The sequence below is a fragment of the Microbulbifer sp. JSM ZJ756 genome (genome assembly GCF_044383805.1).
Lineage (GTDB): Bacteria > Pseudomonadota > Gammaproteobacteria > Pseudomonadales > Cellvibrionaceae > Microbulbifer > Microbulbifer zhoushanensis.
In genome coordinates this window covers 1-56,021 of record NZ_JBISER010000001.1, presented here as the reverse complement: position 1 = coordinate 56,021, position 56,021 = coordinate 1, and the positions used below count along the sequence as shown (strand labels likewise).

The 56,021-nt window shown below is 60.7% G+C and carries 57 protein-coding genes and 1 pseudogene (1 of these 58 running past the window's edge); 17 read left to right on the top strand and 41 right to left on the bottom strand.

The window, feature by feature from the left end; genetic code table 11:
* Window positions 1-3,504: the 5' portion of an indolepyruvate ferredoxin oxidoreductase family protein gene (locus ACH6CX_RS00290; protein WP_396674246.1), read on the bottom strand. The gene continues 45 nt to the left of window position 1, outside the view; 3,504 of the gene's 3,549 nt are visible here — the first part of the coding sequence; the start codon lies at window positions 3,502-3,504; its stop codon lies off the left edge, out of view.
* 220 nt (window positions 3,505-3,724) lie between these two features.
* Here ACH6CX_RS00290 and ACH6CX_RS00285 point away from each other — a divergent pair, with 220 nt between their 5' ends.
* The gene (locus ACH6CX_RS00285; protein ID WP_232942094.1) at window positions 3,725-4,210 is read left to right on the top strand and encodes an Lrp/AsnC family transcriptional regulator; all 486 of its coding nucleotides are present in this window, start codon (window positions 3,725-3,727) and stop codon (window positions 4,208-4,210) included.
* Between the two features lie 68 nt (window positions 4,211-4,278).
* Here ACH6CX_RS00285 and ACH6CX_RS00280 read toward each other — a convergent pair whose 3' ends face one another.
* Complete coding sequence (locus ACH6CX_RS00280; protein WP_232942092.1) at window positions 4,279-4,485, bottom strand: DUF2905 domain-containing protein; 207 nt, start codon at window positions 4,483-4,485, stop codon at window positions 4,279-4,281.
* 129 nt (window positions 4,486-4,614) lie between these two features.
* Here ACH6CX_RS00280 and ACH6CX_RS00275 point away from each other — a divergent pair, with 129 nt between their 5' ends.
* Window positions 4,615-6,279 (top strand): amidohydrolase, encoded by a 1,665-nt coding sequence (locus ACH6CX_RS00275; protein WP_396674243.1) that lies wholly within the window; start codon window positions 4,615-4,617, stop codon window positions 6,277-6,279.
* Between the two features lie 233 nt (window positions 6,280-6,512).
* Here the strand turns inward: ACH6CX_RS00275 and ACH6CX_RS00270 are convergent, their stop codons facing one another.
* The 8 genes from ACH6CX_RS00270 to ACH6CX_RS00235 all read right to left on the bottom strand — a co-directional run bounded on the left by ACH6CX_RS00270 (window position 6,513) and on the right by ACH6CX_RS00235 (window position 16,237).
* Window positions 6,513-8,750, bottom strand: coding sequence for a M3 family metallopeptidase (locus ACH6CX_RS00270; protein ID WP_237061269.1), 2,238 nt, complete (start codon window positions 8,748-8,750; stop codon window positions 6,513-6,515).
* A 398-nt stretch (window positions 8,751-9,148) separates the two neighbouring features.
* Window positions 9,149-10,201 (bottom strand): glycosyltransferase, encoded by a 1,053-nt coding sequence (locus ACH6CX_RS00265; RefSeq protein ID WP_232942086.1) that lies wholly within the window; start codon window positions 10,199-10,201, stop codon window positions 9,149-9,151.
* Between the two features lie 13 nt (window positions 10,202-10,214).
* A complete protein-coding gene (locus ACH6CX_RS00260) occupies window positions 10,215-10,907 on the bottom strand; it encodes a YrbL family protein (protein ID WP_232942084.1) in 693 nt (230 codons plus the stop codon).
* A complete protein-coding gene (locus ACH6CX_RS00255; RefSeq protein WP_232942082.1) occupies window positions 10,904-11,944 on the bottom strand; it encodes a glycosyltransferase in 1,041 nt (346 codons plus the stop codon). The genes ACH6CX_RS00260 and ACH6CX_RS00255 overlap by 4 nt, the downstream gene beginning before the upstream one ends.
* Before the next feature lie 302 nt (window positions 11,945-12,246).
* Complete coding sequence (locus ACH6CX_RS00250; RefSeq protein WP_232942080.1) at window positions 12,247-12,936, bottom strand: glutathione S-transferase family protein; 690 nt, start codon at window positions 12,934-12,936, stop codon at window positions 12,247-12,249.
* A gap of 33 nt (window positions 12,937-12,969) precedes the next feature.
* Window positions 12,970-14,361, bottom strand: a complete 1,392-nt coding sequence (locus ACH6CX_RS00245; RefSeq protein WP_232942078.1) for a class II 3-deoxy-7-phosphoheptulonate synthase — start codon at window positions 14,359-14,361, stop codon at window positions 12,970-12,972.
* Window positions 14,362-14,470: 109 nt separating this feature from the next.
* Entirely contained in the window at window positions 14,471-15,661 is a 1,191-nt protein-coding gene (locus ACH6CX_RS00240) for an amino acid aminotransferase (RefSeq protein WP_232942076.1), read from the bottom strand.
* 81 nt (window positions 15,662-15,742) lie between these two features.
* Window positions 15,743-16,237: a MarR family winged helix-turn-helix transcriptional regulator gene (locus ACH6CX_RS00235; RefSeq protein ID WP_232942074.1), complete on the bottom strand. Its 495-nt coding sequence runs from the start codon at window positions 16,235-16,237 to the stop codon at window positions 15,743-15,745.
* A 160-nt stretch (window positions 16,238-16,397) separates the two neighbouring features.
* Here ACH6CX_RS00235 and ACH6CX_RS00230 point away from each other — a divergent pair, with 160 nt between their 5' ends.
* From ACH6CX_RS00230 to ACH6CX_RS00220, 3 genes are all read left to right on the top strand, one after another.
* A complete protein-coding gene (locus ACH6CX_RS00230; RefSeq protein ID WP_396674239.1) occupies window positions 16,398-16,832 on the top strand; it encodes a hypothetical protein in 435 nt (144 codons plus the stop codon).
* Between the two features lie 323 nt (window positions 16,833-17,155).
* A complete protein-coding gene (maiA, locus tag ACH6CX_RS00225; RefSeq protein ID WP_232942070.1) occupies window positions 17,156-17,785 on the top strand; it encodes a maleylacetoacetate isomerase in 630 nt (209 codons plus the stop codon).
* A 240-nt stretch (window positions 17,786-18,025) separates the two neighbouring features.
* A complete protein-coding gene (locus tag ACH6CX_RS00220) occupies window positions 18,026-19,129 on the top strand; it encodes an NADH:flavin oxidoreductase/NADH oxidase (RefSeq protein ID WP_396674237.1) in 1,104 nt (367 codons plus the stop codon).
* Between the two features lie 24 nt (window positions 19,130-19,153).
* Here the strand turns inward: ACH6CX_RS00220 and ACH6CX_RS00215 are convergent, their stop codons facing one another.
* Window positions 19,154-20,161 carry a mechanosensitive ion channel family protein gene (locus ACH6CX_RS00215; protein WP_232942066.1) on the bottom strand — a complete coding sequence of 336 codons (1,008 nt, stop codon included), beginning with the start codon at window positions 20,159-20,161 and terminating at the stop codon, window positions 19,154-19,156.
* A gap of 138 nt (window positions 20,162-20,299) precedes the next feature.
* Window positions 20,300-21,469, bottom strand: a complete 1,170-nt coding sequence (locus ACH6CX_RS00210) for a dipeptidase (RefSeq protein ID WP_237061265.1) — start codon at window positions 21,467-21,469, stop codon at window positions 20,300-20,302.
* 101 nt (window positions 21,470-21,570) lie between these two features.
* On the opposite strand from ACH6CX_RS00210, the gene ACH6CX_RS00205 reads away from it, so the two are divergent.
* Window positions 21,571-22,047, top strand: coding sequence for an LEA type 2 family protein (locus tag ACH6CX_RS00205; protein WP_396674234.1), 477 nt, complete (start codon window positions 21,571-21,573; stop codon window positions 22,045-22,047).
* A 165-nt stretch (window positions 22,048-22,212) separates the two neighbouring features.
* Here the strand turns inward: ACH6CX_RS00205 and ACH6CX_RS00200 are convergent, their stop codons facing one another.
* From ACH6CX_RS00200 to ACH6CX_RS00185, 4 genes are all read right to left on the bottom strand, one after another.
* Entirely contained in the window at window positions 22,213-22,599 is a 387-nt protein-coding gene (locus tag ACH6CX_RS00200; protein ID WP_237061261.1) for a hypothetical protein, read from the bottom strand.
* A complete protein-coding gene (locus ACH6CX_RS00195; protein ID WP_232942058.1) occupies window positions 22,592-23,146 on the bottom strand; it encodes a sigma-70 family RNA polymerase sigma factor in 555 nt (184 codons plus the stop codon). Before ACH6CX_RS00195 ends, ACH6CX_RS00200 begins: the two co-directional genes overlap by 8 nt.
* Before the next feature lie 12 nt (window positions 23,147-23,158).
* A complete protein-coding gene (locus tag ACH6CX_RS00190) occupies window positions 23,159-24,049 on the bottom strand; it encodes a DUF6249 domain-containing protein (protein ID WP_232942056.1) in 891 nt (296 codons plus the stop codon).
* 66 nt (window positions 24,050-24,115) lie between these two features.
* Window positions 24,116-24,379 (bottom strand): hypothetical protein, encoded by a 264-nt coding sequence (locus ACH6CX_RS00185; RefSeq protein WP_232942054.1) that lies wholly within the window; start codon window positions 24,377-24,379, stop codon window positions 24,116-24,118.
* Between the two features lie 117 nt (window positions 24,380-24,496).
* Between ACH6CX_RS00185 and ACH6CX_RS00180 the strand changes: the two genes are divergently transcribed.
* The 3 genes from ACH6CX_RS00180 (at window position 24,497) to ACH6CX_RS00170 (ending at window position 26,447) form a co-directional block, all read left to right on the top strand.
* Window positions 24,497-25,099, top strand: coding sequence for a DUF924 family protein (locus ACH6CX_RS00180; RefSeq protein ID WP_232942052.1), 603 nt, complete (start codon window positions 24,497-24,499; stop codon window positions 25,097-25,099).
* Window positions 25,099-25,716, top strand: coding sequence for a LysE family translocator (locus tag ACH6CX_RS00175; protein ID WP_232942050.1), 618 nt, complete (start codon window positions 25,099-25,101; stop codon window positions 25,714-25,716). The genes ACH6CX_RS00180 and ACH6CX_RS00175 overlap by 1 nt, the downstream gene beginning before the upstream one ends.
* Window positions 25,717-26,117: 401 nt before the next feature.
* Complete coding sequence (locus ACH6CX_RS00170) at window positions 26,118-26,447, top strand: YebG family protein (RefSeq protein ID WP_232942048.1); 330 nt, start codon at window positions 26,118-26,120, stop codon at window positions 26,445-26,447.
* A gap of 309 nt (window positions 26,448-26,756) precedes the next feature.
* Here the strand turns inward: ACH6CX_RS00170 and ACH6CX_RS00165 are convergent, their stop codons facing one another.
* From ACH6CX_RS00165 to ACH6CX_RS00130, 8 genes are all read right to left on the bottom strand, one after another.
* Window positions 26,757-27,146 carry an MAPEG family protein gene (locus ACH6CX_RS00165; protein WP_232942046.1) on the bottom strand — a complete coding sequence of 130 codons (390 nt, stop codon included), beginning with the start codon at window positions 27,144-27,146 and terminating at the stop codon, window positions 26,757-26,759.
* 90 nt (window positions 27,147-27,236) lie between these two features.
* Entirely contained in the window at window positions 27,237-28,535 is a 1,299-nt protein-coding gene (locus ACH6CX_RS00160; protein ID WP_232942044.1) for an amidohydrolase family protein, read from the bottom strand.
* On the bottom strand, window positions 28,535-29,962 hold the full coding sequence (locus tag ACH6CX_RS00155; protein WP_396674229.1) for an amidohydrolase: 1,428 nt from the start codon (window positions 29,960-29,962) through the stop codon (window positions 28,535-28,537). Before ACH6CX_RS00155 ends, ACH6CX_RS00160 begins: the two co-directional genes overlap by 1 nt.
* A gap of 206 nt (window positions 29,963-30,168) precedes the next feature.
* A complete protein-coding gene (locus ACH6CX_RS00150; protein WP_232942040.1) occupies window positions 30,169-30,492 on the bottom strand; it encodes a helix-turn-helix domain-containing protein in 324 nt (107 codons plus the stop codon).
* A 237-nt stretch (window positions 30,493-30,729) separates the two neighbouring features.
* On the bottom strand, window positions 30,730-31,026 hold the full coding sequence (locus ACH6CX_RS00145; RefSeq protein WP_232942038.1) for a hypothetical protein: 297 nt from the start codon (window positions 31,024-31,026) through the stop codon (window positions 30,730-30,732).
* Window positions 31,027-31,232: 206 nt separating this feature from the next.
* A complete protein-coding gene (locus ACH6CX_RS00140) occupies window positions 31,233-31,793 on the bottom strand; it encodes a DUF1524 domain-containing protein (RefSeq protein WP_396674227.1) in 561 nt (186 codons plus the stop codon).
* Window positions 31,794-31,871: 78 nt separating this feature from the next.
* Window positions 31,872-33,284: a M14 metallopeptidase family protein gene (locus ACH6CX_RS00135; RefSeq protein WP_396674225.1), complete on the bottom strand. Its 1,413-nt coding sequence runs from the start codon at window positions 33,282-33,284 to the stop codon at window positions 31,872-31,874.
* A 215-nt stretch (window positions 33,285-33,499) separates the two neighbouring features.
* Window positions 33,500-34,144, bottom strand: a complete 645-nt coding sequence (locus tag ACH6CX_RS00130) for a TetR/AcrR family transcriptional regulator (protein WP_232942032.1) — start codon at window positions 34,142-34,144, stop codon at window positions 33,500-33,502.
* A 138-nt stretch (window positions 34,145-34,282) separates the two neighbouring features.
* On the opposite strand from ACH6CX_RS00130, the gene ACH6CX_RS00125 reads away from it, so the two are divergent.
* Window positions 34,283-35,533, top strand: coding sequence for an NADH:flavin oxidoreductase/NADH oxidase family protein (locus ACH6CX_RS00125; protein ID WP_232942030.1), 1,251 nt, complete (start codon window positions 34,283-34,285; stop codon window positions 35,531-35,533).
* On the opposite strand, the gene ACH6CX_RS00120 is transcribed toward ACH6CX_RS00125, so the two are convergent.
* Complete coding sequence (locus tag ACH6CX_RS00120; RefSeq protein WP_396674222.1) at window positions 35,526-36,299, bottom strand: L,D-transpeptidase; 774 nt, start codon at window positions 36,297-36,299, stop codon at window positions 35,526-35,528. The two genes, ACH6CX_RS00125 and ACH6CX_RS00120, sit on opposite strands and share 8 nt — an antisense overlap.
* A gap of 180 nt (window positions 36,300-36,479) precedes the next feature.
* Here ACH6CX_RS00120 and ACH6CX_RS00115 point away from each other — a divergent pair, with 180 nt between their 5' ends.
* From ACH6CX_RS00115 to ACH6CX_RS00095, 5 genes are all read left to right on the top strand, one after another.
* A complete protein-coding gene (locus tag ACH6CX_RS00115) occupies window positions 36,480-36,875 on the top strand; it encodes a DUF1622 domain-containing protein (protein ID WP_396674220.1) in 396 nt (131 codons plus the stop codon).
* Window positions 36,876-36,984: 109 nt separating this feature from the next.
* Window positions 36,985-37,866, top strand: coding sequence for a DMT family transporter (locus ACH6CX_RS00110; protein ID WP_396674218.1), 882 nt, complete (start codon window positions 36,985-36,987; stop codon window positions 37,864-37,866).
* An 87-nt stretch (window positions 37,867-37,953) separates the two neighbouring features.
* On the top strand, window positions 37,954-38,637 hold the full coding sequence (locus ACH6CX_RS00105; RefSeq protein WP_396674216.1) for an NAD-dependent epimerase/dehydratase family protein: 684 nt from the start codon (window positions 37,954-37,956) through the stop codon (window positions 38,635-38,637).
* Window positions 38,638-38,766: 129 nt separating this feature from the next.
* Window positions 38,767-39,876 (top strand): efflux RND transporter periplasmic adaptor subunit, encoded by a 1,110-nt coding sequence (locus ACH6CX_RS00100; protein WP_237061244.1) that lies wholly within the window; start codon window positions 38,767-38,769, stop codon window positions 39,874-39,876.
* A 3-nt stretch (window positions 39,877-39,879) separates the two neighbouring features.
* Window positions 39,880-43,038 (top strand): efflux RND transporter permease subunit, encoded by a 3,159-nt coding sequence (locus ACH6CX_RS00095; protein WP_232942018.1) that lies wholly within the window; start codon window positions 39,880-39,882, stop codon window positions 43,036-43,038.
* A gap of 64 nt (window positions 43,039-43,102) precedes the next feature.
* Here the strand turns inward: ACH6CX_RS00095 and ACH6CX_RS00090 are convergent, their stop codons facing one another.
* From ACH6CX_RS00090 to ACH6CX_RS00050, 9 genes and pseudogenes are all read right to left on the bottom strand, one after another.
* Complete coding sequence (locus ACH6CX_RS00090; protein ID WP_396674213.1) at window positions 43,103-43,498, bottom strand: VOC family protein; 396 nt, start codon at window positions 43,496-43,498, stop codon at window positions 43,103-43,105.
* Window positions 43,499-43,598: 100 nt separating this feature from the next.
* Complete coding sequence (locus tag ACH6CX_RS00085; protein ID WP_232942014.1) at window positions 43,599-43,979, bottom strand: YciI family protein; 381 nt, start codon at window positions 43,977-43,979, stop codon at window positions 43,599-43,601.
* Between the two features lie 88 nt (window positions 43,980-44,067).
* A pseudogene (locus tag ACH6CX_RS00080) lies at window positions 44,068-44,552 on the bottom strand (VOC family protein).
* 23 nt (window positions 44,553-44,575) lie between these two features.
* Complete coding sequence (locus tag ACH6CX_RS00075) at window positions 44,576-45,367, bottom strand: VOC family protein (protein WP_237061235.1); 792 nt, start codon at window positions 45,365-45,367, stop codon at window positions 44,576-44,578.
* A complete protein-coding gene (locus tag ACH6CX_RS00070) occupies window positions 45,357-45,737 on the bottom strand; it encodes a DUF1428 domain-containing protein (RefSeq protein ID WP_232942010.1) in 381 nt (126 codons plus the stop codon). Before ACH6CX_RS00070 ends, ACH6CX_RS00075 begins: the two co-directional genes overlap by 11 nt.
* 83 nt (window positions 45,738-45,820) lie before the next feature.
* Entirely contained in the window at window positions 45,821-47,068 is a 1,248-nt protein-coding gene (locus ACH6CX_RS00065) for an RNA polymerase sigma factor (RefSeq protein WP_237061234.1), read from the bottom strand.
* Window positions 47,069-47,113: 45 nt separating this feature from the next.
* The gene (locus ACH6CX_RS00060; protein ID WP_396674210.1) at window positions 47,114-47,464 is read right to left on the bottom strand and encodes a VOC family protein; all 351 of its coding nucleotides are present in this window, start codon (window positions 47,462-47,464) and stop codon (window positions 47,114-47,116) included.
* A 206-nt stretch (window positions 47,465-47,670) separates the two neighbouring features.
* Window positions 47,671-48,114: a hypothetical protein gene (locus ACH6CX_RS00055; RefSeq protein WP_237061232.1), complete on the bottom strand. Its 444-nt coding sequence runs from the start codon at window positions 48,112-48,114 to the stop codon at window positions 47,671-47,673.
* Between the two features lie 268 nt (window positions 48,115-48,382).
* On the bottom strand, window positions 48,383-48,937 hold the full coding sequence (locus ACH6CX_RS00050; RefSeq protein WP_237061231.1) for a class I SAM-dependent methyltransferase: 555 nt from the start codon (window positions 48,935-48,937) through the stop codon (window positions 48,383-48,385).
* Window positions 48,938-49,240: 303 nt separating this feature from the next.
* Between ACH6CX_RS00050 and ACH6CX_RS00045 the strand changes: the two genes are divergently transcribed.
* The gene (locus ACH6CX_RS00045) at window positions 49,241-49,579 is read left to right on the top strand and encodes a hypothetical protein (RefSeq protein ID WP_396674207.1); all 339 of its coding nucleotides are present in this window, start codon (window positions 49,241-49,243) and stop codon (window positions 49,577-49,579) included.
* 70 nt (window positions 49,580-49,649) lie between these two features.
* On the opposite strand, the gene ACH6CX_RS00040 is transcribed toward ACH6CX_RS00045, so the two are convergent.
* The 4 genes from ACH6CX_RS00040 to ACH6CX_RS00025 form a co-directional block, all read right to left on the bottom strand.
* Window positions 49,650-49,862: a GDCCVxC domain-containing (seleno)protein gene (locus ACH6CX_RS00040; RefSeq protein WP_305080559.1), complete on the bottom strand. Its 213-nt coding sequence runs from the start codon at window positions 49,860-49,862 to the stop codon at window positions 49,650-49,652.
* Between the two features lie 563 nt (window positions 49,863-50,425).
* The gene (locus ACH6CX_RS00035; RefSeq protein WP_232941998.1) at window positions 50,426-51,523 is read right to left on the bottom strand and encodes a histone deacetylase; all 1,098 of its coding nucleotides are present in this window, start codon (window positions 51,521-51,523) and stop codon (window positions 50,426-50,428) included.
* 51 nt (window positions 51,524-51,574) lie between these two features.
* The gene (locus ACH6CX_RS00030) at window positions 51,575-52,114 is read right to left on the bottom strand and encodes a GNAT family N-acetyltransferase (RefSeq protein ID WP_237061229.1); all 540 of its coding nucleotides are present in this window, start codon (window positions 52,112-52,114) and stop codon (window positions 51,575-51,577) included.
* A gap of 172 nt (window positions 52,115-52,286) precedes the next feature.
* Complete coding sequence (locus ACH6CX_RS00025) at window positions 52,287-53,177, bottom strand: hypothetical protein (RefSeq protein WP_396674204.1); 891 nt, start codon at window positions 53,175-53,177, stop codon at window positions 52,287-52,289.
* Window positions 53,178-53,415: 238 nt separating this feature from the next.
* Here ACH6CX_RS00025 and ACH6CX_RS00020 point away from each other — a divergent pair, with 238 nt between their 5' ends.
* A complete protein-coding gene (locus tag ACH6CX_RS00020) occupies window positions 53,416-53,538 on the top strand; it encodes a hypothetical protein (protein WP_255701147.1) in 123 nt (40 codons plus the stop codon).
* A 191-nt stretch (window positions 53,539-53,729) separates the two neighbouring features.
* Here the strand turns inward: ACH6CX_RS00020 and ACH6CX_RS00015 are convergent, their stop codons facing one another.
* From ACH6CX_RS00015 to ACH6CX_RS00005, 3 genes are all read right to left on the bottom strand, one after another.
* On the bottom strand, window positions 53,730-54,701 hold the full coding sequence (locus ACH6CX_RS00015) for an NAD(P)-dependent alcohol dehydrogenase (RefSeq protein ID WP_396674202.1): 972 nt from the start codon (window positions 54,699-54,701) through the stop codon (window positions 53,730-53,732).
* Between the two features lie 176 nt (window positions 54,702-54,877).
* The gene (locus ACH6CX_RS00010) at window positions 54,878-55,285 is read right to left on the bottom strand and encodes a hypothetical protein (RefSeq protein ID WP_396674200.1); all 408 of its coding nucleotides are present in this window, start codon (window positions 55,283-55,285) and stop codon (window positions 54,878-54,880) included.
* Window positions 55,286-55,338: 53 nt separating this feature from the next.
* The coding region (locus ACH6CX_RS00005) for an IS3 family transposase (protein ID WP_396674198.1) at window positions 55,339-56,021 on the bottom strand (683 nt) is incomplete at its 5' end.

Genomic DNA, 56,021 nt, shown 5'->3' with positions numbered 1-56,021 from the left:
CGCCCCGCCACGGGGCTGGAAGTCGCCGGAGGTAAACTGCTGCAGCAGTTGCTCCCAGCGATCGTGCACGGCCGCGTGCTTGCGCTCGCGCACATGACCGTAGCCACGCACCAGCTGTGGCAGCGACAGGAGCTCCAGCGCGGCATCGTAGTTGTCCGCGCGCAGTCCCCGCGCCACTGACCTGACTGCCCCCGCCACCTGGCGAGCCCAGCGGCGCTCTTCCCGACGCTCACGGGTATAGCCGAAAATATCGAACACGGTACCCCGCAGTACCCGCCCCCTGGCGAGCAACGGCATCAGCTTGCCCACCCAGGGACCGAATACCATCTTGCGGATACGGCCGGAACTGTCTGGCCGTGCCAGCAGGGGCGGCGCCATATGGAAACGCAGCTTGTAATCACCGGTGAAAGTCTCCCGCAGCTGGCGCTGGAAATCCTCGCCGCTGTACAGCCGGGCCACTTCGTACTCATCCTTGTAGGCCATGGCCTTGAACAGGCTGAGGGCCGCGGCACGGGCCAGGCGCCCTCCACCATGCGGTACCGCCTGCTCGGCGCGGCGTAGCTGCTCCACAGTACGCGCGAAGACCCCGGCGTAGGAGCTGCTCTGGTACTCGGTAAGTTCGCCTTTCAGGCGGGCCAGCAAGGCATCGAGGCCCTCTTCCGGCTCCTGGATCCGCACCTGCTGCTCGGGCACCAGCAGTCGATCCACCGCTGCCGGGTCGGCCGCCAGCAGGCGGCCGGCACGAAACGCGCGCAGGTTGTTTTCCACCGCCACGCCGTTCAGTTCGATGGCCCGTTCCAGTGCCGCATCGCTGATGGGCAGCAGGCCCCGCTGGCAGGCGTAACCCATCAGCATCAGGTTACTGGAGACGGTATCGCCGAACAGCGCCTGAGCATAACGGTTGGCATCAAAAGCGAAGTACTCGGCACACAGGGACTCAATACTCTCCTGGGTGGCATCTGCCGGGAATGCCAGCTCGTTGTCCCGCACAAATGCCGCCACCGGCACTTCTGCAGTGTTTACCAGTGCCCGGACCTTGCCGGCAGCCATTTTGGTCCGCTGGGCGGCTGCCGTGACCATGTCGCAGCCCAGGACCAGTTCTGCTGCGCCATCGCGAATGCGCGCGGTGGTAATGTCCTCCGGCCGCGCTGCCACCTTCACGTGCGCCACTACGGCACCGTTCTTCTGCGACAGGCCGGTGAAATACAGGGTGGTGCTGCCCTTCTCTTCCAGGTGTGCCGCCATCCCCAGCAGGGCCGCTACCGTCAGTACGCCACTGCCGCCTATACCGGCGACCAGGATGCTGAGGGGCTTCTCCACCTGCGGTTGCGGGGCCAGCGGCAGGCGCGCGATTTCCGCATCCAGGGATTCCGCCAGCGACTGCACCGGTGGCTTTTTCAGCTCGCCGCCCTCGACACTGACAAAGCTGGGGCAGAACCCGTCGGCGCAGCGCATATCCTTGTTGCAGCTGGACTGGTTCACCTGGCGCTTGCGGCCATAGGCTGTCTCCAGAGGCTCCACCGCAATACAGCTGGACTGCTCACTGCAATCACCACAGCCCTCGCATACCCGGTGGTTGATCAACAGGCGGGTCGCCGGGTCCGGCATCTGCTTTTTCTTGCGCCGGCGACGCTTCTCCGCCGCACACACCTGCTCGTAAATGATGGCGGTAACGCCCGCTACTTCGCGCAGGCGACGCTGGACCGCGTCCAGGTCCGCCCGGGGCACGACCTGCAATGCACCCGGCAACTCACTCCGGTGCTCGCGCCAGTGGTCCTCATGCTCGGTGACCAGCACCACTTCCCCGACACCTTCCGCCAGCAGTTGCGCGGCCAGCGTGGGCGCGGTGACCTCTCCATCAGCCGGTTGGCCGCCGGTCATGGCCACTGCGTCGTTGAGCAGGATCTTGTAGGTGATATTGACCTTGCTGGCCACCGCCTGGCGGATGGCCAGCAGGCCGGAATGGTTATAGGTGCCGTCGCCCATATTCTGGAAAATATGATCGGCGCTGGAGAAGCGGTGCAGGCCCACCCACTGGGCACCCTCGCCGCCCATATGGGAGTAGGTATCCGTGCGCAGCCCCTTGCCCAGCGCCATTATATGGCAGCCGATACCGGCACTGCCCAGGCTACCCTCCGGCAGTTTGGTGGAGGTATTGTGGGGGCAGCCGGCACAGAAAATCGGCTCACGCGCCAGCAGCCCGGTGGCTTTGGCCGGGGTATCGGCGCCCAGCTTCTGCGCCACCGGCAGCAGCTTCGCGGCCAGCTCGGTGTCTCCCAGCCAGCGGGCGATGGCCCTGGCCACCTGGTCCGGGCCAAAGCCCCAGATCGCCGGCAACAGGTCGTTCCCCGCCAGGTCTTTCTTGCCTACCACTCTGGGACGCTCGCCATCGGGCCAGCCGTACATCAGGTTCTTGAGCTGGTCTTCCACCAGCGGGCGCTTCTCTTCCACCACCAGCAGGCGTTCCATGCCGGCGGCGAACTCGCGCATGCCGCGCGGCTCCAGCGGCCAGCTCATGGCCACCTTGTAGATGGAGATACCGGCCCGCTGCAGGTCCGCCTCGGTAAGGTTTAGCAGCTGCAATGCCTCCAGCAGGTCGCCGTGGGCCTTGCCTACAGTGACGATACCAAAGCGCTTGCGCGGCGCCTCAAGGACGGTCTTGTCGAGCCGGTTGGCATAGGCAAACGCCTGCGCTGCCGGCAGTCGCTCCTCCAGCATGCGGCGCTCGTACTCGAGCCGCTCCGCCGGCCAGTTCAGGTGCGGGTCGTAATTGAGGCCGTGGGGAGGAACAGTGAAATCCTCCGGCAGCACAAACCGGGGCAGCTCCGGCACAACCAGGGAGGCGCCACTTTCAACGGTTTCGGTAATGGTCTTGAAGCCTACCCACAGTCCGGAAAAACGCGACAACGCGATACCGGCCAGGCCGAGGGTCAGGTATTCGTCTATGGTTGCCGGGAACAGCAGCGGCATCATCACCGACTCGAAGATCTGGTCGGTGTTGTGGGAGAACATGGAGGATTCCGCCGTGTGGTCGTCGCCGCACAGCGCCAGCACCCCGCCCAGGCGGGAAGTGCCCTGTACATTGGCCTGGCGGAAGACATCGGCACTGCGATCCACGCCGTGCCCCTTGCCGTACCAGATAGAGAAGACCCCGTCGCGGGTAGCCTGCTGGCGATAGTGATCCAGCAGCTGGGTACCCCAGATGTTGGTGGCGCCCAGGTCTTCATTGATGCCGGGCTCGAAATGAATATCGCGCTTTGCCAGCAATGCCTTGTGGCGCCACAGGGCCTGGTCGTAGCCCCCGAGCGGCGAGCCCCGGTAGCCGGAGATATAGCCGGCGGTATTGTGGCCGGCACTTTCATCCAGCTGCTTCTGCATGATCGGCAGCCGCACCAGTGCGTCGATGCCGGTGAGAAAGACTCGCCCCTCGTCGCGGGTAAACGCGGCCTTGAGGGAATACTCGCGATCGAAGCCCAGCTCCTGGTCGCTCTCTACCATTGCCATGGGTACACCTGCTTATGATTATATCTATGCGGACAAAACTACCACCGCCTCCATAAGCAGGTCATACCAAATTGAGCGGGAATACGGCATAATACAGCCACAAGTCACCAAAGACTGCCGACTACCTGCAACAATTCATCAAATCAGGGCTCCCTGCGGACACATACGACGGCAGGATAATCAACCGGGAGCGCCGCCCTAAGAGAGAAGCTGCAACGCTATGGCCTACGTTCTGGACGCCATCGACAAGAAGATCCTGGAGATACTGCAGGAAGACGCCACCATCCCCAATATCGAACTGGCGGAAAAGGTGTGCCTGTCCCCCTCCCCCTGTTCCCGCCGGGTCAAGAACCTGCATGAACAGGGCTTTATCAAGCGAGCCGTCACCCTGTTGGAGCCCCAGATGGTGGGACTTCCTGTCAGCGTATTTATCCAGGTGACGCTCAACCACCAGGTCAAGAAGGAGCTACAGGATTTCGAGTCGGTAATTGAGCAGTGGCCGGAAGTCATGGAGTGTTACCTGATGACCGGCGATTTCGACTACCTGCTGAGGGTGGTGGTACCCAACCTGCAGGCTTACCAGGAGTTCCTCGACAAGAAACTGACTGAATTGCCGGGTATCGACCATATCAAGAGCAGCTTCTCCCTCAAGCAGGTCCGTTACCGCACAGAGCTGCCGCTGGAACAGCTGCTGGAGCAGGAATAACAATCCCGCCCGGCCATCCCCCACCGGGGTGGCCGGATTACGCCCCCGCCGGCCTGGCCGCCCCAGGCTCAGCGACGGAAAAGGTTCAGCAACAGGCTCAATACCACGCTGATCACAATCATCGAGGTGATGGGAATAAAGACCCGGCTGCGCCCCGACTCGAGACGGATATCACCGGGCAGCCGCCCAAACCAGTTGAACAGCCAGGGAGCGAAATGCATCAGCACCCCGATGGCCAGCAGGACGGCCCCGGCGAGCATAAACCAGCGCGACATAACCCCTCCTTTCCCCATATCCCGAATATCACTGCGGTCTCCCGCCTGCGCCCTGCAATTGCCAAGCAAAAAGACCCATTGCTACTATCGGTCACACCCCGTCACAGGTCAAAAACAAGGCTAACAACCATGCACCTACCTCGCCCCATCACCGCCCTGGTTGCGGCAATAGCACTCACCACAGTTTCCAGCAGCGGTTTCGCTACAACCCTTATTCATAATGTCAGCGGCTACCAGGCCACCGAGGATAAGCTCGAGCGCTTCCAGGCGCTCGCGTTTGACAAGGGCAAGGTACTGGCGACCGGGGATTACCCGGCACTGGCGAAGCAGTATCCCGACGCGGAAAAAATCGACGGCCAGGGAAAGACCCTGCTGCCCGGCCTGATCGATGCGCATGGGCACGTGCTGGGACAGGGGCTGCTGCAGCAGCGGCTGGAGCTTCGTGACCTGGGCTTACAGGAAACCCTGGACGCCATTGAAAAGTTTGCAGGGCAACTGGAACCGGGCGAGTGGCTGGTCGGGCGCGGCTGGAACCAGGTACTGTGGCCCGGCAAGGCCTTCCCCACCCGCGCACAGCTGGATGCGCTGGAGATTGACAACCCCATCTGGCTGCGTCGTATTGACGGCCACGCCGGCTGGGCCAACAGTGCCGCCCTGGAGAAGGCGGGTATCGACAGTGACACCCGGGCACCCGAGGGTGGCGAAATCCATCGCCTCGATAACGGCGAACCCAGCGGCGTACTGGTGGACAATGCCATGGCCCTGCTGGAGAAAGTGATCCCGGCACCCTCGCTGCAGGACAAAAAAGCCGCTCTCGCCAAGGCCTTCGACCTGTCTCTATCGCTGGGCCTGACTGGCATCCACGATGCGGGGATCGACCGGGAAACACTGACGGCCTATCGCCAGCTGGCAGAAGAGAAGGCGATCCCCCTGCGCATGTATCCGATGATCTCGGTAGAGAGCGACAACCTGCGCGAACTACTGGCAGCGGGCCATATCGGTAAGCCGCAGGACCGACTGTACGTGCGCAGCATCAAGTTATCAGCGGACGGCGCGCTGGGCAGTCGCGGGGCCGCCCTGATTGAGCCCTACCACGACCGCCCGGGGGAAAGGGGCCTGCTGCTTTACCCCGAGGAAGAAATCTTGTCTCTGCTCAAGCTGGCCACGGACAATGATTTCCAGGTAAACGTGCACGCCATCGGTGACCGCGCCAACCATATCGTGCTCGACCACCTGCAGACACTGCACCAAGAGCACAACCAGAAGCCCTTCCGCCATCGCGTGGAGCACGCCCAGGTACTGAAGGTGGAGGATATTGCCCGGTTTCCGGCATTGAACCTGGTGGCCTCCATGCAGCCGATCCATGCCACCAGCGACAAGAATATGGCCGGCGATCGCCTGGGTGAAGAGCGTCTCGAGGGAGCCTACGCCTGGCAGAAATTCCTGGACCAGGGGACCCGAATTGCCTCCGGCTCCGACTTCCCGGTTGAGCCCGTCAATCCGCTTTACGGTATTCACGCAGCAGTGACCCGCCGGGACCGCCAGGGTATGCCCGCAAAAGGCTGGCGCATGGAGGAGGCAATGAGCCTCGAAGAGGCCCTGCGGTCTTTCACCCTGGATGCGGCATACGCGAGCCACCAGGAGCAGGTTACCGGCTCCCTGGAACCGGGTAAGTTCGCTGATTTTGTTCTGCTGGAACAGGATATATTCCGAATCGACCCGCAGGATATCTGGCAGGTGAAAGTGGCGGAAACCTGGGTGGAAGGCGAGCGTGTTTATCGCCGTGAGCAGTAATCACGAGACACCCATCGACTGTCGGTGGTCACCAGATCGCGGCCACGGAGGGCTCCTACAATAAACCCTGTTACCCCAGGAGTGGCGTAGGAGCGGCCGCTGGCCGCGATTAACTCCGGACCCAACCCCCTCCAGGTCGCAGCCACGGGTCGTTCTTACAACGGGTTATGCCAAAAACAAAAAAGCCGCGGTGCTTTCACACCGCGGCTTTTTTACAGGTTAAATACCTACCGTCAGTCTTTCACTGCGATAGTGGTATTTTCCTTTTCGGACTTATCGCCCGGTACCGGGAAGCCACGATCACGCATCAGTGCGCCAATCTCGGCATCGCGGCCGCGGAAAGCACGGTAGGCTTCCGCCGGATCGACCGAATTACGCGGTGCAAACAGGTGCTTGACCAGCTTGTCCGCAACTTCCGGGTCGTAGAAACCACCCTCGGCTTCGGCGAAGGCCTCCGCCGCATCCGAAGTCAGTACGTCGGCCCACATGTAGCCATAGTAACCGGCAGAGTAACCCTCACCGGAAAAGATATGGCCAAAGTGCGGCGTGCGGTGACGCATTACCAGTTCATCCGGCATGCCCAGCTCTTCCAGGGTCTCGCGCTCGAACTTGTCCGGGTCGATACCTTCCGGGTCGGCAGTATGGAACTTCATGTCCACCAGGGCCGATGCCAGGTACTCGGTAGTGGCGAAGCCCTGGTTGAACTTGGAAGCCTTCTTGATCTTGGCAACCAGCTCCTCAGGAATCGGCTCTCCAGTCTTGTAATGCACCAGGTAGTTGTCGATCACCTCGTCGGTGGACAACCAGCGCTCCAGCAGCTGTGACTGGAACTCAGTGTAGTCACGCACACCGCCGTTCAGGGTCGGGTAGGTGACGTCAGAGGCCAGGAAGTGCAGTGCATGGCCGAACTCATGGAAGAAGGTGGAGGCATCGTCCCAGCTCACCAGCACCGGCTCGCCCGGGGCACCCTTGATGAAGTTGGAGTTGTTGGAAGACAGTACATTGGTCTTTCCATCAAAGGTGGTGTGGTCGCGGTACATGGTCGCCCAGGCGCCGGAACGCTTGCCGGCGCGGGCAAACGGATCCAGGTACCACAGGCCGATATGCTCGCCGGAAGTCTTGTCGGTGACTTCCCAGACTTTTACGTCCTCGTGGAAGACCGGCACGCTGCCCTCTTTTACCGGGCTGAACTCGAAGTTGAACAGCTCACCGGCAACGAAGAACATCGCTTCACGCAGCTTGTCCAGCTGCAGGTACTGTTTCACCTCGTCAGAGTTCAGGTCGTACTTGGCCTTGCGTACTTTCTCGGCGTAATAACGGTAATCCCATGGCTTGATGGTGATATCCGCACCTTCCTCGTCTGCCAGGGCCTGCATATCAGCCACTTCTTCCTCAACACGGGCTACTGCGGCAGGCCATACAGCCTCCATCAGCTCCATGGCGCGCTCGGGGGTCTTGGCCATGCGGTCCTGCAGACGCCACTGGGCGTAATTCTCGAAGCCCAGCAGTTCCACGCGTTCATCGCGAAGCTTCAGGATCTCGGCAATAATTGCGTTATTGTCGTGTTCACCACCGTTGTCGCCGCGGCTGTAGTAGTTGCGCCAGACCTTCTCGCGCAGCTCGCGGTTATCGGAATAGGTCAGGAACGGATCCATGGAAGAGCGCGTATTGGTGATGGCGTAGTTGCCCTTCTGGCCCTTCTCTTCCGCCAGCGCCGCGGCTGCATTCACGAATGATTCCGGCAGGCCGGCCAGCTGGTCGCTGCGCAGGAACAGGGTGTAACCCTCCTCGTCCGCCAGCACATTGTTGGCAAACTTGGTGTGCAGCTCGGCCAGGCGCTTGTTGATCTCGGCATAGCGCTCCTTGGCCTCGCCCTCCAGGGTCCCACCGTTGTTGGCGAACTGGTTGTAGATCAGCTCGACCACACGCTTTTGCTCGCCATCCAGGTCGGAGTCATTGCGGGCGTCATAGACGGCCTTGACCCGCTGGAAGAGCGCGTCGTTCTGGATAATCTTGGACTGGAAAGAGGCCAGCTTGGGTGCCAGCTCGCCCTGAACCTCGCGGAATTCCGGAGAGGACATGTTGGCGGCCCAGATACCGTAGTAGGAGAACAGGCGATCCAGCTCGGCACCGCTGCGCTCCAGCTCGGCAATGGTGTTGGCGAAGGTAGCCGGCTCGGGATTGGCGGCAATGGCATCGATCTCGCGCAGGTTTTCAGCCATGGCGAACTCCATTGCCGGCTTCAGGTCCTCGACGCGCATCTTATCGAATGCCGGTACACCGCCGTAAGGGCCGGTCCACTCGGCCAGCAGTGGATTGCTTTCGACCACGGAGCTTTTGGCATCAGCGGCAGCGCTCGCCTGGGCCTGGGCGTTTCCGTCGACAGACGCGGCCTGTTGGGCCTCCTTGCTACAGCCCGCGGCAGCGGCGATGGCTGCGGCTACGGAAAGCGCGATCAGTGATTGGCGCATCGGCTAAATCCTCTCTCTTGTTAGAATACCGTCACATGTAAACCCCCGAGTTTAACCGTATTTTTGCGCCAACCGCCATTCACGGGTGCCCAGCCGCCTCCCCCACGGGGTAAAACGACAGTTTTTCAGGATGATCCCCCCACAGCTGGCAAACAATTGCGCAGGAGGGTTGTTTTGGATCTATTTGTGCTATTTGATAACGACTTAACAAGTGGTTATTAACCAAAACAGGGAGTAAAAGTCACCCGGCCCGCCGGCCTGGGCCGGGCGCCACAAGACAACTTTTCCAGAGTGAAGACCGCGGTGCTGGCAACAAGCATTGACCCAATCCGGGGTACCGGTCCGCATAATCAGGTTACGCCACGCCCGGACTCCAGGTGCAGCCTGCTGCCCGGGGCTCAGGTCCCGCTTTTCAGCCCGCTGAAGAACTCCAGGTACTGGCCGACAACCACTGCCCGGCTGAATCTACTCCAGTAGTGGGACCGGCCCGCTTCCGACAGCTGCCTGCGCCCGGCCTCATCTGATACCAGGCCGGCAATGGCGTCGGCCAGCGGCCCCGGTTGATCCACCGGCGTGACAACGCCGGTGACTCCCGACTCGATCAACTCACCCGGTCCCTGGGAGTCCGTCGCAACCACCGGGCAGCCGTGGGCCCAGGCTTCCATGATCACGGAACCCAGTCCCTCGTGGCGCGAAGGGCAAATGAACATATCAGCGGTACGCATCAGGGCGGTCACGTCTTCGCGCCAGCCCAGGAAACGGACACGCTCATCCAGGCCCAGCTCCCGGCACATTGCCTTCAGGGATTCCTCTTCCGGACCGGTGCCGGCGAGCCAGAGGATGGCATCGGGCACCTTTTCAAGTGCCTGCAGCAGGGTGTCAAAGCCCTTGTTGGTATGCAGGCGCCCAGCGGCGAGCAGTAACGGACGGTCAGTAGGCGTATCGAAGCTGTCGCGAGGCAGGGGCTCGACCTCTGCCTCATCGGCAAAATTGGGAATAAGGAACACACGCTCGGCCGGCATCCCCCCGCGGACCAGGTGATCACAAATCCCCCGGGAAATACCCAGCCAGTAGTCGGAGTGCCGGTAATATTTGAGGTTGTAGTAATGCCCGAGGCGACTGACCAGCGTGTAATCCCCCTTCGGCGTCAGCTTGCTGGCACGGCTCATCCAGGTGAGCACGATATCCGGCCGGAAGGCACGCAGGGCGCGCCTGAACCGAAAGCGGTCAATCTGGTGGAGCGGGCCACCAAAGCGGAACCCCTCCGCAGTCACACCACCATTTCTCAATGACCGCAGGCGATGATCATGCCCCCGGATAAAAGCTTTCTGGGTAATAGCACCCGTCTGCTGGAGGCCAGTCGCCAGGCGGGCAAAAAAGTTCTCAGCTCCACCTTGCTGCGCCCCTGCCAGGGCCTGGGCGATGCGTAATGATTCCGTGTTAGCTGCCATGGTGATATCCATATCATGGGGAAGACAAACCGTCGTGCATCAGGAGCCCGTGGTACCCGGGGAAACTGGCCTGGTGCCGCTGGCCGAGCAATGTCTCGATGCGTCCATGCATGACGGCAATTTTCTTTTTAATCTTGTTCCGCTGAAACACTCGCGGGAATATGCTCATGGGAAGCAGCCCCGCGCTACCCAGCCCATCTATGACTACCAGCCGCTCTATGCAGCCCTGTATGTCACGCTGGACGACAATATTGTGCAAAAGGAGATGCCTTGAGGGGACCAGGTTGCCCTCCCAGAAACGGCTCAACTCCTCTACTGCCGTGCGGCACTCATCCGTAAACGCCTCGTCCCAGATCACCTTCTTGAGGGTCTGGGAAATAGCCCCGCTGCCATCCCTGATCAACTCCGACACCAATCCCCGTCCCATGTCGGTATCGACAAACCCGAAACAGCGACTGACGTGATGGAAGACGAGATCACCGTATCGCTTCTGGAGCGAAGCCATCACCCTCCACTCTTCACGGTTGTCATCGAATGCGGAAAGTGGCTTCAGGTTCTTGGGAAAGCCTTTCTTGCGGCGCCGGTCTGCCAGCGTGAAATCCGGGCGCCGCACCTTGATACAGAGCGAGTCGTCATCCGGGTGCACAAAACAGAGTCGATTGCCTCCCCGGGCGAAAGGCTTTTCTGGAGCAAGCAGGATCGTCATGAGTGGGCCCCGCCCTGCAAGACGTCACGGGCCCAAACATAATCGTGGGAGAACGGGCGGGCCAGGGATGCCTCGACAATATATTGGGCGTACAGGCGGGAATTCATCTCTGCATGGAAGAAATCCCGCGCCCGGGCAGCCCAGCTGCGACGCTTTGCATCGTCGTTGTGGAACTCGCGGACCTTGTGCAGCAGATCGTCCTGATCGTCAAAATACACAATGGATTCCGCAGGTAACAACTCATCAAAGCGTGGGCTACTGTGGGAAAACTGGAGAATGCCGTTACCGGCCAATTGTGCCATACGGGCGGAGGAGTACCAGTAATGCCCTTCCTGTCGATTCAGGTTCAGGCCCATACGGGTGTTGGCCAGCGCCCGATCATAGTCGCGCCCCCATACAGGCGGCTCCCCGAAACTGCCATAAGTCCTGAAATTCAGCTCGCCCTGCAGGGAGTCGCGGAGCCATTTCACCAGCTCCAGGCGCCTGGTGAGGTTGGTGCTGTTACTGCAGAAAAGAAGGTCGGTTTCCAGGTCAGTCCGGGCGGCATTGTTCATACCTTCCTGGGCCGGGTCCACTGGGTTGGGCATGTGGTAGATCCTCGCCCCGAGCCCTTCAAACCGGGTCAGCTCCGGGCGGCCGGTAGACACAAATACGGCGTCGGCAACGCGGGCGCGATGCTTGATACGCTCCACATTGCTGGGGACAAACAGCGGATCGTTGTTGCAGTGGGCGATGGCCACGGAGGGATTGCGCTTGCGAATCTCTGCCAGCGTTTCGTTGCTGATGATGTCGCAGTGCCCGGCGATCACCAGGTCCGGGTCGACCGCCTCCACGGTTTCCAGGAGCTTACGGTTCGCCCTGCCCCGGCCCAGGTCGCGAATTCCCAGAGGGGCCTCGAAGGCGGCGACGTCGCGATCACTGAAGGTGTGGACGAAATGATCGTTCTTGATCAGCCCGTTGGTCAGCTTCTGGGCCCAGCTGACCCGGGTCTTGCCATATCGGCGAAGCTGTTGGTACGCGATGTGGAGTACGCGCATAAACCGTGGTCCCTGTACGGTGGAAAACGCAGTCCTGACATCTGATTTAACCGGATTTTTTCGCCAAATGCCACTAAGCGTCTCACTTCACTTGCCTCTGCCCCTGGTGACACCCGCCCTCTGGCGGCTAAATCCACGTAAAGGTAAACAGGAATACCGGCGCTGATTGATAACGACTTATTGCATGGATAATAAAAAAGGGATGCCTCACCAGCGCGGCCAGGAATAACAATTTCAACCGGCGCTGGCGAAGTTACTGCGCATAACCCGGTGCCCGGGGCGGGCACCGGCAGGAATCAGGTTCAGGCGGGCTGGACGCGCCGGTCCTCCACCAGGGTGCCGGACTGCAGCATCTCCTCTTCGTGGTCAGTTTCGCGCCAGGGCTCGCGCAGCGCCTCGGCCTCCCATTCGCCCATGGCGGGGAGAGTGAGCAGGTGGCGGGCATAGGCTGCGGCGGCATCGGGCAATGACAGGCCGAACCCCTTGACCCGGAATGCAACAGGGGCGAAGAAGGCATCGACCGCCGTAAACCGGTCCCCAGCCAGGAAGGGCCCACCAAAGCGCTGCAGCCCCTCTTCCCAGAGCTCTGCAATACGGCCCAGGTCTTTCTGCAGCCCGGCACTCAGGGTATCGAGCGAGACAGTGACACCACAGTTCATCGGGCACTGCTCACGCAGGGCGGCAAAGCCGGAATGCATCTCGGCGGTGGCGCAACGGGCCCACGCCCGGGCCACGGCATTTTCGGGCCAGACCTGCGGGTACTGTTCGGCGATGTATTCCACAATCGCCAGCGAGTCCCATACGGTGACCTCCCCATCTTCCAGGCAGGGCACCAGGCCATTGGGGGCAAAGTGGCGAAACTTCTCCCAGCTGCCGCCCTCATCGAAAGGCACCAGCTGCTCATCAAAGGGAATGTCCAGCTGGCGCAAAAGGACCCAGGGCCGCAGCGACCACGACGAGTAGTTCTTGTTACCGATAAAAAGCCTGTACATACGCCCTCCCCCTCTGGTTTCAGTTGTAAGGATTCAGGAAGCCCGCCCGCTGCGCAGCCAGTCGGAAACACGGAAGGCCAGCTCCAGCACCTGGTCGGCGTTCAGGCGCGGATCGCACTGTGTTTCATAGCAAGTAGCCAGGTCATCCTCGGATATTTTCCAGGCACCCCCAGTACATTCGGTGACATGCTGGCCGGTCATCTCCAGGTGGATACCACCGGGATGACTGCCCTCGGCGCGATGTACGGCGAAGAAGTCGCGGATCTCACGCAGGATTTTGTCGAAATCCCGGGTCTTGTAACCACTGCTGGCCTTCACGGTGTTGCCGTGCATGGGATCGGTACTCCAGACCACTTTGTGCCCTTCGCGCTGCACTGCCTGTACCAGGGCCGGTAGCTTTTCACCCAGGGTATCGGCCCCCATACGAGTAATCAGGGTCAGGCGCCCGGCCTCATTGGCGGGATTGAGACGGTCGATCAGGCGCAGCAGCTCATCCGGCTGCATGCCCGGCCCCACCTTGACGCCGATAGGGTTCCAGACGCCCGACAGGAATTCCACGTGGGCACCGTCCAGCTGGCGGGTACGTTCGCCGATCCAAAGCATATGCGCCGAGCAGTCATACCATTTGCCGGTCAGGCTGTCGGTGCGGGTCAGCGCCTGCTCGTACTCCAGCAACAGGGCCTCGTGGGAGGTGTACAACACGGTCTCCCGGATCGCCGGGGTATTCTCCGAGGTCACGCCACAGACAGCCATAAACTCCAGGGCATCCTGCAGGCGCTCGGCTAGCTGGGCGTAGTTTTCCCGCTGGGGATTGTTCTCAAGGAAACTCAGGTTCCAGCCGTGCACCTGGTGCAGGTCTGCCAGCCCACCCTGGGCGAAGGCACGCAGCAGGTTGAGGGTTGCCGCCGACTGGTTATAGGCCGTGAGCATGCGCTGCGGATCGGGCCGCCGCGCGGTCTCGGTGAAGTCGATGCCGTTGATGATATCGCCGCGGTAGCTGGGCAGCTCAACGCCGCCCACCACCTCGGTATCCGATGAGCGCGGTTTGGCATACTGCCCCGCCATACGCGCCACCTTTACTACCGGCATGTTGCCGGCGAAGGTCAGCACCACAGCCATCTGCAACAACACCTTGAAGGTGTCGCGGATACGGTTGGCATTGAAGTCGGCAAAGGACTCGGCGCAGTCACCACCCTGCAGCAGGAACGCCTTGCCCTCGGCCACCTGGGCCAGCTGGCGACGCAGCTCCCGCGCTTCTTCGGCAAATACCAGCGGCGGGTATGCGGACAGCTGGCCGGTTACCTCGCCGAGCTCAGCGGCAGATTGGTAGGAGGGTTGCTGGTGGGCGGTAAAGTTGCGCCAGCTCTCGGGATTCCATTCTTTACCTGCTGACTGTGACACTTTCGACTTTACCTCCACTTCCATTGCCAACCTCTTCCAAATACGGCTTTCAGACTCTGTTGCAGCCCCGGGCCCGCCAGCGCCGCAGCAGTCCACCGGGCCGTACCCTGATGACACGGCCCGACAGCGGATATTACAACACGCTGGCGACCGCTTTGCAGAAGTATTCCATGTTGGACTGGCTCAGGCCGGCAATACTCATGCGGCTGGAATCCACCATGTAAATGGAATACTCCTTTTGCAGCCTTGCCACCTGCTCCGGGTTAATTCCCAGGAAGGAGAACATGCCCTTCTGTTCGCGGATAAAGCTGAAGTCACCCGCGGCACCGGCTGCGGCCAGGCTCTCGACTACGCCCGCACGCAGGCCGTTAATGCGCTCGCGCATCTCGGTCAGTTCCGCCTCCCAGTTGGCGCGCAGGCTGGCATCGGTGAGGATCGACTCCACGATCGCGGCACCGTGCGACGGCGGCATCGAGTAGTTGCCACGCACTGCACTCAGCATCTGGGTCTGGCCGGTATCAGCGGCCGCACTGTCATTGTAAATCACCATGGCCAGGCCGACGCGCTCCCGGTACAGCCCGAAGTTCTTGGAACAGGATGCCGCCACCAGCAGCTCCGGTACCGATTCTGCCATCAGGCGCAGGCCCCAGGCATCGTCGTCCAGGCCATCGCCAAAGCCCTGGTAGGCCATATCGATAAACGGGGTGAAACCCTGCTTCTGCGCCATCTCCACCAGCACCTGCCACTGCTCACGGCTCAGGTCGGCGCCACAGGGGTTGTGGCAGCATGCGTGCAGCAGCACCACGTCACCCTCCCCTACATCCTTCAGTGTTTCCACCATGGCATCGAACTGCAGGCTACCGCTGCTGCGATCGTAATAGGGGTAGCTCTTGATCTGCAGCCCGGCATTGCCCAGCAGCGGCACGTGGTTGGCCCAGGTGGGGTCACTCACCCAGACGGTCGCACCGGGCTTTGCGCGATCGACCAGCTCTGCCAGCACCCGCAGGGCACCGCAGCCACCGGGAGTCTGGGCAGAGCGCACACGGTTGGCAACCAGCGCCGGGTGGTTGGCACCAAGGACCAGCTCCTGCATGGCGGCATTGAATCCCGGGGTACCCGCCGGGCCGATATAGGCTTTTGTCTCCTCAGACTGCAGCAGGCGTGTCTCCGCCTCCTTCACAGCCTGCAGGATGGCAGTGTGGCCCGCCTCATCCTTGTACACGCCGACGCCCAGGTCGATCTTGTCCGGGTTCTCGTCGGCGCGGTAACTGGCCAGCAGGCCCAGGATAGGGTCCGGCGGCAGGCTGCTCAGGTGTTCAAACATGCGGGTACTCCTCGGGTACTTAATGTCTCGGATACAGGCACCCCGGAAGCCCAGCTGTCCGGGGGCGTGGTAGGTACAGGTTCAGTCGATCAGGCCGCGCTCGGCCCAGGCCTGGGCGCGGTCCATCAGCTTGTCGATAATGCTTTCCAGCTGGGCCCGCTCATCGGGAGAGAGCGAGGACATCAGGTCGTCCTCGTACTGCTGGGCCAGCGGAACAATGCGCTCATAGACATCCCGCCCCAGCTCGGACAGGTTCAGCACCTGCCGGCGGCGATCGGCGGGATCCTCGCTGCGGGTGATGTAATCGTTGCGCATCAGGACCGATACCGCGCGACTGATGGCAACCTTGTCCATGGCGGTCTGCTCCACCAGTTCCGCGGCAGAGAGGTCCGGGAAACGGCCCAGTATAGCCATGACGCGCCAGGCCGGGATGGTCAGGTCAAAGCGGCTGCCATAAGCCTGGGCAATGGCATTACTCACGCGGTTGGAGAGCACCGACAGGCGATACGGCAGGAACCTCTCCAGGTGCAGGTCGTCACGCACCGGTTTTTCCGCCTCGGTCTTCTCGATTGTCATACGGCTTTTCCACCTGCAGTTGCCATGGATGTTACAAATGTAACTAAAATTGGTTTCAATTGTAACCGCTTTGGCCGGAATCAGGTAGCGGCACCAGCGCCGGCTACCGCCAGCTCAATGGGCGCCAACACCCCCTGCCCCTCGCCAAATCGGCACTGTTGTGCTGCAAAAATCGCGCAGCATTATAAATCCATGTCATTTTTATTGGGTATCGTGTGACCGCACACAGGGATTTCGTGCCACCGCCCATCAAACATTGCAGACCCGGACAGACATGGAGGTCCCGGCAATGGCCTGTGAATATCCGCACAACCCACTCGGCACCGATGGCTTCGAATTTGTAGGGCATGCCGCTCCTGACCTGGAGCCGCTGCGCACACTTTTCAGCCAGCTCGGGTTCACCCGCGAATCCCTGCATCGCAACCGCGATATCACCCTGCACCGCCAGGGTGACGCCAACTTTATCATTAATGCAGAACCCGGATCATTTGCCGGGGCTCTGTCCACCGCGGCAACATGGACCAGTGGGCGGGCTTTTAAGCGAGCATCTTCAATTTCCGGGAAACCCGCTATTTCGATATCGAAGGCAAAATGACCGGGCTCTCCAGCCGGGCGATGACCAGTCACTGGGGCAGGATCCGCATTCCCATCTATGAATCGGCCGATGAAAAATCACCGGCCGAGGAATTCCTGCGGGAGCACCGGGCGAGGGAAATTTCCAGGCCCTGCTCGAACCCATCGAGCTCGACCAGATTCGCCGCGGCGTGCCGGAGCCGGAAAGATACCCGGGGGATTCGCACGATGCCCGCGTTGGGCCCGTCCTTCCCGACACTGGCACCCTGCGGCGACAGATGTTGAAATAGCCTCGACAAATCTGCCCCGGCCCGGCGGGTGGGGATGCAAAGAAAAAGGTATCTTATGGAATTACACGGTTACTTTCGTTCGTCTGCCAGCTATCGCGTGCGTATTGGCCTCAACCTCAAGGGCCTACCGTACGATTACCACCCGGTGAACCTGCTGAAAAGTGAACAAGGCGAAGAGGAATACCGGAAACTGAACCCCCAGGGCCTGGTCCCGGCACTGGTGGATGGTGACACGGTACTCACCCAGTCACTGGCAATCCTGGAGTGGCTCGAGGAGACGCACCCGGAACCTCCACTGCTGCCCTCGGACCCGGTACAGCGCGCCCATATACGCGCGCTCTGCCATACCAGTGCCAGCGATATCCAGCCACTGCACAACCTGCGCGTGCTGCGCTACCTGCAGGGACAGTACGGTCTGTCGGATGAACAGAAAACCGGCTGGATCCGCCACTGGATTCACGAGGGATTCAGCGCCCTGGAACAGCAGCTCAAGCCTGCGCCCTTCGCCGCTGGCGAGACACCGGGGATGTTCGAGTGCTGCCTGTTGCCACAGGTGTACAGCGCCGAAAGGTTCGGGCTGGATATTGCCGAGTACCCGGCCATCCACCGGATTACGCTGGCGTGTAACGAGATCCCCGCCTTTATCGAGGCCCGCCCGGAGAACCAGCCGGACAGCACCCTCTGACGCCCCGGACTTTTCCCTGATCGGCCGGCACCCCGAAAGCGCGCCACCGCGTGCATCCGGAGCCGGTCGTGGGCCGTCATGGTCTTGCCCGGTACCTGGCACCAGCTGGTATACCATCGGCCCCTCTCCGGCGAAATACGACAGCTTCAGGCAACTGCCCTGCAGGTTTCACTATGGCGGGATGCTCCCCCGGCCCTTAAGCTTTGTGGTAATTGCTGGGCATTCAACAGGAAACCGGCCATGGGCGCACCCAAGCTGTTTGAACCTCTGACTGTCGGCTCGCTGACACTCCCCAACCGGATTGTTATTGCGCCTATGTGCCAGTACTCCGCGGTTGATGGCTGCATGACCGACTGGCACCTGATCCACCTGGGGCAACTGGCGTTATCCGGGGCGGGGCTGCTCACCATTGAGGCCACCGCTGTGGTGCCAGAGGGCAGGATCAGTTACGGCGATGTTGGCCTGTGGGACGATAACACCGAGGCCGCAATGGCCCATACCCTGGAGTCGATCAGGCAATGGTCCGACATGCCCATCGCCATCCAGCTCGCCCACGCCGGCCGCAAGGCGTCTACGGACCTGCCGTGGATGGGCGGCCGGCAGATTGCACCCGGGGATACCAACGGCTGGCAGACGCTGGCGCCCTCCCCCCTCCCATATGACCCGGGCGAGCATGCGCCGCTGGAAATGGATCGGGCTGCCATGGAGCGGGTGCGGGATGCCTTCGCGGTATCGGCCCGGCGCTCGGTTCGCCTGGGGCTCGACGCCATCCAGATCCACGCCGCCCACGGCTACCTGTTACACGAGTTTCTCTCCCCCCTGTCCAACCGGCGCGATGATGAATACGGTGGCTCACTGGAGAACCGGATGCGCTTCCCGCTGGAAGTGTTCGAGGCCGTACGCGATGCAGTGCCGGATGCATACCCTCTTTCCATACGGGTGTCGGGTACCGACTGGGTGGAGAACGGCTGGGACCTGGAACAGACCATCGCCTTTGCGCGGGCCCTCGAGCAGCGCGGTTGCGGGGCGATACATGTCTCCAGTGGTGGGCTGGATCCCACCCAGCAGATTCCTGTTGGACCCGGTTACCAGGTACCCCTGGCCCGGGGCGTGAAACAGGCGGTTTCGATGCCGGTCATCGCGGTCGGACTGATCACAGAGTTCGAGCATGCGGAGTCGATCATCGCCACTGGCGATGCCGATATGGTCGCCCTGGCCCGGGGAATGCTCTACAACCCCCGCTGGCCCTGGCATGCCGCTGCACACCTGGGGGCCACCGTCTCGGCACCCAACCAGTACCTGCGCTCCCAGCCACACAATTACCCGGGCCTGTTCGGGGAGTGAGCCGGCCTTTCCGGCCCCGGGGCCTCAGGCCTCTTTCCCCTCCCCTTCCCCGTCTATGCGGAGGGGCTCCTTGAAGGTCAGCGTGCGGTAAGGGAATGGAATCTCTATGCCTGCCTCATCCAGGGCCAGCTTGATCGCGGTAACCACCTCACCCTTGGACTGGCGGATATCGAAGGGCACAGAGCCGGTCCACCAGGTGACCTCGATATCGATACTGCTCTCGCCGAAACCGGCGGGAAATACCTGCACCGGATCTTCCTGTCGCACTGTCTTCAGGGGCTTCATGGCCTCTGCAATCACCTTCACCCCCTCCCGCACATCCTCGCCATAGGCGATACCCACAGTGATAGTCACACGCCGCTTGACCCGGCTGGTCAGGATCTCGCAGGGGTTCTGGAACAGGAACAGGTTCGGCACGATCACCAGTTCGCCGGTGAGCTTGCGAATCGTCGTATTGCGCACCTCCACCGACTCCACGCGACCACATACGCCCTCGCACTCGATTACATCGCCCTCCTCGAACGGGAAGCGCCACAGGATCAGGATGCCTGCGAAGAAATTCTCAAAAATATCCTTGAACGCCAGGCCAATCGCCACCGACAGCAGGCCGACCGCGCCCAGCGCCCGGGCCGGGGTCAGCCCGGGGAACAGCACCATGGCGGCAAACAGCAACCCCAGCATCCATATCACAATGGTGAGCAGGCGGACCATCAGGTCCTGCAGGGATTTTTTCGAGGCAAACCGGCGGAAGATACGACTGCCGAAATGGCGGACCGTCAGGACAATCAGCCAGGTGACGAACAACACCATGAAACTGGCGATTACAAACGGCGTGTGGTTGAGGAAGTTGCCCCAGACCGAGTCCAGCGAACTGACCACGGTCTCTGCCGCCTCGGAAACCGGTTCCGGCGTGATTTCCTCCAGGTTTTCCTGCAGGGCGGGTTTCTCTTCCTTGCCCCCACCCTCCTCCTGCACCAGGAGCCGGGCCGGCAAGTTCAGTAGTTGGCTGAGAAAAAATGCGAGGCCGCTCACGGGTAACACGCTGCTCCGGTTTCAGTACACCATCCCTTTTTATAGCTGAAAGGCTTGATGTGCCGGGGCCTGCCGGTGGCATGTGCCAGCGAAAGGCATGCGCCTCAACCATGCCGCCGGCGAGAGCGGCAAATGGCGTCAGGAGGCAGGAAGCTGTTCCAGGAAGAAATCCCGCAGGTTCTCCCCCATAATCCGGCGGATCTCGTATTCACTGAATCCCTGTCGCAGCATTTCCTGGGTCAACACCCCCAGCTCCCCGGCATCGAAGGCCACCTCCACCGTGCCGTCGTAATCCGAGCCCAGCGCTACATGTTCAACCCCCAGCAGGTCGATGGCATAACGCATGGTGCGCACGATATTTTCCGGGCTGGGATCGCAGACCGCGCCGTCCCAGTAGCCGATACCCACCAGGCCGCCAGCGGCGGCCACTGCCTTCATCAGCCCATCACTGATATTACGGGGCGTGTCACACATTCCCCGGAGGCCCGTGTGGGACACAATCAGCGGCCGCTCCACCAGGGCCAGGACATCCCGCACCACCGCCTCCGAGGAATGCGCCACATCGATGACAATCGAGCGCTCGGCCATTTCCTGTACCGCGGCACGACCGAACTCCGTCAGGCCGGCCCCACTCTGGCCGTGCAGTGAGCCTCCCAGTTCGTTATCGAAAAAGTGCTGCAATCCCATTACCCGGTAGCCGGCATCATGGAGCCGGCCGATATTGGCCAGTTCGCCCTCGAGCGGGTGGGCGCCCTCGATTCCCAGGATGGCGGCCAACTGCTTGCCGCCCTGCGCCCTGGAGGCCAGGGCCTGGCGCAGGTCTTCGGCACTGTGGATTACCCGCATCTGTCCCGGCGCTTCGGACGCCAGCGCCCGCACTCGCCCGGCATGGTAGAGCGCCCGCTCCAGCAGGCTGCCCCAGGTGCGGGGCGGCCAGCCCTGGGCCACTGCCAGCAGGGTGATATTGTCGGGCGCATCACTGGCGTTGCTGGCGTAGTTCTGGCCGCGCGGCGACTTGGTCACCGCGGTAAACACCTGTATCGCCAGGTTGCCGTCGCGGGCGCGAGGCAGGTCCACATGGCCATAGTCGGCACGATCCCCGATATCCCTGGCCCAGAGGAAGCTGTCGGCGTGCAGGTCGCCCACCACCAGTGACTCGTGCAGCGCCCGCGCCCGCACCGACAGCGCGGGCAGCGCCTCGCCGGTGCGGGTGTTCATCCTTTTCTCCACCCCGGGCAGCAGCAGCCACTTCCACGCTGTGAACAAAACCAGCGCCACCGGGGTCAGGATAATGAGAAACTTCTTCATGAGGATTCCTGGCATTCCACGTTATTATTCCTGTCCGCGGATTATTCCACTATTGCGGATGGGCATCATCGTCCCGCAGGGACATTACTGAGGAGCTTTACGTGCAGTTAGTGCAGTCATTCAACCGGATTGTTGTTTTGTTATTGTTCGCGGCCCTGTTCCAGGGGTGCACGGTACTCACGCCCGACTTCGAGGAACCGTCGGTCCAGGTCACCGGCCTGGAGCCGCTGCCGGCCAATCGTGCCGGCGACCTGCGATTTCGCATTCGCCTGCGGGTGGACAACCCCAACTCCGTGGCCCTGTCCCTGTCGGGACTCTACTACACCCTGGACCTGGCCGGGCACGAGGTGGTGACCGGCACCGCCCGTGACCTGCCACAGATCCCCGCCTACGGCAGCAAAGATATCGCGGTAGAGGCCTCCGCCAACCTGATGGGCTCATTCATGGCCGCCGCCGAACTGATGTCCCTGCGCGGCGACACTGTGCCCTATTCCCTGGAGGCCAAGCTGGGCCTGGAACGCACATTCCCGCCCTCCATCCGCGTTCGCAAGGACGGCGAGATCAGCCTGAACCGCTGATTCTCCGCATCGCCCGGCCGGCACCCTGCCGGGGACGCAGACGCCGGTCCGGACAGCCGCGCAGGGGCCAGCACTCGCACGGGGCGAAAGCGGGGTAGCTAAAGGGATTTAAGGAAAAGAAAAGACACTGGGCCGGGGACCGGATGGCCCCCGGTGCAGGGTTGTTCAGCGACGTGCTGCGACAATACCGCCGAACATGGCGGCCACGGAGGACAACACCCCGAGGCCCAGCAGGCTGTAGAGGCTGATTGACTGGCGCGCGGCTTCGGCGAGCACCTCATCCAGGGGGAACTGCCAGGCGACAATGGCCGAGGCCAACACCACCGCCCCATATTGGGTGCGGGTCACCCGGCGATCGGAACGCCGTGTGGGCGCAGGCAGTCGCTCCATGACACCGTCACAGAAGCCGTCATCGTCCAGGTAGGGCTCGCTGAACTGCAGCTGCTGCCCCAGCCAGGTATCGAAATCCGGGTCGCTGTTGCGTAACTGGGCTTCACTCAAGGTTCCAGACCCCTGTTCCCCGTTGCGGGAATACCATTCAAACTTATCCACTGACCACCTCCTCACGCCACGCCTGCAGCAATGTCTGCAACCTGGCCCGCGCGCGGTTAACGTGGGATTTAACCGTACCGAGGGGCAGCTTCATGATACTCGCAGCCTCCTCGTGTGAAAAGCCGCGTTGCATGCACAGGTGAATCGCCTGTCGTTGCGGCTCGCTGAGCTCCTGCAAGGCGGCATCCAGGTCGCGGGCCATGCCCAGCTGCTGGGCCTCTTCGACCGTCTCCTGGGCCTGGGCCCGGTCCACCGCCTCCTGGTCCACCTCCGGCGCGTTCTTGCGCCGGTAACTCATGACGAGATTGTAGGCGATCCGGTACAGCCAGGTGCTGAAACGCGCATCCCCACGAAATGCCGGCAGCGCCTTGTAGGCCTTGATAAAGGCCTCCTGCGCCATATCGTCGGCCAGGGCCTGGTCACCATCGCACAGATTGCGGAGCGAGAAACGCAACTGTGACTGATAGCGCCGAACCAGCTGGGCGTATGCCCGCTGGTCCCCGTCTTCGACGATACGCCGGATCAATTCCCCGTCATTGAGGTCCATAAACCGCTGTCCCTAGCCTGCCCGGTTGCCTTCCTGGTGTTCCAGTCTCCAGTTGATAAAGCGGGCGATACCGATGAACAGCGGAATCAGACCCAGGCTGCCAACTCCCACGTCCACGGAGAGGGTAAGCCAGATAAAGAGCGCCAAGCCTACAGCAATCAGGGTGAAACCGCGGTCTTTCAGGTTACTGGGAGACTCACCCTGCATGGCATCCAGCAGCTCCGGCGGGATATCCCGGCCCTCGGCCACCATGCGGTTGATGTTGTCCATCATCAGCTGCTTCTTGCGATAGCTGTTGCGGGTCACCAGCCACACAATCAGGATGGGCATGCCGAAAACGCCGAGCACCGCGATGAGCCCGATGGTCAGCTCCATGGAGTCGTCGTCACCGCCACTCCGGTGCTCCCAGTGGTGGTCACCGCGATTCCCGAACTCCCGCGCCATATCGCGGGAGATATCCCGGGATATCTCCCTGGAGATATTGCGGGACATACCGATCTTGATGTTATCCGGCACTCCCTCCATGGCCTCCTCGATCACCAGGCCGGACTCATCGAGGATGCCCTTTTTCTCCAGTTTCTCGTAGATTCGCCGGGACAGGGCCCCGCCGAACTCCTCGCCCAGGTCTACCTCGACCTCGGACCGCTGGCCGTCGGCATCTCGGGTCCTGATTTTCAGGGTGCCATCCTCGCCGCGGATGATCCGCACCTGCTTCTCGACACGGTCCTCGTAGTCCTCGATGTCCGCCCGGGGTGGCTCGGGCGGCTCCGGTGGCTGCTCACTGCGCACCTCCGGTGCCGCAGCCGGCTGTTCCGCCGGTGTCTCCTGGGCCCAGGCGAAGCCGGTGCCCAGCACCGTCGCCAGTCCCAGGACCAGTGGGGATATCAGGTTTCTCGCTCTCATTAGTGACTCTCTGCTTGCTGTCAGTATTCTTTTAAGTCGCGTTGCTGTAACTGCCGGTGGCACTCCTCAGAAGGCCGCCAGCGGGGAGCCGGTCAGCGAGGGGCCAGCGATACGCACTGGGTAGCGCACCTCTCTCTCCTCCTCCCGGGCCTCCCGCTCCCGGCACTCGCGGAGCTTATCCGAGACCGCCTGCTCGGCTTTCTCGGCCAGTTCCTGCTGGACCTTGGCAATGGGCAGCTCCAGCGACTCTGCCGACACAACCGGGGTCGACATGGCCGGGGCCGCTGCCAGGAATGCAACCAGCGCGACGTAAAATTTAACCTTTTTCACACATCCTGTCTCAGGGGTTACCATGGTAGCCTCCATATAATTTCCGTTTACAGCCTTAAGATGCCGCCGGGAGGCCCTATGGATGCACCGGCTGCAAAAAAAATTCAGGGGAGCCCGATGACCCAGCCCGCCGACGTACTGCGTTTCTGGTTTGGCAGCGAACACCTGGATGCGCCGGTGGCGGACAGCCACCGGCAGCTCTGGTTTACCCGCGACGAGACACTGGACCAGAAGATCGAGGAGGAATTTGGCCCCGCCGTCGAGGCGGCCCTGGCCGGGGAACTGGGGGACTGGCGCACCAGCCTGGCCGGGGAGCTGGCCCTGGTGCTGCTCTGTGACCAGTTCACCCGCAATATCTACCGCGGCACCCCGCGGGCCTTCGCCGGGGACCCCCTTGCGCGGGAGGTGGCCATGGCGGTGATAGGGCGCGGCGACGACAACCTGCTGGGCCTCTACCAGCGGGCTTTCCTGGGGATGCCCCTGGAGCACGGCGAGAGCCTGGAGATGCAGCAGCGCTCGATCGAGTTCTTCGACCGCCTGCGCAAGAGCCACCTCGATGGCGCCGAGGGTGCGGCCCAGGCCGAGAACTTCTACCAGTACGCCCTGGCGCACCGGGAGGTGATCGAGGAATTCGGCCGCTACCCACACCGCAATGAGGCCCTGGGCCGGGCCTCGACACCGGCCGAGCAGGCCTGGCTGGAAAAAGGGGGTGGCTTCTGATGGATATTGTCGCCTGGCTGTCCCTGGCCGGTATCTGTGCCCTGGGGGCCATGTCACCCGGTCCCAGTCTGCTGATTATCCTGCGGGGCGCCGCTGCCGGCGTACGCCCCGGCATCGCCGCTGCACTGGCCCACGGGGCCGGCGTAGGTATCTATGCGGTCCTCACGGCCCTGGGGCTGGCAGTACTGATCACCAAGTCGCCGCTCCTGTTCAACATCCTCCAGTGGGGCGGCGCCGCCATGCTGCTCTACCTGGGCTGGAAAGCACTGCGGGCCAGGGCGCCGGACCCCAACGGCGAACGGGCCGAGATCGCCCCCCTGAGCACCCGTCGCGCCGCAGCACAGGGGTTCGGTATTGCCTTTTTCAACCCCAAGATCGCAATCTTCTTCACGGCGTTGTTCAGCCAGTTTGTGGGGGAACAGCAGGCACTGGGGATAAAGCTGGGCATGGCCGCCCTGGCGGCCGGGATCGATGCAGTCTGGTACTGCCTGGTGACCCTGGCAGTCTCGGCCGGCCGCCGCCGCAACTGGTCCGGCGGTCCGGTAATGCACCGGCTGCAGCAGCTGTTCGGCATCCTGCTGGTGGCCCTGGCAGCGCGGCTGGTACTGACCATCTAGGTACACTCCCCGGCCCGCAGGATCCCGGGCCAATAAAAAAGGCCCGCCGGGTGGCGGGCCTCAATCTCACACTGCGGGGTCAATTGCGGGCGCCTACTGGGGGGAGGAGGCGCCCGACTGCAGGGCTATTATGGCAGCCCACTGGTGCCGCGGGGGGGGCGCAAAACGCAGCCGGCCATCGCTTTATCGCATCACGGCGGTTCCACCCGGGCAAGGCCTGGCGCAGATAACACCGGGTTGCGTTCAACCCGGGGCTACTGCGCTCCCCTGCCGCCCCGCATACCTGCCGCATTTCACGCCAGAATCTCTTCAAGGTCGTCACCGTCGGTTGACACTGGACAGCCATACAGATACTGTACGTTCACACAGTATGATTACTTGAACAATAACCGGAGGCACACATGGCCGTAGTTGCTGTTTGGAAATGCGATAGAGACGGAGCTATGTTCGACAACAAGAAAGATGCGGAAGAACACGACAAGATGCTGGAGCTGGCCGCCAATATTACCTCGCTGATCGAGAAAAATATTGACGGTATTTCCGAAGCCGCGGGCGAGGAAATTGGCCTGCTGCTGGCCAAGCGCCGCGAAGTGCTGGCCAAGGCCTGCAAGGGCAAGCCTGAAATGCTGCTGGAAGCAGAAAAAGAGACTGCAGGCGAGAGCGCCGAAGAAACCGGCAACGAACAGGGCGAGGCCGACGACCGCGTCACCCCGCTGGCCGCGAATCAGTAATTTTCCCGCATGAATCCCCACCCGGGGATGTCACGCAAACCATCCCTGTACTGTGCCCGGTATCTGCCGGGCTTTTTTTTGCCCGTGCGCCCTGCGCCTTACACCCTACCCTTCTTTGTAGGAACGGCCCATGGCCGCGATTGCAATGCCCCGAGCCACCGATCGCTGCCAGTAGACAAACCCCCGTAGGAGCGGCCGCTGGCCGCGAGCTTCAGACCATTCCCTAAGGCATATAACAGTACTGACAGCAGGATTTATTGTGATCGCGGCCAGCGGCCGCTCCTACAACAGGGGTCCGTTGCTGCCCGCCTAGAATGCCCCGATGATATTGATCGATGCATAGGCAGTGATCACGATCCAGGTCAATGTCGTGCCCCAGAAGCGACCGTAGTGGTAGCCGCCTCTGCCGGCCGTCAGGCCCCAGGCGTGCAGGAAACGGCCCAGCACCAGCAGGCCACCGAGGATATTCAGCCAGAAAGCGGACAGGCCATTGATCTCCGCCACCAGCATCATCAGCAGCGCAATGGGAACATACTCGACCGCATTGGCGTGGGTGCGGATCAACACCTCTGCATAGTGTTTACCGCCACTGCCCACACCCACCTTCTCGCCGCGACGAAAACGCACCACGCGAAAGGCAAGCGCCAGGATCAGCAACGCGCAGAGGCCGCCATACAGGCCTGTCAATGGAACCATCATTGGAAACTCCCCATGTAAAAAGGGCGGGACCCGGTCCCGCCCTGTTCTGTTATCAATCTTATCCGGGACAAGTCCAGGCCATCAGCGGGCTCAGAACTTGTAGCCCATTTCATGGCCCTGCTCGGGCTTCAGGTAGCGGTCGCGCAGGCGCGTCGAGCGGTTCACCAGTGACTGCGGCTCACCACCAATCAGTACCTGCTCGGGATAGCTGGTGACTTCCAGCGGGTCCCCGCTCCAGACGACGATATCGGCCACACCACCCGGCTGCAGCACTCCGCCCTCGAGGCCAAAAATGCGCGCAACATTGGTACTGATGGCCTTCAGGGCTTCTTCGTACGGCAAGCCGTAGACCACCGCATTACCGGCGGACTGGCGCGCAAGGTGCACCAGGTGGGTGGAACCATAACCCGGGCCGCCAATGGCCACAGTGACACCGGCCTTCTGCATCCGCGCCGCGTTGTCAAACCGAGCGCCCAGGCTCTCAAAGCTGATCGGCAGGTTGTTAACCACATCGATAATCACCGGCACCCGGGCGGCAGCCAGCTGCTCGGCTACCATCCAGCCCTCGGCGGCACCCTGGATGATTAACCGCAGCTTGTACTCCTCGGCCAACTCCAGGGCCTGGAGGATATCGCTGGCACGATTGGCGGTAACAATCAGCGGCTGCTGGCCCTGTACGACCGGCTGCAGCGCCTCCAGGTCATCCAGTGAATGATTGAGCTCACGCCAGTTGCCCCGGCGGATCGCCTCCCGGTTGTTCAGGTATTCCCGGGCTTCGGACAGGGCTGTCTCGATGCGGGCATAGGCATTGGCCCGGCTGCCGCCGGCCAGCTGGCTGCCCAGCTCACCCAGGTAGGCCTTCTGGCCCAGCTCTTCCGCTACCACACTGTCGAAATCGCCGTTCAGGGAAATGGCAAAGCCCTGACCGGCAAAAACCCGGTGCAGTTTGCCGGCACCCTCACCCCAGGTGCTGATCGACGGGAATACCACCGCGCGGGTCACGCCGTGCGCACGGTTATAGGGGATCAGGGTGGACTTCGCGTTGTACGCCGGGCGCGGGTCAAAGCCGCTGCCAATACTCTCACCGCTGACTGCGTAATCATTGGTGGCGCTGGCAGCACTAATCTCGGTCAGCCCCAGCTCCGACTGGGGTGCGATAACACCGGGGGTCACCACCTTGCCGCGCGCATCGATCACGCGGTCGGCGCGCTCGTTAATGGAGGGGGCCACCGCCTGCACCTTGCCATCCCGCACCAGGACATCACCCTCGGCCAGGGTACCGATACCGGACAGGGTGTATACCTTGCCCCCCTTGATCAGCACGGTCTCGGCATGTACCGGGAGTGCGAACAGGCCCGCAAGCGCCAGTTGAATCAGGAATCTGGTCATTACAGTCGCTCCCCCTCTGCCTCGATAATACCCAGCTCGAAATCACTGCGCGGCTGCCGCGCGGGATCGTCACGGTCGTACATCAGCTCGCCATCGATAAAGACTTTTTCTGCCTGCGTATAGACACTGAACGGGTTGCCCGACCAGACCACCACGTCCGCCATCTTGCCTTTCTCCAGGCTGCCGGTTTGCCCGGCGATACCCAGTGCTTTGGCCGGGTTGAGGGTCATCCAGGTAACCGCGTGTTCCGGGCCGATATCAAAACCGGCCCGTTGCCCGGCCACCATCGCCTTGGCAGTTTCCTCATTCAGGTGCTGAATCCCCACTGCGGAATCAGAGTGGATCATGGCACAGGCCCTGGCCTGGTCGACAATGGCTATATTGGCCTCGGTCATGTCGAAGGCCTCGTGCTTGAAGCCCCACCAGTCGGCCCACATAGCGGCACAGACATTGTTCTCCGCCAGCAGGTCGGCGACCTTGTAAGCCTCCACGGCGTGGTGGAAGGTGGAAATCTGGAAATCGAATTCCTTGGCGACATCCATCATCACGGCCATTTCCTCACCACGGTAACAGTGGTTGTGCACCAGGATATCCCCGTTCAGCACACCCGCCAGGGTTTCCATTTCCAGGTCGCGCTCGGGCGGCTCGCCGCCGTTCTCGGCGTACTTTTCCCACTTCTCCTTGTACTTGCTGGCAGCGTTCCAGGCCTTGCGGTAACCGGCCACGTTACCCATCCGGGTGGAGGGGGCCTGACCCTTGCCACCGTAAACCCGCTTGGGGTTCTCCCCGCAGGCCATTTTGAGCCCGTAGGGCGCACCGGGGAATTTCATATCCTGTACACGGCGCCCGGGAACATTCTTCAGGGTCACGCTGCGCCCGCCAAACAGGTTGGCCGAACCGGGCAGGATCTGCAGGGTGGTAACCCCACCAGCCAGCGCCAGGGAAAACTGCGGGTCCTGGGTCCAGACCGAGTGCTCGGTCCACACCTCGGCGGTATTGGGTGCAGTCATCTCGTTACCGTCCTGGGAGGACTCGATTGCCGGTGCCGGGTAGTTACCCAGGTGGGAATGGACATCGATAATGCCCGGCGTCACCCACTTGCCCTCACCGTTCACCACCAGGGCATCTCGCGGAGCCTTGAGTCCATCGTCGATACGGGCAATCTTGCCGTCCTCGAGCAGCAGGTCGGTGTTTTCCAGCATTTCGCCGGTGCCGGTGAGCAATGTGGCACCGGTAATCAGTACCGGGCGGGACTGTTCGATGGAATAGGTGGAGGGAAAGGCATCGAGGCGGGCGAAGTCCGCGGCCCCTTTGCCAGCGGCGGTGTCATCACCGCCACAGCCGGTAAGCAGGAAGGCGGCCGTGAGGGCGGCCGCGATAGCGCGCGGCGACGGGAGCCCCCCGCGGCAGAGTGCGTGCAACTGCATAGCGATATTTTCCGTTGTTATCCGTTGCGGGTAAATCAGGTGTAATCGCTTATGCTATCAGGACCGCACCCTTTACACACCTACAAGCGGATGCCCGGGGGAAGGGAAACGGTTAGGGGCGAGGATCGGTGAGGGGATCGGGATAAGTATCGGGGAAAAGCCGCGGTGGCCAGGGACCGGAGATCCCCCTGCCCCGCCGGCCCGGCTCAATCCACCGTCGACTCCTCGGTGGCCTTACGCGGCGCAGAGGCCCGGCGCCGATCACCCATGCTATCGTCGCTCTCCCGTGCCGCTTCCACCGCCAGCTGCGCAAAAAACTGCTCCAGGCGGTCGGCGTAGCCCAGCGCCGCCAGCAACTGCAACATTGCAGATAGGTTACAGCCGCGGCCATTTTCCAGCCGCTTCACGGTACTCAGCCCCAGCCCGGACTCCGCTGCCAGGGTTTCCTGGGGGATATTCCGCGCGAGCCGCAAGCGCCGGAAATGCTCGCCGAGTTGCGCCAGAGATTGCCCTTGATCAAAAGTGCTCATTGTAAATTGACCAGTTTCCTTCCAGTTTCACGCGGTTACAGGGCTGATGCCGGATCTTTGCGACACTTTCACCCTGTTTTGCTTTTCGCACATTCAGTCGGAATTGCTGGTAGATGGCTACAGCCCCACTTGCAGGCTCACCCCGGCAGGACCCGGCAACTACCAGCTCGAGGTATATCTACGCAGGGTTGTCGCAATTGGATGACAATTTGTGAGACGGTCGCAGGGCTTAACGCCTCAGTAGTGCATCAGCTTGATGATGGTCTCGCCATTATCGCACTCGCCGACCACTTCCGGCTCGCGGATCTTGGAGCCCGCCTGGATCACCTTGTTGGAGGGATAGGAGACGAAGCAGGCAAAATTGAAGTTGACCGCCCAGTTACAGCGCAGCAGGCCGTCATCCTCCTCGTAAAAGCGCTCCTGGCAGAAGCTGAGGTAGGGGCTGCCAGAGGCACCCTGCTCCGGGCCAATCGTAATCTGTGTATCGTACGCCACCGGCAACATCAGCCCTGTCGCCAACACCCACTGCCACATAGCGCCAGCCTCCTGTTCGGGAGCAATCCGGGGAGCCCCTGCAGTCCATCATCTCCGGGGCCTACGGAAGCTCCGGGGAAATACGACGGATTTATCCAGGGTCCCCCTGAGTCTAGCAGCTTCTGGCGCCTTTTCCGTCCAGGTGTCCTGCCCCCGCAGGCACTCCAGGGAAGGCTCCCTACTGGTCCGGCCAGGCCCCGGCGAAGTCAGCTGCCGCCGCGACGTCCCGCGGCCAGGGCGGTAAAGCGGCGCGCCTCCTCCCCGGTGGGTTGGAGTTCGTACTTGCGGACGATCGCCATAAAGCGCTCCACATAGACCTGCGACACGGGCCCGTAGGGCGGCATCCACTGGTCCGGCCCCCGGTGCCCCTTGCTCTGGTTGCGCCCGTCATCCACCAACCACAGGTTCTCCGGGTCCTCGGCAAACTGGCGCTTGCGGGCCCTATCCCAGCCGGCGCCACCATGATCGTGGGCCCACTTGAGCGGCACGATATGCTCCACATCCAGGTCCGAGGCCAGGGTGAAGAAGTTGCCGGTATAGGGATCCAGCCACAGGCCGGTCTTGACCCGGCATTGGTCGGCGCGGGTAAAGGTCACCGGCGCCAGGGAGTAGCGCAGCAGGAGTTCATGGCGGGTGTCCTGGCAGTCGCGGTCACTGTCTGACCAGCGTGGCAGCCACTCGGCGCGATGGTAATCCGCCGCGCTGGCAACAGTACAAAGGATAAACGGGAGGCATGCCCACAGGGGACGTAACGATCGACTACTCATACTACTCCTACCAATCGTTTTCAGGGTCTGGTTGTCGGGGAGATGGCAGGCGGGCAGCGCGGCTCCACCTGCCAGGCCTCAGCGGGCTTTCTGTCCTGTTGCGGAAGGCTGTTGGTGCAGCTCAATCACCTCGCCGTTGATTACTGCCACCCGCACACCCGCCTCATCGCGCAACAGGAAGGTGGCATCGCGACGACGCAGTGGCCGTTGCCGCTGCGGGTTGCGGGGGTTGATGGCCACCGGCAATTCGGTGTCCACCCGAAGCCGCGCCGGGTCGCCAACAAAGTAGCCGTAGCCATCCTCCAGCAGCTCGCGGTAGCGGCTGTCGTCCAGCATCAGGATTGGGTCGCCATCCAGCTGGAAGGGACGCGGCGGCTGGTATTGCCACTGGCTTGCATCCAGGGTCTGCGCCCCGGCCAGGTTCGACAGGTCGCCGGCATCCACCACCTGGGCACCACCGGTCCGCTGGTTGATGGCCAGGTCGGTGACATACCCGGTGTCGCCCTCACCTGCCCTCAGCCCGGTGATCTTGATATCGACGATGGCGTCGTCCTCGTTAAAGGGAATTGCCTCGTAGCGGGCCAGTGGGGTATCCCGATAGCTGCCCGTGGCAATACTGTCGATAGCGCTCACCAGCATCTCGAAATTCATCCGCCGTGCCACCTGCCGGTTGGGGTCCGCAGGGTGGGCACCGGACTCGATCAGGATGGTACTGATGCCCATTTCAGAGAATGTGTCGCCAAATGCACGGTAGGCATAGGTATCGTCGTAACGGGCAATATGGCCCCCGATGAAAGGCTCGATCGCCGCGGTCAGCACGCCGATCAGTTTCATGGCTCCGGCGCGACTGTCATTGACTTCGCGCGCCCGGTTGTACGCCGGCGCCAGCACCGAGATAGTGGCCATCTTGCCGGTATCGCCGACGCCGTAATGGCGGTCCTGGTCGTGCAGGTTAAAGCCGAAATGCGGGTCGAACTCCTTTGCCAACCCCATCAGGACCCGGCCCTCCGGCGACTGCAGGGCCTTGGCATCGCGGTTCACGTCGAAGCTCTGGGCGTTGTGGCGGCTGTTCCGCTCGGCGCCATCGGGATTCAGCATGGGCACCATCACCAGGGTGATTTCGTCCATCCACCCGGCCCGCCACTTCGCCTGTTCCGGCGCGGTTATAAAATTCACCAGGTCAAAAATTGCCGGGGTGGCGGTAGGCTCGTCGCCGTGCATCTGTGACCACATCATCACCCGCATGGGACCGGAACCCACCTGCAGGCGGAAGATGGGCCGGCCTTCATAGGAGCGACCGATTTCCTTTACATCCACCAGTTCCGATTCCCGCAAGCGGTCCACCAGCGGCAGAATGTCCGCCTGGCGAATGACGGGCTTGTCGAGGCCCGGCTGGCGATACTGTTCATAGGTTTCCGGCGAAGCCGCGGCCATCGCCACCGAGCCGGCGGCAATCAGCACAGCCGCCGCTACCGTTTTCAGCGCGGGCATTGCGATTGCGGACACAGGGCGTAATAGAAGTGCATCAATGGCACTGGGAAAGGAAATCGGCATGGCAGTACCCGGTTGTTATCGGTTTTATCATTCGCCGCGGAATAATTTCAGCAAATAAAATATTCCACAGCCTGCCCGGGTTTTGCAATCAAATTTTTTTGGTGATGTTAACCACCTAACACTCGCGTACAGGAATAGCGGGGTAACAGGCCTCAATCCATAAAGCCATCCACCAGCAACGCCAGCTGGCTGTCGGTCCCACGGCAGGTGCGGATACCAGCCGCATCAAACTCGCGGTGCAACGCCAGGCCATCCACTGCCGCCAGGGACAGTTTCGCCGCCACCAGCGTATCCAGTTGCAAGCGGAAGGCACCACTTTCCACCCCACTGGCCAGTGTCCGCCGCAGCGCGCCTACCGCAGCGTTGAAGAATTCCCTTACCTGCTCCCCACCACAATGGTCACGGGTCACCGATTCCGCCAGGGTTACAATCGACCCCGCGCTGGCCGCGCTGAGGCCGGCCTGCAGGCGCCGCAGTTGTTCCAGCAGGCGCTCCCGTGGCGGCAGCGCCAGGACCGCCGCCTCCTCCAGGGCAAATCGCTCGGGCGCTGTGAACTCCTCCAGCAATGCGGTGCGAATGGCCTGCTTGGATTCGAAATGAAAATAGATGCCGCCCTTGGTCAGGCCTGCCGCGCTGGCTATATCCTGCACCGACGTACTGCCGAAGCCACGGCTGTTGAAGCATTCACGGGCCGCAGCGAGGATTGCCCGGCGTCGCTCCTGCTCGGGCAGCTTCTTCCAGCCACCGCGGGCCCGGGAACTGTCTGTACCGCTGGCGGACATATCTGCAATCCTCATGGTCTATTACCCTGCGGGGCATCATAAATGGAACACAGCCGGCCTCCAAATAAATACCGACCGGTTGGTATTTATTGACGCCAACCCAACGCCCTCTTAAGATTCCGACCCACTGGTATTTATCATCAGGAGGTACCGATGCTGGCCACCCCCATTACACTGCCCAACGGCCTGTTATTGCCCAACCGGTTTGCCAAGTCCGCCATGGAGGAAGAGCTGGGCCACCTCGGCGCCCCCACCAGCGCACATATCAACCTGTACCATCGCTGGAGCGCCGGGAACCCCGGGCTGCTGATCACCGGCAACGTAATGGTGGACCGACGTGCCATGACCGACCCGGGCGCCGTGTTCCTCGAGGATGAGTCCCGCCTGCAGCAATTCCGCGCCTGGGCCAGTGCCGGGCGCCAGGGCGGCAACCTGTTCCTGATGCAGATCAACCACCCCGGCCGACAGATACCCAAATACCTGAGTGAACGCCCGGTAGCACCTTCCGCCGTGGGCCTTGAGGTACCCGGCGGCCGCGGCCTGTTCAATACCCCCCGCCCACTGACCGATGACGAGATTCGCGAGCAGATCCGGCGCTTTGCCCGCACCACCGCCCTGGCGGTGGAGGCCGGTTTCGACGGCGTACAGGTGCATGCCGCACACGGCTACCTGATCAGCCAGTTCCTCTCTCCCCTGACCAATCGCCGCGAGGACCGCTGGGGCGGTTCAGCGGAAAACCGTGCCCGTTTCCTGTTTGAAGTATTGGCCGCGGTACGCGCCGTATTGCCGCGCGGCAAGGCGCTGTCAGTAAAACTCAATTCTGCCGACTTCCAGCGCGGCGGCTTTACGGAAGAGGATGCCTTGCGCGTAATCGAGCGCCTGGCGGAATTCCGGGTCGACCTGCTGGAAATCTCCGGCGGCAACTACGAGTCCCCGGCGATGATGGGCGGCAAGGACGCCACCCCCGGCAAGCGCACCGCCCAGCGGGAGGCATTCTTCCTCGACTTTGCCGAAAAGGCCCGGGCTATCGCTCCCATGCCCCTGATGGTAACCGGTGGCTTCCGCTCCCGGCGGGGCATGGATGCGGCCCTGAAGTTCGGCGCGGTGGATGTGATCGGTATGGCCAAGCCATTCTGCCTGGAGCCGGAGTTGCCCCGGCGCATGCTGGAAGGCGACCTGGATGAGATCCACTATCCCACAAGGCGCCTGCGCACCCAGGCCATGAGCAGCCTGGGCGTGATGGCCTCGGCGCGCACCCATATCCGCCGCATCGCCAGCAACCAGCGCCCTGACCCGAAACTCAATATTTTGCTGAACCTGGTACGGGATTTCCTCAGCACCCAGCTGCACGCCTGGCGCTACCGGCGCTGGCTGCGCAAGAACCCGGGGCCACAGGCTACCTGAGGCTGTTACCCTCACTGTCCCCATCGCCAACCGGCAGGGCTGGCAGTGACCAGGAGTCCCGCAGGCGCAGGTATTCGGCACGGGGCAACGCCACATACAGCGGCCTTGCACCTCGCTGCAGGCGTGCCAGCACGCGGTCCATCTGCGGTTCGGCAAAGGCGGTGCAACCTGCTGTTGGCGCCCCCGGCGCCTTCCAGAGGTGGATAAAGATACAACTGCCGGCGCCAGGCTGGTTCTCAGGGTTGTGGGCGACAAATATCCCTTTCTTGTACTGCTGGTCGCCGTAGTGGATATCCCGGCGCATCCCCTCGCTGGAGCCTTCAACAGCGGCGCGCCCCACCTCTTCCGCATCCACCGTGCGGTTGTAGAGGGGGGATTCCGGGACATCCACGCAGAAATGTGTCTCTTTCATGGGCCAGTATGCCAGGCCGGTTTCCACCGTAGGCGCGTAGCCGAAAGCGTCGCCCAGCCGGAAGATACCCGCCGGCGCCTTGCCATCCCCTTCCCGCTTCTGCGGGCCCTGTTGCTGTGGGTGCAGGCCGATTCCCCAGGCCAGGCCGGTGCGACCGATATTGACCGGCACGGGCTCCGCCACACCTTCCCAGCCGCCTTTTGCCCGCTCGAACTGGTACATCACGCCCGTATCCGCATCCCAGTCTTCGGTAATGGTGAGCAGCAACTGGGACGAGGTCTCGGGAATCTGGGCCAATCCCTGGCATGAGGCCAGCAGGCCCACGGTCGCCACCACCAACTGGAAAAGTCGCATTGCAATCGGCTCCTTACATTGCTTTTCACGCCAGAGCTTAACTCCGGGGCGGGGATCGAAAAAGTACCCCCTGCCCGGGGCAAGCCGATTCGGGGCAAATTTGAGAATACCTGCGCTACTACCTACATTGAAACGGACCGTGCGAGGTTATCCAGCACAGGGAAGTAATCGGGCGACAGGATGCGAACGCAATTTCTGCAGGCAATTGAAATCACCGGGCTGGCCATCGAGATTTTCGGTGTGCTGGTAATCCTGGTGGGCTGCTGCTTCTCCACCGGCAAGTTCCTCACCACATACCGCCACCTGCCCGGGGCAGAGTCCTTCCGTAATTTCCGCCAACAGCTGGGGCGGGCGATCATCCTTGGGCTGGAGTTCCTGATCGCCGGTGACATCATCCGCACGGTGATTGTTTCCGAATCCCTGGAAAACGTCGGTATCCTGGCCCTGATTATCCTGATGCGGGCTTTCCTGAGCTTTACCCTGGAGATGGAGATCGAGGGCAAGATGCCATGGACCCACCCGGCGGGCACCCACGATGCGCCTGCACCCACCTCCACCGGTGGTCGCGACAACTGATACAATTGCGCGCCAGCGCCGGAAACGCCCCCGGCGGAACCAACAATCGCGGTCCCACCCACACCTGATGGCACCAGGCCAGGACCGCCCGGCCGCCGGAACAGTATTTATGCCCTCACTGCGCATCCTGCTGCTGACCACCCTGGCAATGATCGCCTTCGCCGGCAACTCGATCCTGTGCCGCCTTGCCCTCAAGGAAACCAGTATCGACCCGGCCAGCTTTACCTCCCTGCGCCTGCTCTCCGGGGCGGTGATCCTGTGGTTGGTATCACTACACAAACCGGTTATCGAAAACGGTGACAGGAAGCACTGGCAGCACGGCAACTGGATTTCGGCCGTTGCACTCTTCGCTTATGCGGCCGGTTTCTCCTTTGCCTACGTGAATATGAATGCAGCCACCGGCGCGCTGCTGCTGTTCGGTGCTGTACAGGTCACCATGATCGGCCACGGGCTGTGGGCCGGGGAGCGACTGGGGCCGCTGCAGCTTGTCGGTACTTTTATCGCCATCGCCGGGCTTGTTGTCCTGCTCCTGCCTGGCGCCACCGCCCCGCCGCCACTCGCGTCCTCGCTGATGCTCGGCGCCGGTGTAGCCTGGGGAGTCTATTCGCTGCGCGGTATTGGCCAGGAGGACCCGACCCGTGTCACCGCCGGCAACTTTATCCTCGCCGCCCCGGTAACCCTGGCCCTCAGCCTGCTCCTGCGACAACAGGTTTCGTTCGACCTTGCGGGGGTGATCTACGCAATACTCTCCGGTGCCGTGGCCTCGGGTATCGGCTACGTCATCTGGTATGCCGCCCTGCCCGCCCTCAAATCCACCACTGCCGCCACGGTACAATTGAGCGTGCCCGTGATCACCGCGATCGGCGGTGTGTTGTTTCTCCACGAGTCGGTGGACCTGCGTATGGTGCTGTCCTCAGTTGCAATACTCGGGGGCATTGCGCTGGTGATTGTGGCTCGCAACAACAGGAACGATGCTTCGGCAACAGAGTGAGTCACAACAACCCGGGGGCTCATTGACGATCGCCGGGAAGCGCGTGGTAGATTGCAGGGAAAACCAATGAACTATTCGCGAGCCCCAATGAAAACAGCCATCGTAATCGGCGCTACCGGACTGGTTGGCAGTGCGCTGGTCGACTGCCTTGCCCGTAGTGAATCCATCGGCACCGTCATTACCATTACCCGGCGCCCCGCACCGCATCCGGCCGGCAAGGTCGACAACCGCGTGGTGGACTTTGAGCAACTGGCGGCCCACCCGGAATTATTCCAGGGAGATATGCTGTTCTCCTGCCTGAGCACCACCCGCAGGCAGGCCGGCTCCCTCAAGGCGCAGCGCCGCGTGGACCTGGACTACCAGTTACAGGCTGCAGAGCTGGCAGCGGCGAACGGCGTTCACCACTACCTGCTGGTATCGTCCAGCGGCGCCAACGCGGAGAGCCGCAGCGGCTACCTGCAGATGAAAGGCGAACTGGAACTGCGCGTGCGGCAGCTAGGCTTTCCGCGCATCAGCATCTTCCAGCCATCACTGCTTATCGGCGAGCGCGATCACCTGCGCGTGGGCGAGCGACTGGCGGCAATGATCCTGCCGACCCTGTGTCGCCTGCCCGGGCTGCAACGCTATCGTCCGATCCGCGGCACGCAGGTGGCCGCGCGAATGCAGGAAGTGGCCCTGTCGAGCGGGAATGGCGTTGAAACTTTCACCCTGGACGAGGTATTTCCATCTCCTGCTGCAGCCCCCGCCGCTGCCCGCGACCGGGCCCGCTGATCCAGCCGGCGCCATTACCAGTAGACTATCCTATAGGGTCTGTCCGCCACGCGGACGGCTTACCCGCGCCACACTTTTGATGCCCGGGGCCGCCCCGATAACAGCGACAAAGGGTGAGTAAGTCTGTTTATGCGCCACCATTGCGCAAAGAGGTTCCAGTTGCTGCCGGTACTGGCAGGTATTGCCGCGACCCTGGTGGCACAGGCCCAGGAAACCGCGCGGATTACCGTGGAGGCCGTGACCGCCCGCTCCCGCCCGATTGTCGAATCAGTCCCAGTGAACGGTACCCTGACGCCGCCACGGCTGGCACTCCTCTCAACCGAGGTGGCCGGCCTGGTCAGTGAAGTGCATTCCGACGTGGGCGACCGTATCCAGTCCGGCGAGCCCCTGCTGGAGCTCGACCCGGAACTGAACATCATTGCCCGCGACGCCGCCCTCGCCGATGTGGAACGCCGGCGTGAACTCCTGTCCGATGCGAGCCGCCGGCTGGATGAGGCCCGGCGGCTGGTGGGAGACAACTACATTGCCGAAAGTGAGGTGGACAGCCTGACGTCCCAGGTACAGGTGGCCCGGGCTGAACTGCGCGCGGCAGAGATCGAGGCACAACGCCAGGGCGCCCTGCTGCGCCGGCACCAGGTCAATGCCCCGTTTACCGGTATCGTCTCCCGCAAGCTGGCGGAAAAGGGGGAATGGGTGGAGCCTGGTGCCGAGCTGTTCGAAGTGGTATCCACCGATCACCTCTACGCCGACCTGGAAATTCCGCAACGCCTCTATGCCCGCATCCGCGAGGAAACACCCCTGCGCCTCAACTTCGACACGGGCGATGACCGTACTTACCGCGCCAGGGTACTGAACAAGGTTCCCCTCAGCCGCACCGGCGCGCGCACTTTCGTGTTGCGCACCGAAATCGTCGACAAGAACAAGCCGGCACTGATCCCGGGGATGTCGGTCTCTGCCGAACTACAACTGGGCACCGAGCGCAAGGGAGTGGCGATTCCGCGGGACGCCCTGACGCGCTACCCCGACGGTCGCATTACCGTCTGGGTCGCGAAGAACTTCAGCGGCTGGAACAAGCCGGCAAAGGTAGCCGAGCAGCAGGTCAAGACCGGACTGGGTTTCGATGGCCTGATCGAGGTTCGCACCGGCCTGCAAGCCGGCCAGGTGGTGATAACCCGTGGCAACGAGAGCCTGCAGGAGGGCCAGGAGGTAATGGTCCGGCAGGCGACCGGGGACGACTAGGCCATGTTCGAGGGGATTATCCGCAACGGCATCCTGGTTACGGTCAGCGTGCTGATCGTCACCATCCTTGGTGTGGTCGCGGCACTGCGCGTGCCCGTGCAGATGATTCCCGACCTGGAGGTGCGCACGGTCACCATCCAGACCCGCTGGGCCGGCACCACCCCGCAGGATATTGAAAAGGAAATCCTGATCGAGCAGGAAGAGTACCTGCGCAATATCCCCTACCTGCAGGAGCTGCAGTCCACCGCCGACCTGGGCTCGGCGGAAATCGAGCTGGAGTTTCCCTTCGGGGTGGATATCACCGAGACCCTGATCCGGGTCAACAACGCCCTCACCCAGGTACCGTCCTACCCCGAGAACGTGGACGAGCCACAGGTATACGCCACCTCGTTCTCCTCCAACTCTTTCATGTACTTCCGCGTCTCGCCGCTGCCGGGAAACCCCCGCAAGCTGGATATGGACATGATGCGGGATTACATCGAGGACAATGTGCGCCCGCGCATGTCAGGCGTGCCCGGCGTGGCACAGGTCGACGTCTGGGGTGGCGCAGAGCGGCAGGTCCAGATCCGCCTGTTCCCCGAGCGCCTGACCCAGCGCAACCTGACCCTCGATGACGTGCGCCAGGCCATTGGCCAGCGCAACCGGGATATCTCCGGCGGCGAGGTGGAAAGCGGCAAGCGCCGCTACCTGCTGCGCACGCTGGGCCGCTTTGACAGCCTGGATGAACTGCGAAACCTGATCCTGCGGCGGGATGGCGACGGCATAGTGCGCCTTGGGGATGTGGCAGAGGTGCGCCTCGACCACTTCAAGATCCGCAGCAACTCCTATGTGGACGGCCGCCCGGTGATCACCCTGGCCGTGCGACGCGAGAGCGGCTCCAACGTGATTGCGATCAAGCGTGCCATGATGAAGGAGGTTGAGGACATCAACAGCGAGATCCTCAAGCCCGCCGGCATGATCCTCGAGCGCACCGCGGATGATGTGGTCTATGTGCAGGCATCGGTGTTCAATGTGTGGAAGAACCTGTTAATCGGCGCCCTCCTCGCCACCGCCATCATGTACCTGTTCCTGCGCTCGATCCGGGCGACCGCACTGGGGGTCTCGGGTATTCCCATCTGTACTATCGCCGCCTTTATCGGCCTGCTGGTGGCCGGGCGTACCATTAACGTGATTTCCCTTGCCGGCGTGGCTTTCTCGATCGGCATGACGCTGGACAACAGCATCGTGGTGTTGGAGAGCATCGAGCTGGAGCGCCGCCGGGGCCTGGACCGCCTGCAGGCGGCTATCGCCGGGGTGCAGAAAGTCTGGCCGGCGGTGCTGGCTTCCACCCTGACTACGGTAATGGTGTTCCTGCCCGTGGTGTTTATCGTCGAGGAGGCGGGCCAACTCTATTCAGATATTGCCATCGCCGTTTCCGCCTCCATCCTGGTATCCATGCTGGTGGCTATCACGGTGATTCCCACCGCCAGCGCACGATTGAAGTTCGACGGTTCCACCGGTGAGGACATCGCCCACAGCCGGCTGCGTACCGGCGTACTGGACCGGATCAGCGGGCTGATCGCCACCCCGGCCCGGCGGCTCTACTGTATCGGCATCACCGTGGCGGCCAGCCTGGCAATTATCCTGTTCCTGACCCCACCGGCGGAATACCTGCCCGAGGGGGAGGAAGCCAAGACTTTCGCCACCATGAACGCCCCGCCGGGTTATAACCTGGACACCATGGAGGCCATCGCCAGCGAGATCGAGGCATACTTCCTGCCTTTCGTGGGCGGGGACCCGAAAGCCTTTGAACGCGGTGAGGCTGAGGTGCCGGCAATGAAATACCTCAACCTGCGTGTCTCCCCCCAGAGCCTGCGAATTATTTCCGAGACCATCGACCCGCGGCAGATCGATGAGCTGATGCAGGCCATCGTTAATAAGTACGAGAGCTACCCCGGCATGCGTGCCTTTGCCGCGCGGGGCTCCATTATCAGCAGCAACGACGGCGGCACCCGCAGCGTGAACCTGGATATCTCCGGGCCCAACCTGGCCGACCTCTACCAGGTGGCCCGTGCCGCCTACGACCGTGCCGAGGAGATCTTCGACAACCCCAGTATCCAGACGCGCCCGTCCAGCCTGTCGCTGTCCCAGCCGTTGCTGCAGGTCCACCCGCGCTGGGACCGGGCTGCCGAAGTGGGTATGAGCGCCGGGGATATCGGCTTCACCGTGGCGGCGCTTACCGACGGGGCCTTCGTCAACGAGTTTTTCCTCGATGACGACAAGATCGATATGTACCTGTACAACCGCGAGGGCCCTGAGGCGACCGTCGATACGCTGGAGCAGCTGTTCGTGTACACCCCGGTGGGCCAGGTACTGCCATTATCGGAGCTGGCCCGGGTTCAGGAGACCGTGGATACCGCCACCGTGCGCCGCGTGGACGGGCGCCGCACGGTTACCCTGAATATCATCCCACCACGCTCCGTGGCACTGGAAACAGGCGTGGAGCAGGTGAAAACCCAACTGGTGCAACACCTGAAGGATACCGGCCAGGTGCCGGCGGGCGTGAGCCTGAACATTTCCGGCGCCGCCGACCAGCTGGATGCCACCCGCGCGGCCCTGGGGGGCAATTACATCGTTGCCCTGCTGATCGTCTACCTGCTGATGGTGGCCATTTTCTCCCATTGGGGTTACCCGCTGCTGATCATGACCACCATCCCGCTGGGCATTGCCGGCGGTATCGCCGGCCTCGCACTGCTCAACCTGGCGGGCGCCACCCTGCGCGGGATGGGATTCGAGGGCTTCCACCAACCCTTCGACATGATCTCCATGCTGGGCTTCCTGATTCTCATGGGCACGGTGGTCAACAACCCCATCCTGATTGTGCACCGCGCCATCGACAATGTACGGGAAGAAGGCATGGCCGCCGTGGCAGCGGTGGAGGAAGCCGTCAGCTCGCGCCTGCGCCCCATCGCCATCTCCAGCATCACCACCATCTGTGGACTCGCACCACTGGTGTTCCTGCCCGGCGCAGGCACCGAGCTGTACCGGGGCGTGGGTGTGATCGTGATGGGTGGAATCATCGGGGCCACGCTGGTGACACTGACCATGTTGCCGGCGCTGACCGTCATCGTGCTGAACTGGCGCCGGGACCCTGTGCCGCAAGCCGGTAACGCGGGAAGCTGACCAGACAGGGAAAAGGACACCCCGGGGAAACCCTCCTGCCCTGCCCGCCGATGCCTGGCTACTGCTATGCAGGCGTTGCCGCCGCATCCATCCACAGGGGTTCCCATATGTGGCCGTCCAGATCGGCGAGACTGCGGTTGTACATAAAACCCATGTCCTGGGTCGGCCTGATATCCGCGGTGCCCCCATTCGCGGCTGCGGCGTCATTCATCTCATCTACCTGTGACCGACTTCCGCAGGCAATGGCCAGCATGACTTCGCTGGAGGTGGACGGTGGAATGGGCCGGTCGGTAAAAGTGCGCCACTTGTCGTGAGTGAGCAGCATCACGTTGATGGTATCGCTCCAGACCATGCAGGCGGCGGTATCGTCGGTGAACTGCGGATTATTGCCAAAGCCCAGGGACTTATAGAAGGTCATGGAGGCTTGCAGGTCCTTGACGGGAAGATTGATAAAAATCATTGTTTCCACTCCTGGTTATCCAGCTTTTGATTGAAGGAGCGGCACCTCCACTCCAATAGGATAATGTCCAGTCGCTCGGCCATACCGGGGTAGCGGGTACTCAGGCGTTCTCACTTAATATATTGCCTTCCACCATCAACTCCCGCACCGGACGCACCTCGACACTGCCGTAGCGCGCTGGCGGAATCTTCTGGGCCAGGCGCAGGGCCTCATTGAGATCCCTGGCTTCCAACATATAGAAACCCGCCAACTGCTCCTTGGTTTCAGCGAAAGGCCCGTCGGTGGTCAACGTCTTGCCATCACGAACGCGCACCGTAGTTGCCGTGTCGGTGGTTTGCAGTGGCGCACCATCGAGGAAATGTCCTCCTTCCTGCATGTCCTCCACACAGGCGATACACTCCCGGTTCAGGCCATCCCATTCCTGCTGGGACATCTGCTGCATGATCGCTTCGTTGTAATACACCAGGCAAAGATATTTCATGGTCTCTCCACAGTTTTTTTGTCTCCGGGGACTCCAGTACACAGTTACACACCCTGCACCACTTCCCCCCTACTCTCGACAGGCTTTCCTATGCCTTATCAAATGCGCCTTGCAGGCCTGCAATATCCAGTTTTTTCATATCCAGCATGGCCGCCATCGCCCTCCCGGCAGCATCGCGATCCGGTGCGGACAACAGCTCCGGCAGGCAACGGGGAACAATCTGCCAGGACATACCGTAACAGTCTTTCAGCCACCCGCACTGGCTTTCCCTGCCACCGTCGGCCAACAGGCCGTGCCACAGGCGATCGGCTTCCGCCTGGCCTTCCGTCAAAACAACGATAGAAGCGGCCTCACTATGCGGGAACCAGGGCCGCCATTCTGGCCCAGGTGGGGGACGCCGGCCAGGTGAAACTCCACCAGCAGCGGTGCCGTCCCTGGCTCGGGGAAAAAACCCGAAGTAATCGCGGAACCGGGAATCAGCGAGGTATACAGTTCCACTGCCGGTTCTGCCACACCATCAAACCACAGGCAGGTAACGACTTTTCCCTTGTATCCCTGCTCATCCGGTTCCATCGTTTCCGCCCTCGGGAATAACGTTAGCGCGAGCCCACCAGGGAAAATGTCGCCCCCTGGGGATCAGTGCCGTTGAGGGCGTACTCACCCCCGGGGATTTCATCGGGCCCCTGCTGCAGCTGGCCACCCAGTTCGGCAATTTGCTCCACTGCACGGTCGATGTCTTTAACGCGGAAATAGAACTGCCACATTGGCCGGGGCGCAACCTCGCTTGTCCGGGCGATAGCACCGATCAGGCCGCCATGGCGAAGGAACTCATAGGGCCCCAGTGCGCCCATATCCAGTTCACCGTCTTTCTGCCAGCCAAACAATTGCCCGTAAAAGGTTTTTGCGGCACCGGCATCGTGGGTGACCAGCTCGTTCCAGGCGCAGTGCCCGGGTCGCGGCTTATCCGCGGCAAAGGCCAGGCTATCCCCCTCGCCACTGGGGCGGATTACATAGAAAGGTACCCCCTGGGGGTCTGCCAGCATGGCAACACGGCCGGCTTCGGGGATGTCCCGGGGAGGCATCAGGGTGCGGCCGCCCGCGGCGTTTGCTTTCACAGCGCAGGATTCCACGTCGTCCACGGCAATGTAGCCCAGCCAGGAGGGACTGGCACCGCCGCTGGACATTTCCGGGGTCAGTTGCAACAGGCCGCCAATTCCATGGCTCGCGCCGGTTCCGGCTTCTGGCGCCTGCATGATTCGATAGGCCGGATCCGATCCACCCTTCTCTGCGACTTCCCAGCCCAGCAGCTGGCTATAGAAAGCCTGGGAGGCGTCAATATCATCGGTAATCAACTCGTACCAGACAAAATCCCCTGTCTTATTCGGCATCTTCAGCCACCTCGCTGACCAGGTTAACCACCGGGACAAAACCACCAAAAATCATGCGCTTACCGTCGAAGGGCATCGGGTTGGATTCGGGGTTCATACGCGGGTCGTCCATCATTTTGGCCATGGCCGCATCGCGTACCGCCTTGTCCGGCCACTCGACCCAGCCATAGACCAGGCTTTCATCCGCTTTGAGCGCCACAGAACGCTGAAAATCGGTGTGTTTGCCCTCGGGCACGTCATCGGCCCAGCACTCCACCACCCGGGTAGCACCCAGATCCATAAATACTGGGTCGGCGCGTTCCGCATGTTCGATGAAGGCCTTTTTATTAGCTGTGGGAACCGGGATCACAAAGGCATCGATATAATTCATGGTTTGCTCCTGTTGTACGACTCATGATGTTCCATCTATTAGTCGTCCAGGCAGGACGCGATTCGACAGGAGGGTGAAAAAAATTAAGAAACCGGGATATCGGCAAGTTTGCGCGCCAGGAATCGTCGCTCCGGCCCCTGATGTGCCAGCGCCAGGGCCTCCTCATAGGCCTGCCGGGCAGCCGGAAACTGCCCTAGGCGGGAAAAGAGGTCGGCCCTGGCTGCATAAGCCAGGTGATAAGTACGTAACTCACCCGTGGCCAACAGGCCATCAATCAGGGCCAGTCCCGCAGCCGGCCCGTCGCGCATTGCCACCGCCACAGCCCGGTTCAGTGCAACCACCGGCGAGGGCGCCAGCCCCATCAGCACATCGTACAGTCCTACTAATTGCGGCCAGTCGGTATCCTCGGGGCGGTCCGCCTCGGCGTGTACTGCAGCTATCGCCGCCTGCATGGCATAGGGACCGGCGTTGGCGGAGCGCAGCGCGCTGACAGCCAGGTCACAGCCCTGCCGGATCTGCGCCCTGTCCCAATCCCGTCGATCCTGCTCTTCCAGGGGCACAAGCTCACCCCGGGCATTAGTACGCGCGCCACGGCGGGCATCGTGCAGGAGCATCAGCGCCAGCAGGCCGGCTACTTCACCCTCCGGAAGCAACTGGTACAACAGGCGGGCCAGGCGTATCGCCTCCCTGCATAATTCACCACTGGTGACCAGCTCTCCCATCGATGCGGAATAGCCTTCATTGAACACCAGGTAAATAACCTGCAGGACAGAATTCAGCCGCTCGGGCAACTCGGCCCGCTCCGGTACTTCATAGGGAATAGCGGCATCGCGTATCTTGGCCTTGGCACGCACTATCCGCTGGGCCAGTGTGGCGGTAGGCAGCAGGAATGCCGCGGCAATCGCTTCCGTTGTGAGCCCGCACACTTCGCGCAATGTCAGGGCTAACCGGGCCTCCCGGGACAGGCCGGGGTGGCAGCAGGTAAAGATCAACCGCAGCTGGTCGTCGCCGATCCCTTCCAGCTCCGCCTCGGCCGGATCTCCACCGGCCTCATACCCGGCAAGTAATTTCGGGATACTGGCATCGAAGCGGGAACGGCTGCGGAAGCGATCAATCGCCTTGAATCGCCCGGTGCTGACCAGCCAGGCGCGGGGGTTCGCAGGCACACCCTCCCGCGGCCATTGCCTGAGCGCGGCAACGAAGGCGTCGTGCAGGGCCTCCTCCGCCAGGTCAAAATCCCCATTTAAAAGCCGGATCAGGGTCGCCAGCACCCGGCTGGCCTCGGCTTCATATACGTCCTTGATCTGGCGTTGCAGGATGTCATCTGCCATCGTAATAAATGTCCCGGTGGTCCGGTTCAGGGAACCCTGAACCGTTCATTCGTGCTGGAGGATGTTAATGAGCTTGCCGAAAGGGTCGCGAACATAGAATCTTCGTACACCCCACGGCTCACTGACAGGGCCGTACTCAAGAGGTCCCCTCGCCCCTTCAAATCTTGCCAGGGCAGCCTCCAGGTCATCGACTTCCATGAACAGGTCAGGCACTGCAGTACCTGAGCCACCCTGGGCCCCTAAGCTCACCTGGACCGTCATTGATTCACCGGAGCCGTAGGTCTGGAACCAGCCATGGTCCATCAGCATTTCCAGCCCCAAAATTCCCCCACAAAAAGCCGCAGCCTTGTCCAGGTCCGCCGTGCCAGTATTGGACTCGATACGCATGACTTTCATATTCAAGACACTTGCTGCTGTGGCGAGCTGAAACTCGGGCGCCGGTCATCTATTGACCCGCTAATCCAGGAGTTCCCACTACTCCCCACACCAAGAACATCAAATTTATTTGACTTTATAACTGCCCGCCCCACCGAAAAGCAGAAAAGCCGCAGATACCGCCGGCAATTGACGCCAGCTGTCAGCAGATTAAACACTGCCAAATATTAATTGCAACCACCATCACCCCGGGCCTCACTCGGTTGCCAGCTCGTGATCCTGTATCCAGTCTCACCCTGCAAAATGCCGTAGGTGCTACATACCTCATCCAACACCTCACCATCTGCTTTGTACCGCTGCAAATGGAAGGTGACCAGGGAATAGTTATCTATATTCGCCTTTGCCCTGGAGCTGATTATCGACGACTCCCTATATTCAGAGTTCTTGAGTTTTGAGCGAATGCCAAGCATAAACTCGCCAGCCTTGTCGGATGACTCGGGAACCAGCAGGTGACTACCGAAGATGAACTGCGGTTGCTCCACAAAATACTGGCTCAGGTCCTGCTCCAGGGAAAAGTCCTTGAGGTACCTCCCGACAAACCCTTGAATATCATCAGCACTGGCACTCAGGTTAAAACACAGAATAAGGAAGCCACAGAAAACCTTTTTCATGAATGTTATTGTTCCCTTGCAGAATACAACGTTGACAGCACTTAAACCCGGGGAAAAGCAATCTCAGCACCCATGATAATTTCCCTGGGGAGCACGGAGAGTCCAGCCGCATGATAAAGCATTCCTCTCCGGTCCCGGCCTGGATAGATAAACCCGGTCATTCAGGAGGGCACTGGCACCTCCGGGGGCATGGAGGCTTTTGTAAGCCAGCAAAGCCCGTCAACCTGCATGACCAGGAAGCCTGGCCGACAGGATCAAATGTCAGTGCTTACCAGGATTTTTCCGCACAGAACTCCCAAGCGAGCTTGGCCTTTTCATACCGGTCAATCTTCCTGTGGTGGAGTTCTAACAGTCTCCATGGTTCTACCATCAGCGCCTCAATGTCTGACTTTGTAAAAAATCTCTTCAGCTGCCCATTGACGGAGTATAAGCCCGGCTCCAGCTCGGGGTGCCCGACAGCACCATGGTGAATATCTCTATTTGAGTTGAGACGACAGATCAGGTTCCCGCCATCCCCCAACACCCTTGCTATCTCGCTGAACACTTTCCCGGTGGTTTTCCAGTCGAAGTAATGAAGGGTCAGGCTGGCTATTACTACATCAAAAGTGCAGCCTGGAAATGGCAGCCTCCTGGAGTGATCCAGCTGCAATACCCGGGCAAGATCACCAAGGCCTAGTGCAGGGGAAATATCAGCAGCAACAAGCTCGCCGGCAACCCTGGCAAGCTTGCTGGTATCCCGGCCCTTGCCACAGCCAAGCTCCAGCACTGCTTTCCCCTGAATAGTTGGATACCATTTTTCGAGCCAGCGATCGTCAGATTTCACCTTTTCACCCAAAAATGTGACCTCCAGAGTGGCTTATCATTTGGGAAGCGCCGGGTTTCTCGCCGAAACTGGCTATCTCCCCATTAACTGCGCCCATAGCTTACCCTATTCCGGTCTGCTATTTACCGCGCTCTGTCAACAGATCGCCGGTTCACCGGCTCGTCAACAGGAGACACCCTGGCCTGCATATTACAGGCCTATTGCCGGCCATCGCCCCCCGGCAGGCATAGCTGTGAGCCGCCATCATGCCGACGCCCTCGTCGTTGGAGCGTTCGGCTCAGTCCCGGCCGTGGCTGGTGGCTGGTGGCTGGTGGCTGGTGGCTGGTGGCTGGCGACGAGACCGGCATGCCCCATATGCTGGAACAGTTTGGCCCGGCACTGAAACTGCCCTGGACCAAGCTTGAGGCTCCGGAACTGAACGACATCCTGATCGATCGCATGGTGGAAGGCACCCAGGCCCAGGCCTGCGAGCAGTCCATTCGCGAACTGGAAGCCCTGCGGGACAACTGCCTGGTGCGGATCATGGAAGCGCTCAGCAAGTTTGAGATGGGGCCGGCAGGGTGCTGGCGGAGCATCGCTCGCGCCACCAGCTGGAAAGCAACGGCTGGCAGCCGTTGGCATGGGCCGGCATTAAGGGATTAGAGCCAGCCATGCAGCGATACCCGCGGTCAACCTGGCAGGCTCGCGCCCCATTAGGGCTGCCCAAAAACACCTATCCGCAACAACCGCTGCCCTGCTGAACTGGCGGACACTTTACTGTGCCATATGAGCAGAAAACACAGCAGTCGCCGGGTTTTGGCCTGAACACCTTATGGCAAGACTCACATTCGTAGAAAAACTGGCATGAGTCCGTGGGCATAATCTCTTTTTTCTCGTGGCCACACTCAGGACACATAATGATACTTTCTCTGATTACGCCTGGCATTGATCCTCCTGGCATCCAGTCATCAGGCAGGGACTCGTTCGGCGTGCCCCTGAGATAGAGGTGAAATTTTTCTCGCCGTGGAGAGCGCCCACCAACCAACAAGGCAGTTTAAGATAACACGAAGCGGGCAATAGATTAACGCTGGAAGGCTAAACAACCACGCCACAAATGTTTCAGGAAAGACGTAGTAGGCCACCTGTTTAACCCAGCAGAAAAACTCGATATGCAATCTCAGTAGAGAGCAATAACTCCATCGCCAAGACTGCCGATGATCGACGTCCAAGCAAAAATGATCAGGAATTTCCGCATTAACGCTTCCCGCGCCCTGCAAAGATTCGAAAACCTTGCATCCAGTACCCGCACTATGGGTACCAAACTCACCGGCTACCGAGCCGGTTGTGAGACTACTCGCGCCCGGGAGCCGCTCCCCTGGCCGGTCAAAAACCGGGTAGCATCAGTGGTTGCCGCCGCTGGGGCGCAAAGTTGGCTTAAGGGCTCGATAGGCATCAAAACCCTGCCCCAAATCTGCTGCGTATCGTGTTCGAAAGCCGGCTGGCGACACACTACTCCTCAATAAACGCCGCCTGGTGAAAGGCTATGGCCTCGGAAACCTCGCGGATACCGGCCTCCGTCAACTGCGGTATCTCGCCCCCGGCCAGCACCTCCAGAACCGCATGGACCCCACGGGCGAGAGACGTCAGGTTGTACCCCCCTTCCAGGACCAGGACCAGCTTTCCATCGCAGTGCTGGTCGGCAATCTGCTGCACGATGCCAGTAATTACCTTGAACCCGTCATAGGTGAGGTTGAGTGCCATATCATTCCGGTGAGGGTCGAAGCCCGCCGATACCAGGACCAGGTCTGGCTGGAAATACTCCGCAGCCGGAACCAGGATTTCCCGAAACGCCTTCTCGAAAGCGAGGTCACCGGCAGTCTCGGGAAGCGGTACATTGATGGTAAACCCCTCCCCGAGACCCGCACCCACCTCATCGAGGTGCCCGGACCCCGGGTAAAAGGGCGCAGCACAATGGGTATCGAAGAACAGCACGTCCGGATCGGCCCAGAAAATGTCCTGGGTTCCATTGCCGTGGTGGGCATCCCAGTCAACAATCAGGATGCGTTCACAGCCCAGCTTGGCCTGGGCGTGAGCAGCAGCCACGGCGACGTTGTTCAGGAGACAGAAGCCCCGGGCACGTACTGGCTCGGCGTGATGCCCGGGAGGGCGCACCAGGGCGAATGCGCTCTGTGCATCCCCATTTACCACGCTTTCCACTGCCGCAATGGCATTGCCGGCCGCGGCAGTAGCCGCCGTGACACTCGCAGGAGAGACCGCGGTGGTGTCCCTGTCCAGCCATGCCCGCTTGCCCGCCATTGAAAAAATATGGTCCAGGTAAGAGCTGGTATGCACCCGTCCCAGCTGTTCATGGGTGGCACAGGGGCCAGACGTGAACGTGACGCCGGGAACCGGGTTCTGCTCGAGGTAATCCCTGACCGCGATTAGCCGCCCAGGATGCTCGGGATAGCTCCACTTGGACTCGAGCTGCTCGAGCACCGTCCTTACACGTTTTTCCACCCGGCTGGGCATGAAGGGCAGGTCCACCTCAGGGTTATGCCCCAGCATGATTTCGTCGAAAAAAACATTTACGCTGCGCTCTCCTGTCATTCTGCCGCCCTGCCCTTGAATTTCTGGTTGCTCTCTTACCCCCTCACCTCACTACCGCCTCGATAAGGCCTGCCGGACTGTCTCAGTGGGGGCCGCGGCACGAACACCGGTCGGCTTAAACCCCAGCCCTCCCCACGCCGCTTCGGCCTCGCGGTTAGAGGTGGAATACTCCAGCATCAGCTCCCTGACCCCCTGGGCGTCGGCAAAAGCCACTAACTCACCCATAAGGGCACTGAAAACACCCATATTCCGAAAATCCGGTTCCACCCAGACATCATCGATAACCCCCACGGTCAGTTCCAGGTTCCCGGCCCCCTCCCAGATACCATGATTGCGCACGATCGAAAGATAGCCCATGCCCACCAATTTGGCGCCAGATGTTTCCGCAACGAGCAGTAAGCAATCAGGATCGGCAAGGCCAGTGCGCAGGCTTTCGGCGAGCCTGTCCTGCTCCTCCTGCTTCAGGTTCTGCGGAGGCCCACCATTAACGTGGAGCGCCAGATTGGCGAGAAACTGGATAAGGACCGGCACATCTTTCCCTTCGGCCTGACGAATGCCGAATACTCTAGAAATATCCTTCTCAATCACCATCCGAAACGTCCTGTAGTTAGACCTGCCGTTATCACCAGCCCCAAGTGACCCAATATCAAATGAGTATTTCTGCGCCTCAGTTAACCTGACACGCGCCAGCGGGGAGCAGCAAAGCTGCTGCCGCCCCACTGTGGACGCCGGCCCGGGAGAATTCAAGTGTGAACCAGGAGGTTTACTGCGTTGGCATGAGGTCGTCGATAATCTGCGCATCGATCCAGTACAGGTCCGATTGGGAATCCGTATCGTCGGTTGCTGGCGTCACCATTCTATTGAAGAAGAGGTATTTTCCGTCAGGTGTGACCTGTGGGCCCCCTTCTTCAGCATCTGTGTTTACCTTGTCCCCCAGGTTAATCGCCTCACCCCACGAGCCATCTTTCTGCCGGAAACTGATATAGAGGTCAGATTTGCCATACCCGCTCTCTCTTTCACCATCCCACATAATATAGGATTCGTCTGGCGCGATGAACGGATGGGCATTCCATGTTCCGGTGTTAATCTCTTTACCGAACGGCTTCGGCTCTTCGCGTTTACCGTCCAGTAACCGTGAATAGCGAATAACACCGTCTCCGTCTGTACCAACCTCGTCGAAAACTAAAGTGCCTTTGCGGGAAGCTGAAAGGCCCATAATGCGTATTTCTTCAAAAGCAGGGCCAAGGCTTTTCATTTCTGACCAGCCGTCAGCTGTGCGCTCCTTATATTTGCCACCATAGTACAGGACATTCCCGCCTGGGGCGTGAAAGGGTTTACGAGCTCCAGCCGGCACAGCCATCTTACGCCACTGATCGCCCACCTTTTTAAAAATAACAGATTCTGGTTCTCTTGCGTCACGAGAGTGTTTCCATCTGGTAACAAAAAACTCGTTCATATCAAGGGAGAAACCACCAGCGTCCCCCCATTCCTCTGTATTCACAATGCCGGGGGCAAAAGGCCTGGCGGTTAAACCAGGTGGCGTTTGCCCCAGGTATGGGCCTTTGAGCACTGGAAATTCATCTTGGCCATGACTGGCACTGGTAATAAATAAAGCGGATAACAGCAGAGAACTTAAAATATAGAGATGCTTCATAATTTATCCTTATTATGATAATCACCGAACTCTTAAGGTTCGCCTAAATGCAATTGAACAATTGGCCAGCTTATTCATATCGAACTCAAAGCACCTGATATCCTTATGATTTTTAGATGAGCTCGCCCTGATTACGATAAACGACTTTTTAGGTACGTATAACACCCGCACAGAGGGACTAAAAACCGAACACAGCGCTTTGCCAGGCTGCGCGCTCCTAGTCCCCGCAGATACTGATATGAGCCACCATCCAGAAAATAAAAATTTCCGCCAAAACGCTCATGCTTTTGCAGTAAATAAGAAAATAGATCTTAAATCAACCACAATTAAAATCAGTGAATCTGCAATGACTCTCAGCTGACCTACCCCACTGAAGAAGACGCACGAGCACAAGCCGCAAAGCAAACTCACAAGCTCCTCCAGAACTCGCGTCAACCCCATAAACCGGCTGGTCATAGGCTGCCAGCGAATCGCCACAGACATCGCTGCACAAGAGGAAGTCCGACGATGTTATTCACGCGCCAGTTTTAGGTGGCTGCGCGCAATTGATTGTTATAAGCGAACAACGATCTTTCCTTTGTGTGCCGCCTCAGCGAAATGATGGAATGCATTGCGCACATCCACATCTGTGAAGTCAAACTCCGTATCAATTACTGGCCTGAACTTCCCAGCCTCGAAAAGTTCGTTAAAGTAGGCCAGGTCGCGATTGGGCTCGAGTGCTATAACCCGGAGCTTCTTATCTCGTGCACGGTTTATGCGTAAGCCTGAGAGCGCGACCTTCAGCAAGTTGAGTGTTGGCCCACCTACGGCTGCGTAAGCACCATTAGGGTTCAAAGCACGTTCATAGTCCGCTGGAGACCGATCGCTCTTGGCATCGACAATGAGGTCATAACGCTTTCCATTTTGCGTGAAATCCGTGGTTCGATAGTCAATCACGTGATCGAATCCCCACAAGCGCATTGCCTCCAGTTTTTCTGCACTATCAACCCCGGTCACCTCAAGGCCCTGGAGCTTCAGGAGTTGGATGGCGAGACTACCGACGCCGCCCCCAGCGCCGTTTACCAGAACTGACTGTCCTGGCTCAGGCTGGCGATCCGCCACAATTGCCTGCAGAGCAAGCATGCCTGCCTGAGGGATAGCGGCCGCCTGCTCAAAGCTCATAGCTTGGGATTTAGGCTTCACGGCATTGTGCGGGGCACATACATACTCTGCAAATCCCCCGAATCCGCAGCCGGACAGATCACCGTACACTTCGTCGCCAGGCTTGTATGAACTGACTTCACTGCCCACAGCTTCAACTACACCAGCGATATCGGAGCCTATGGTGATATTCGGCCTAATCAGACCTGCCATGAAACGATTTGGGATGAACGGTGCCCCTTTCAGCAACCCCCAGTCCCAGTCGTTGATCGAGACAGCATTAACTTTGACCAGCACCTGATCGTCAGCTGGGATAGGTTTTATGACATCGTGAATTTCAAGAAAGTCAGGTGATCCGTACTTCCGTATTATTAGAGATTTCACGTTTTCTGCCCCATAAGATTGAGCTTCCTTTTTTGATGATTATTAAAAATAGCTTATCAACTATACAGGGCTCTACTAAATGTGGTTAAGTCTTACACTTAACGCCTGCATTTGCGGCTGGTTTGGAGCGCAGCGGAAAACCAGTCCGCCAACATGCACTGGTTAGGTGATCGCGCTTAGATTGAAAGAAATAGATTCGCGTACCCTGCATTCTCATTGAGAAAACTGCGTAGACCTACTAGATATTGTCTCAGCGGTTCCTCTGGAGCGTTACCAAATTCCTCAATCTTTGACCATCTACCGACTATTTCAGGTAACTCCTCATCATTGAGTTCTCGTATCTTGTCTTGGAGAGCTTCAGGGAATGACAAAATAAAGGCTTCTCCCTCCGGGGGGTGGGCAGGCTGAAACCCCCTCATTAATTCTTCGTACGTAGCTACGCCAAGTATTTCACCCAGCTTGGATAGCGGAATCATGTCAATATTTTTCGCGCGGAACCACCTGCCAAATGAGTATGGATCGTCACCGTTCACTACTTCTTCAGGGTCATTTCCTTCGAGGAATACTACATCTGAAATTGGCACCAATCTCTCCTTTCAATAACGCTGGTCTTACCCACAAAAAGTAGACACTCTAACTAGGCGCATTTGCGCTCATACTCTGCTGGGCTTATATGCCCGATCGCAGAGTGCCTACGAATCCTATTGTAGAAAACCTCGATGTATTCAAACACCTCAGATTTCGCCTGGCTGATACTCTCAAAGTTTTCTGCGTATACCAGCTCTACCTTGAGCCTACTGAAAAACGATTCCATTGCGGCATTATCCCAGCAATTGGCCTGACGGCTCATGCTGGGACGGCAGTGGTTCGCCAAGAGAAGGTCCTGGTATCCCTGAGCTCGATACTGCACACCCCTATCTGAGTGTACGATCAGCCCCGGCCTTAGCTTTCTCTGCCCCAAAGCCATTTTCAGGGCCCTTTTCGTGAGCTCCTCTGTCATCTGGCTATCCAGGGCCCAGCCGACTATGCGGCGTGAATACAGGTCCATGACCACCGCAAGGTAGAGCCATCGATCCTTGACCCAGATGTAAGTGATATCGCTGGTCCAGCGGCAGTTAGGTCGATCAACCTGAAAACACCGCTTCAGTATGTTCTCAGCAACGTTTACCTTGCCCTCAACTGGCCGGCTATAGCGAAAACCTTTTCCATTCCTCGCACGGATATGCTCTTTATGCATAATTCCAGCGATATAGTTGGTTGAGCAAGGGACCCCTGCATCCAAGAGCTCTCGGGCAATCCTGGGAGCCCCATAGCGAGCCT

Excerpts from the sequence above, each read along its gene's own strand:
- ACH6CX_RS00285 (WP_232942094.1), top strand. The coding sequence starts at position 3,725 with ATGGCCTACGTTCTGGACGCCATCGACAAGAAGATCCTGGAGATACTG.
- ACH6CX_RS00280 (WP_232942092.1), bottom strand. The coding sequence starts at position 4,485 with ATGTCGCGCTGGTTTATGCTCGCCGGGGCCGTCCTGCTGGCCATCGGG.
- ACH6CX_RS00275 (WP_396674243.1), top strand. The coding sequence starts at position 4,615 with ATGCACCTACCTCGCCCCATCACCGCCCTGGTTGCGGCAATAGCACTC.
- ACH6CX_RS00270 (WP_237061269.1), bottom strand. The coding sequence starts at position 8,750 with ATGCGCCAATCACTGATCGCGCTTTCCGTAGCCGCAGCCATCGCCGCT.
- ACH6CX_RS00265 (WP_232942086.1), bottom strand. The coding sequence starts at position 10,201 with ATGGCAGCTAACACGGAATCATTACGCATCGCCCAGGCCCTGGCAGGG.
- ACH6CX_RS00260 (WP_232942084.1), bottom strand. The coding sequence starts at position 10,907 with ATGACGATCCTGCTTGCTCCAGAAAAGCCTTTCGCCCGGGGAGGCAAT.
- ACH6CX_RS00255 (WP_232942082.1), bottom strand. The coding sequence starts at position 11,944 with ATGCGCGTACTCCACATCGCGTACCAACAGCTTCGCCGATATGGCAAG.
- ACH6CX_RS00250 (WP_232942080.1), bottom strand. The coding sequence starts at position 12,936 with ATGTACAGGCTTTTTATCGGTAACAAGAACTACTCGTCGTGGTCGCTG.
- ACH6CX_RS00245 (WP_232942078.1), bottom strand. The coding sequence starts at position 14,361 with ATGGAAGTGGAGGTAAAGTCGAAAGTGTCACAGTCAGCAGGTAAAGAA.
- ACH6CX_RS00240 (WP_232942076.1), bottom strand. The coding sequence starts at position 15,661 with ATGTTTGAACACCTGAGCAGCCTGCCGCCGGACCCTATCCTGGGCCTG.
- ACH6CX_RS00235 (WP_232942074.1), bottom strand. The coding sequence starts at position 16,237 with ATGACAATCGAGAAGACCGAGGCGGAAAAACCGGTGCGTGACGACCTG.
- maiA (WP_232942070.1), top strand. The coding sequence starts at position 17,156 with ATGGAATTACACGGTTACTTTCGTTCGTCTGCCAGCTATCGCGTGCGT.
- ACH6CX_RS00220 (WP_396674237.1), top strand. The coding sequence starts at position 18,026 with ATGGGCGCACCCAAGCTGTTTGAACCTCTGACTGTCGGCTCGCTGACA.
- ACH6CX_RS00210 (WP_237061265.1), bottom strand. The coding sequence starts at position 21,469 with ATGAAGAAGTTTCTCATTATCCTGACCCCGGTGGCGCTGGTTTTGTTC.
- ACH6CX_RS00195 (WP_232942058.1), bottom strand. The coding sequence starts at position 23,146 with ATGGACCTCAATGACGGGGAATTGATCCGGCGTATCGTCGAAGACGGG.
- ACH6CX_RS00190 (WP_232942056.1), bottom strand. The coding sequence starts at position 24,049 with ATGAGAGCGAGAAACCTGATATCCCCACTGGTCCTGGGACTGGCGACG.
- ACH6CX_RS00180 (WP_232942052.1), top strand. The coding sequence starts at position 24,497 with ATGACCCAGCCCGCCGACGTACTGCGTTTCTGGTTTGGCAGCGAACAC.
- ACH6CX_RS00175 (WP_232942050.1), top strand. The coding sequence starts at position 25,099 with ATGGATATTGTCGCCTGGCTGTCCCTGGCCGGTATCTGTGCCCTGGGG.
- ACH6CX_RS00170 (WP_232942048.1), top strand. The coding sequence starts at position 26,118 with ATGGCCGTAGTTGCTGTTTGGAAATGCGATAGAGACGGAGCTATGTTC.
- ACH6CX_RS00165 (WP_232942046.1), bottom strand. The coding sequence starts at position 27,146 with ATGATGGTTCCATTGACAGGCCTGTATGGCGGCCTCTGCGCGTTGCTG.
- ACH6CX_RS00160 (WP_232942044.1), bottom strand. The coding sequence starts at position 28,535 with ATGACCAGATTCCTGATTCAACTGGCGCTTGCGGGCCTGTTCGCACTC.
- ACH6CX_RS00155 (WP_396674229.1), bottom strand. The coding sequence starts at position 29,962 with ATGCAGTTGCACGCACTCTGCCGCGGGGGGCTCCCGTCGCCGCGCGCT.
- ACH6CX_RS00150 (WP_232942040.1), bottom strand. The coding sequence starts at position 30,492 with ATGAGCACTTTTGATCAAGGGCAATCTCTGGCGCAACTCGGCGAGCAT.
- ACH6CX_RS00145 (WP_232942038.1), bottom strand. The coding sequence starts at position 31,026 with ATGTGGCAGTGGGTGTTGGCGACAGGGCTGATGTTGCCGGTGGCGTAC.
- ACH6CX_RS00140 (WP_396674227.1), bottom strand. The coding sequence starts at position 31,793 with ATGAGTAGTCGATCGTTACGTCCCCTGTGGGCATGCCTCCCGTTTATC.
- ACH6CX_RS00135 (WP_396674225.1), bottom strand. The coding sequence starts at position 33,284 with ATGCCCGCGCTGAAAACGGTAGCGGCGGCTGTGCTGATTGCCGCCGGC.
- ACH6CX_RS00130 (WP_232942032.1), bottom strand. The coding sequence starts at position 34,144 with ATGAGGATTGCAGATATGTCCGCCAGCGGTACAGACAGTTCCCGGGCC.
- ACH6CX_RS00125 (WP_232942030.1), top strand. The coding sequence starts at position 34,283 with ATGCTGGCCACCCCCATTACACTGCCCAACGGCCTGTTATTGCCCAAC.
- ACH6CX_RS00120 (WP_396674222.1), bottom strand. The coding sequence starts at position 36,299 with ATGCGACTTTTCCAGTTGGTGGTGGCGACCGTGGGCCTGCTGGCCTCA.
- ACH6CX_RS00115 (WP_396674220.1), top strand. The coding sequence starts at position 36,480 with ATGCGAACGCAATTTCTGCAGGCAATTGAAATCACCGGGCTGGCCATC.
- ACH6CX_RS00110 (WP_396674218.1), top strand. The coding sequence starts at position 36,985 with ATGCCCTCACTGCGCATCCTGCTGCTGACCACCCTGGCAATGATCGCC.
- ACH6CX_RS00105 (WP_396674216.1), top strand. The coding sequence starts at position 37,954 with ATGAAAACAGCCATCGTAATCGGCGCTACCGGACTGGTTGGCAGTGCG.
- ACH6CX_RS00100 (WP_237061244.1), top strand. The coding sequence starts at position 38,767 with ATGCGCCACCATTGCGCAAAGAGGTTCCAGTTGCTGCCGGTACTGGCA.
- ACH6CX_RS00095 (WP_232942018.1), top strand. The coding sequence starts at position 39,880 with ATGTTCGAGGGGATTATCCGCAACGGCATCCTGGTTACGGTCAGCGTG.
- ACH6CX_RS00090 (WP_396674213.1), bottom strand. The coding sequence starts at position 43,498 with ATGATTTTTATCAATCTTCCCGTCAAGGACCTGCAAGCCTCCATGACC.
- ACH6CX_RS00085 (WP_232942014.1), bottom strand. The coding sequence starts at position 43,979 with ATGAAATATCTTTGCCTGGTGTATTACAACGAAGCGATCATGCAGCAG.
- ACH6CX_RS00075 (WP_237061235.1), bottom strand. The coding sequence starts at position 45,367 with ATGCCGAATAAGACAGGGGATTTTGTCTGGTACGAGTTGATTACCGAT.
- ACH6CX_RS00070 (WP_232942010.1), bottom strand. The coding sequence starts at position 45,737 with ATGAATTATATCGATGCCTTTGTGATCCCGGTTCCCACAGCTAATAAA.
- ACH6CX_RS00065 (WP_237061234.1), bottom strand. The coding sequence starts at position 47,068 with ATGGCAGATGACATCCTGCAACGCCAGATCAAGGACGTATATGAAGCC.
- ACH6CX_RS00060 (WP_396674210.1), bottom strand. The coding sequence starts at position 47,464 with ATGAAAGTCATGCGTATCGAGTCCAATACTGGCACGGCGGACCTGGAC.
- ACH6CX_RS00055 (WP_237061232.1), bottom strand. The coding sequence starts at position 48,114 with ATGAAAAAGGTTTTCTGTGGCTTCCTTATTCTGTGTTTTAACCTGAGT.
- ACH6CX_RS00040 (WP_305080559.1), bottom strand. The coding sequence starts at position 49,862 with ATGCCAGGCGTAATCAGAGAAAGTATCATTATGTGTCCTGAGTGTGGC.
- ACH6CX_RS00035 (WP_232941998.1), bottom strand. The coding sequence starts at position 51,523 with ATGACAGGAGAGCGCAGCGTAAATGTTTTTTTCGACGAAATCATGCTG.
- ACH6CX_RS00030 (WP_237061229.1), bottom strand. The coding sequence starts at position 52,114 with ATGGTGATTGAGAAGGATATTTCTAGAGTATTCGGCATTCGTCAGGCC.
- ACH6CX_RS00025 (WP_396674204.1), bottom strand. The coding sequence starts at position 53,177 with ATGAAGCATCTCTATATTTTAAGTTCTCTGCTGTTATCCGCTTTATTT.
- ACH6CX_RS00020 (WP_255701147.1), top strand. The coding sequence starts at position 53,416 with ATGAGCCACCATCCAGAAAATAAAAATTTCCGCCAAAACGCTCATGCT.